Origin of the sequence: Streptomyces sp. NPDC059850 (genome assembly GCF_042731515.1) — a bacterium.
Lineage (GTDB): Bacteria > Actinomycetota > Actinomycetes > Streptomycetales > Streptomycetaceae > Streptomyces.
This window is the reverse complement of record NZ_JBHWJI010000014.1, coordinates 1-57,671: the sequence shown is the minus strand read 5'-3', so window position 1 is coordinate 57,671 and position 57,671 is coordinate 1. Positions and strand designations below refer to the sequence as shown.

At 70.6% G+C, this 57,671-nt stretch carries 27 protein-coding genes and 1 pseudogene (1 of these 28 running past the window's edge); 14 read left to right on the top strand and 14 right to left on the bottom strand.

From position 1 onward, the window contains the following. Positions 1 to 944, top strand: partial view of an SDR family NAD(P)-dependent oxidoreductase gene (locus ACFV9T_RS13895; protein ID WP_385439671.1) — the 3' portion only. Its footprint begins 583 nt before the window's first position; 944 of the gene's 1,527 nt are visible here — the last part of the coding sequence; its start codon lies off the left edge, out of view; it ends in the stop codon at positions 942 to 944. A 5-nt stretch (positions 945 to 949) separates the two neighbouring features. Here the strand turns inward: ACFV9T_RS13895 and ACFV9T_RS13890 are convergent, their stop codons facing one another. After that, complete coding sequence (locus ACFV9T_RS13890) at positions 950 to 2,215, bottom strand: glycosyltransferase family 4 protein (protein ID WP_385439668.1); 1,266 nt, start codon at positions 2,213 to 2,215, stop codon at positions 950 to 952. 169 nt (positions 2,216 to 2,384) lie between these two features. Here ACFV9T_RS13890 and ACFV9T_RS13885 point away from each other — a divergent pair, with 169 nt between their 5' ends. Then, positions 2,385 to 3,089, top strand: coding sequence for a response regulator transcription factor (locus ACFV9T_RS13885; RefSeq protein ID WP_385439667.1), 705 nt, complete (start codon positions 2,385 to 2,387; stop codon positions 3,087 to 3,089). A gap of 3 nt (positions 3,090 to 3,092) precedes the next feature. After that, entirely contained in the window at positions 3,093 to 4,487 is a 1,395-nt protein-coding gene (locus ACFV9T_RS13880) for an ATP-binding protein (RefSeq protein ID WP_385439664.1), read from the top strand. A 24-nt stretch (positions 4,488 to 4,511) separates the two neighbouring features. On the opposite strand, the gene ACFV9T_RS13875 is transcribed toward ACFV9T_RS13880, so the two are convergent. The 3 genes from ACFV9T_RS13875 to ACFV9T_RS13865 are packed head-to-tail and all read right to left on the bottom strand — an operon-like array spanning position 4,512 to position 6,489. Then, positions 4,512 to 5,333 carry an SAM-dependent methyltransferase gene (locus ACFV9T_RS13875; protein ID WP_385439662.1) on the bottom strand — a complete coding sequence of 274 codons (822 nt, stop codon included), beginning with the start codon at positions 5,331 to 5,333 and terminating at the stop codon, positions 4,512 to 4,514. After that, positions 5,330 to 5,629, bottom strand: a complete 300-nt coding sequence (locus ACFV9T_RS13870) for a DUF397 domain-containing protein (RefSeq protein WP_385439659.1) — start codon at positions 5,627 to 5,629, stop codon at positions 5,330 to 5,332. Before ACFV9T_RS13870 ends, ACFV9T_RS13875 begins: the two co-directional genes overlap by 4 nt. A 2-nt stretch (positions 5,630 to 5,631) precedes the next feature. Then, entirely contained in the window at positions 5,632 to 6,489 is an 858-nt protein-coding gene (locus ACFV9T_RS13865) for a helix-turn-helix domain-containing protein (protein WP_385439657.1), read from the bottom strand. A 266-nt stretch (positions 6,490 to 6,755) separates the two neighbouring features. Here ACFV9T_RS13865 and ACFV9T_RS13860 point away from each other — a divergent pair, with 266 nt between their 5' ends. Both ACFV9T_RS13860 and ACFV9T_RS13855 read left to right on the top strand, forming a co-directional pair. After that, positions 6,756 to 7,178: an ATP-binding protein gene (locus ACFV9T_RS13860; protein ID WP_385439656.1), complete on the top strand. Its 423-nt coding sequence runs from the start codon at positions 6,756 to 6,758 to the stop codon at positions 7,176 to 7,178. Between the two features lie 32 nt (positions 7,179 to 7,210). Then, on the top strand, positions 7,211 to 8,146 hold the full coding sequence (locus ACFV9T_RS13855; protein WP_385439653.1) for a TAXI family TRAP transporter solute-binding subunit: 936 nt from the start codon (positions 7,211 to 7,213) through the stop codon (positions 8,144 to 8,146). On the opposite strand, the gene ACFV9T_RS13850 is transcribed toward ACFV9T_RS13855, so the two are convergent. Next, the gene (locus ACFV9T_RS13850) at positions 8,137 to 8,727 is read right to left on the bottom strand and encodes a TetR/AcrR family transcriptional regulator (protein WP_385439651.1); all 591 of its coding nucleotides are present in this window, start codon (positions 8,725 to 8,727) and stop codon (positions 8,137 to 8,139) included. The two genes, ACFV9T_RS13855 and ACFV9T_RS13850, sit on opposite strands and share 10 nt — an antisense overlap. 113 nt (positions 8,728 to 8,840) lie before the next feature. On the opposite strand from ACFV9T_RS13850, the gene ACFV9T_RS13845 reads away from it, so the two are divergent. Beyond that, positions 8,841 to 9,797 carry an alpha/beta fold hydrolase gene (locus tag ACFV9T_RS13845; protein WP_385439650.1) on the top strand — a complete coding sequence of 319 codons (957 nt, stop codon included), beginning with the start codon at positions 8,841 to 8,843 and terminating at the stop codon, positions 9,795 to 9,797. Here ACFV9T_RS13845 and ACFV9T_RS13840 read toward each other — a convergent pair. Genes ACFV9T_RS13840 through ACFV9T_RS13830 form a run of 3 tightly spaced genes read right to left on the bottom strand, consistent with a single transcriptional unit; the run spans position 9,794 to position 13,171 of the window. Continuing rightward, the gene (locus ACFV9T_RS13840) at positions 9,794 to 11,137 is read right to left on the bottom strand and encodes a sensor histidine kinase (protein WP_385439649.1); all 1,344 of its coding nucleotides are present in this window, start codon (positions 11,135 to 11,137) and stop codon (positions 9,794 to 9,796) included. The two genes, ACFV9T_RS13845 and ACFV9T_RS13840, sit on opposite strands and share 4 nt — an antisense overlap. Continuing rightward, the gene (locus ACFV9T_RS13835; protein WP_385439647.1) at positions 11,128 to 11,799 is read right to left on the bottom strand and encodes a response regulator transcription factor; all 672 of its coding nucleotides are present in this window, start codon (positions 11,797 to 11,799) and stop codon (positions 11,128 to 11,130) included. Before ACFV9T_RS13835 ends, ACFV9T_RS13840 begins: the two co-directional genes overlap by 10 nt. A 28-nt stretch (positions 11,800 to 11,827) precedes the next feature. Beyond that, positions 11,828 to 13,171: an MFS transporter gene (locus ACFV9T_RS13830; protein ID WP_385439645.1), complete on the bottom strand. Its 1,344-nt coding sequence runs from the start codon at positions 13,169 to 13,171 to the stop codon at positions 11,828 to 11,830. Between the two features lie 481 nt (positions 13,172 to 13,652). On the opposite strand from ACFV9T_RS13830, the pseudogene ACFV9T_RS13825 reads away from it, so the two are divergent. From ACFV9T_RS13825 to ACFV9T_RS13815, 3 genes and pseudogenes are all read left to right on the top strand, one after another. Further along, positions 13,653 to 14,386 (top strand): annotated as a pseudogene (locus ACFV9T_RS13825) (pyridoxal-phosphate dependent enzyme). Next, positions 14,356 to 14,625, top strand: coding sequence for a hypothetical protein (locus ACFV9T_RS13820; RefSeq protein WP_385439643.1), 270 nt, complete (start codon positions 14,356 to 14,358; stop codon positions 14,623 to 14,625). Before ACFV9T_RS13825 ends, ACFV9T_RS13820 begins: the two are co-directional and overlap by 31 nt. Positions 14,626 to 15,254: 629 nt before the next feature. Then, the gene (locus tag ACFV9T_RS13815) at positions 15,255 to 16,487 is read left to right on the top strand and encodes a hypothetical protein (RefSeq protein ID WP_385439641.1); all 1,233 of its coding nucleotides are present in this window, start codon (positions 15,255 to 15,257) and stop codon (positions 16,485 to 16,487) included. A gap of 16 nt (positions 16,488 to 16,503) precedes the next feature. Here the strand turns inward: ACFV9T_RS13815 and ACFV9T_RS13810 are convergent, their stop codons facing one another. After that, complete coding sequence (locus tag ACFV9T_RS13810) at positions 16,504 to 16,704, bottom strand: hypothetical protein (RefSeq protein ID WP_385439639.1); 201 nt, start codon at positions 16,702 to 16,704, stop codon at positions 16,504 to 16,506. Between ACFV9T_RS13810 and ACFV9T_RS13805 the strand changes: the two genes are divergently transcribed. Then, a complete protein-coding gene (locus ACFV9T_RS13805) occupies positions 16,703 to 17,392 on the top strand; it encodes a hypothetical protein (RefSeq protein WP_385439637.1) in 690 nt (229 codons plus the stop codon). The two genes, ACFV9T_RS13810 and ACFV9T_RS13805, sit on opposite strands and share 2 nt — an antisense overlap. Positions 17,393 to 17,412: 20 nt before the next feature. On the opposite strand, the gene ACFV9T_RS13800 is transcribed toward ACFV9T_RS13805, so the two are convergent. The 5 genes from ACFV9T_RS13800 to ACFV9T_RS13780 all read right to left on the bottom strand — a co-directional run bounded on the left by ACFV9T_RS13800 (position 17,413) and on the right by ACFV9T_RS13780 (position 22,354). Further along, complete coding sequence (locus ACFV9T_RS13800; protein ID WP_385439635.1) at positions 17,413 to 18,621, bottom strand: cytochrome P450; 1,209 nt, start codon at positions 18,619 to 18,621, stop codon at positions 17,413 to 17,415. A gap of 114 nt (positions 18,622 to 18,735) precedes the next feature. After that, positions 18,736 to 19,434 carry a class I SAM-dependent methyltransferase gene (locus ACFV9T_RS13795; RefSeq protein WP_385439633.1) on the bottom strand — a complete coding sequence of 233 codons (699 nt, stop codon included), beginning with the start codon at positions 19,432 to 19,434 and terminating at the stop codon, positions 18,736 to 18,738. A gap of 262 nt (positions 19,435 to 19,696) precedes the next feature. After that, on the bottom strand, positions 19,697 to 20,266 hold the full coding sequence (locus tag ACFV9T_RS13790; RefSeq protein WP_385439630.1) for an NADPH-dependent FMN reductase: 570 nt from the start codon (positions 20,264 to 20,266) through the stop codon (positions 19,697 to 19,699). Positions 20,267 to 20,345: 79 nt separating this feature from the next. After that, entirely contained in the window at positions 20,346 to 21,374 is a 1,029-nt protein-coding gene (locus tag ACFV9T_RS13785; protein ID WP_385439628.1) for a Gfo/Idh/MocA family protein, read from the bottom strand. After that, complete coding sequence (locus ACFV9T_RS13780) at positions 21,371 to 22,354, bottom strand: Gfo/Idh/MocA family protein (RefSeq protein WP_385439625.1); 984 nt, start codon at positions 22,352 to 22,354, stop codon at positions 21,371 to 21,373. Before ACFV9T_RS13780 ends, ACFV9T_RS13785 begins: the two co-directional genes overlap by 4 nt. Before the next feature lie 519 nt (positions 22,355 to 22,873). Here ACFV9T_RS13780 and ACFV9T_RS13775 point away from each other — a divergent pair. From ACFV9T_RS13775 to ACFV9T_RS13760, 4 genes are all read left to right on the top strand, one after another. Continuing rightward, positions 22,874 to 24,067, top strand: coding sequence for a cytochrome P450 (locus tag ACFV9T_RS13775; RefSeq protein WP_385439622.1), 1,194 nt, complete (start codon positions 22,874 to 22,876; stop codon positions 24,065 to 24,067). 30 nt (positions 24,068 to 24,097) lie between these two features. Further along, on the top strand, positions 24,098 to 38,908 hold the full coding sequence (locus tag ACFV9T_RS13770; protein ID WP_385439619.1) for a type I polyketide synthase: 14,811 nt from the start codon (positions 24,098 to 24,100) through the stop codon (positions 38,906 to 38,908). Between the two features lie 8 nt (positions 38,909 to 38,916). Continuing rightward, the gene (locus ACFV9T_RS13765; RefSeq protein WP_385439918.1) at positions 38,917 to 54,834 is read left to right on the top strand and encodes an SDR family NAD(P)-dependent oxidoreductase; all 15,918 of its coding nucleotides are present in this window, start codon (positions 38,917 to 38,919) and stop codon (positions 54,832 to 54,834) included. 45 nt (positions 54,835 to 54,879) lie between these two features. Continuing rightward, positions 54,880 to 57,671 (top strand): type I polyketide synthase (locus ACFV9T_RS13760; protein WP_385439617.1); only part of this gene is annotated, 2,792 nt, incomplete at its 3' end.

Here is a 57,671-nt window from a genome sequence, read left to right as displayed (position 1 = left end):
ACACCACCGTCACCACCCGCTTTCCGAACGACGCCATCCGCCGCTTCACGGCGATGCCGGACAGCGCCGAGTGGCTGCACCGGCTGAAGATCGTCGGCATCGATCTGCGCGACCCCGCCCAGGTCATCGCGCTGACCGACGAGGTGAGCGCCGCCGGGCCGCTGGACATCCTGATCAACAACGCCGCGCAGACCGTGCGCCGCACCCCGCAGGCCTACGCCGAGCTGATAGCGGGCGAGTCGGCGCCGCTGCCCGCCGGGGAGCTGCCCGAGGCCGTCGTCCTCGGCGCCTTCGGCAGCGGCTCCCAGACCGCGCTGCCCGGCCCGCGCGCGGAGCGGGACGGCGCGCTGACCCCCCAGGACCTCACCGCCCTCGCCCTCACCAGCGGCTCCGCCTCGCCCGCCCGGATCGAGGCGGGCACCGCGATCGACGCGGGCGGGCTCGTCCCGGACCTCGACCCCACCAACACCTGGATCCAGCGGGTCCACGAGGTGGACCCGGTCGAGATGCTGGAGGTGCAGCTGTGCAACGAGACGGCGCCCTTCATCCTGGTCAGCCGACTGCGCCCGGCGATGGCCGCCGCGCCCGCCCGGCGGAAGTACGTGGTCAACGTGTCCGCGATGGAGGGCAAGTTCGGCCGCGGCTACAAGGGCGCGGGCCATCCGCACACCAACATGGCCAAGGCCGCGCTCAACATGCTCACCCGCACCAGCGCCCGTGAGATGTTCGAGTCCGACGCCATCCTCATGACGGCCGTCGACACCGGCTGGATCACCGACGAGCGCCCGCACCCGGACAAGATGCGGCTCGCGGCCGACGGTTTCCACGCCCCGCTCGACCTGGTGGACGGCGCGGCCCGGGTCTACGACCCGATCGTCCGGGGTGAGCAGGGCGAGGACCTGTTCGGCTGCTTCCTCAAGGACTACGCGCCGACCACCTGGTAGATGGCTCAGGCCTTCGCGCTCGTCCCGCCCGCCGCCGGGAGGCGGCGGCGGACGGCGCGCTTCCAGCGGCGGACCGTACGGCGGTAGCGGGCCCGCAGCCGGATCCGGGTGCGGGCCCAGGAGCGCGCGAACCGGCTCGACGCCAGCTCCTCGAAGAGCCGCTCGTAGCGCTCGGCGATCGGCTCCGGGTCGTACATCCGCGCGCTCTCCAGCGCCGCCGCGGCCATCGCGCGGCGGCCCGGCGCGTCGTCGATCAGGTCCAGCAGCGCCTGCGCCATCGCCTGCCTGTCGCCCACCGGTACGAGGCGGCCGGTCACCCCGTCCTCGATGATCTCGGCGGGGCCGAGCGGGCAGTCCGTGCTCACCACCGGCACCCCGCAGCGCATGGCCTCCACGATCGTCATCCCGAACGACTCGGCGTCCGAGGCGACCGCGACGATCGACGCCTTCGCGAACTCCTCCTCGATCGGCGAGTACGGCCCCATCAGCTCGGCGCTCCCGGTCAGCCCCAGCTCCTCGATGCGCTGCTGCAGCCGCTCCTTCCGGGCGCCGCCGCCGTAGATCCGCAGCCGCCACTCCGGATGCTTCGGCGCGACCTCCGCGAACGCGTCGATCAGCAGATCGAAGCGCTTGCCGCGGACCAGCCGCCCGGCCGCCGCGATCACCGGCGCGGTGCCCTGGGAGGGCTCGGCGGCCGGTTCGGGGACGCTGTTGGGTATCGCGAGCGTCCGCGCCCCCGGCAGCGGCATCTTCTTCCGGTACACCGCCGCGTCCGCCTCCGTCGTGGTGACCACGGCGTCCAGCGTGCGGTAGTACGGCGTCAGCTCGGCCCGCAGCTCCTTGCTGTGCGCCTCGAACCGCAGATGCTCCTGCGCGATGCGCAGCGCCTTCTTCGGGCCGAAGCGGGCGAGGTAGACATTGATGCCCGGCCGGGTGCCGACGATCACATCGGCGTCGCAGCCCTCCAGATACCGGGCGACCCGCACGTCCATCAGCCGGTTGTACTGGTGGTTCCGCTTCTCGTGGACGGGAAAGTCCTGGGTCGGCTCGGCGAACAGCGGATCCCGCGCGTCGTGGCCGCTCGGGCGGGTGTCGACCAGCGGCACCAGCTTCACCCGCGGGTCGAGAGTGAAGCGCGCCTTCCCGCGATGGCGCATCATCGACACGATCTCCACCTCGTGGCGCTCCGCGAGCGCCGCGGCGAGGTTCAGCGTGGTGCGTATCGTTCCGCCGATCCCATAGGCGTTGTGCAGCAGGAATACGATCTTCATGCGGTGTCTCTCCGGCCGGTGGCAACACCGGGGCGCGATCCCCCCGGAACGTACTGGGTACCCTGTCCCGGCTCGGTAAGCCCGTCGCGTGGATAAGGTGAGAGCCGGGTAAGAACCGCAGCTCCGGGGGGCGCGGGTGATCGTTCCCGGGTCTTGGCAGACTCGTCCTGTGACGAACACCGTGCTGCTCGCCGAGGACGACCGTGCCATCCGCCATGCGCTGGAGCGTGCCCTGACGCTGGAGGGATACCGGGTGACCGCGGTGCCGGACGGCGTCGAGGCCCTGGCGGCCATCCACCGTGAGCATCCGGACGTGATCGTGCTGGACGTGATGATGCCGGGGGTGGACGGCATCCAGGTGTGCCGGGTGCTGCGCGCCGAGGGCGACCGTACCCCGATCCTCATGCTCACCGCGCGGGTCGAGACCGCCGACCGGATCGAGGGGCTGGACGCGGGCGCCGACGACTACGTGGCCAAGCCGTTCGAGGTCGAGGAGGTGTTCGCCCGGCTGCGCGCCCTGCTGCGCCGCGCCGCGCCCATACCGGAGCCCGCGGCGGAGGGCGCCGCCTTCGACGCCACCCTGGCCGTCGCCGACCTGCGGCTCGACCCCTCGGCGCGCCGGGTGTGGCGGGGTACGGCGGAGCTGGAGCTGACCCGCACCGAATTCGACCTGCTGGAGCTGCTGGCCCGCAACGCGGGCATCGTCCTCGACCATGCCACGATCTACTCTCGCATCTGGGGCTATGACTTCGGCCCCGGATCGAAGAACCTGGCCGTCTACATCGGCTACCTGCGCCGCAAGGTCGACCAGGACGGGCGCACCCCGCTCATCCACACGGTGCGCGGCGTCGGCTACACCCTGCGGGAGGAGTGAACGGTGCGCCTCGGCCCCCGCCGTAACCCCAGCCTCCACACCACCTTCGCGCTCTCCTTCGCGGCGCTGGCGTCCGTGGTGACCCTCCTGGTGGGCTTCCTCAGCTACGACGCCGCGGCCGGGCTGGTGCGGGTCGACCAGAAGTCCGCGTTCAACGACGTCATCCGCGATCTGCGCACCCAGGTCCAGGGCCAGAAGGTGATCCTGCGGCAGTACCCCTCCGAGGTCCCGGTGCCCTACGGGCTCCGCGACGACCTGCGCCGGATCAGCCGCATGGACGTCCAGGTGCTGGGCGGCCGGGGCGCCGTGTACGACAAGGGCAAGCCCGCGCTGCCGGTCGGCGACGAGGACCAGGAGATGGCCGCGGCCACCACCGCGGGCATCCTGCGGCAGCGCAACATCGCCATCGGCGAGGACGAGTACCGCATGGCCACCGTCGCGCTCGGCGACCACCGGGGTGCCGTGCAAGTGGCCCAGCAGATCAGCGACACCGAGGATCTGCTGCGCGAACTCCAGAAGCGCACCGCGCTGTTCGTCGTCGCGATCATCGGGGCCGCCGGGGTGGCCGGGTGGTGGCTCGCCGGACGCATCACCCGGCGGCTGGTACGGCTCACCCGGGTCGCCGAAGGCGTGGCGGCCACCGGCCGGATGGAGGTGGCGGTCCCGGTCACCGGGGACGACGAAGTGGGGCGGCTGGGCCGGGCGTTCGACGGCATGCTCGGGCGGCTCGCCCGCTCCAAGGACGACCAGCGGCGGCTCGTCCAGGACGCCGGACACGAACTGCGCACCCCGCTCACCTCGCTGCGCACCAACATCTCGCTGCTGAGCCACTTCGAGAAGCTGCCGCCCGCCGCGCGCGACGAACTGCTCGCCGATCTGGTGGGGGAGACCCGGGAGCTGACCGACCTCGTGAACGAGCTGGTGGACCTGGCGGCCGGTCAGCGGGACGACGAACCGCGCACCGAGGTGTCGTTGGACGAGGTCGCCGCCAAGGCCGCCTCCCTCGCCCGCCGCCGCACCGGCCGGGAGATCACCGTACGGGTCAAGGGCGACACCCTCGTCGAGGGCCACCCGGCCGCCCTGCTGCGCGCGGTCTCCAACCTGGTGGAGAACGCGGCCAAGTTCGACCAGGACGGCACCGAGCCGGTCGAGGTCGTGGTGAGCGGGCACCGGGTCGAAGTACGCGACCGGGGGCCCGGCATCGCGGAGGAGGACCGGACGCGGCTCTTCGACCGCTTCTACCGCGCCCCGGACGCCCGCAGCCTGCCCGGCTCCGGGCTGGGCCTGGCCATCGTGCACGAGGTCGCCCTCGCGCACGGCGGCACGGTCTTCGCCCGCCCGCGCCCCGGCGGCGGCGCGGTGCTGGGCTTCACGGTGGACGGCCCCGAAGAGCCGTGAGCTGGGCTATCGGGGACGCGTGGATTACGGCTTGCGGGCGACTCCGGCCCACATGTTGATGTCCGCGCTGCGGATCTCGTCCGGGCGGTCGCCCGGGTCCGGCTTCCAGGCGTGCGGCTCCGAGACGCCCGGCTCGACCAGCTCCAGCCCGTCGAAGAACGCCGCGACCTCACTCTGACCGCGGGTCGTGAAGGATATGCCGCTCTCCTTGTACACGGCGATCACCTTCTGCCACGTCTCCGCGTGGAAGTCGGCCGTGGAGTGCGTCAGCATCAGATAGCTGCCCGGGGCGAGGGCGTCCATCAGCTCCTTGACGATCTCGTACGGCTTCTCCTCCTCCGGAATGAAGTGGAAGAGCGCGTTCACCGACAGCGCGACCGGCTTGCTCAGGTCGAGCGTCTCGTGCAGCTCGGTCGCCGTCATGATCCGCCGGGGCTCGCGCACATCGGCCTGCACGTACGCGGTGCGCCCCTCGGGGGTGCCGCGCAGCAGGGCCTGGGCGTAGGCGAGGACGATGGGGTCGTAGTCGGTGTAGACGACCCGGGCCTCCGGGGCGACGCTCTGGGCGACCTGGTGGAGGTTCGGTTCGGTGGGGATGCCGGTCCCGATGTCCAGGAACTGCCGGACGCCCGCCTCGGCGGCCAGCCAGCGCGTCGCCCGGTGGATGAAGCCGCGGTTGACGGTGGCGTTGAGCCGGACGGTCGGGTAGACCGACAGGACCTTTCCGGCGGCCTCCGCGTCGACCTCGTAGTGGTCCTTGCCGTTGAGATAGAAGTCGTACATCCGAGCCGGGTGCGGCTTGGTGGTGTCGATCTGCTGGTCCGGGGCGAGTCCGTAGTCGGTCACGCCGCCCTCCGTTCCGGTGCGGTACCCGCCGAGGTGGTCAGGTTGGGGTCGGGTCGGGTGAGAAGGAAGTCCGCGGCACCGGCCTTGGCGCCCTGGATGAACCTCTCCATTTCGTGGTGCGTGTAGATCAGGGCGGGGCCGTCGGGGTCCGTCGACTGACGCAGGGCGATCCGCCCGTCGTGCAGCCGCAGGGCCTCCACGCACGCACCGCCGTTGGGTCCGCTCCAGGGCTTGCGCCAGCCTTCCGTCGCCAGACGGGTGGCGGGCATGCCGTTGTAAACGTGTTCCTGATCCACAGTCACAGCTCCTTGCGAATCTCACGGAGAAAGTTCTCCGTGCGCCGCGCCGGTGTGGCCTGGGTACCCATCCGGTCCAGTGCCTCCAGATAGGCGGCCACATCGGTGCGCTGGTCGAGATAGCCGGCGCCGGTCAGGCCCTCGGCGTAGACGATGTCCGGCAGTTCCGGGATCTGGAACCGGAACAGCTGGAAGGGACCGCCCATGCCCGGATGCGGCCCGGAGGCGAACGGCACCACCTGCAGGGTCACGTTGGGCATCTGGGTGGCCTCGATGAGGCGGTCGATCTGGGCGCGCATGGTCTGCGGTCCGCCGATGTGCAGACGGAGCACCGTCTCGTCCATGACGGCCCACAGATGCGGCCCGCCGGGTCTGGAGAGCAGATCCTGACGCTCCATCCGCAGGGCGACCCGGCGGTCGATCTCCTGCTCGGTGCCCTGCGGGAAGCCGATGCGCAGCAGGGCCCGGGCGTAGTCCTCGGTCTGCAGCAGGCCGGGGATGAAGTGCGGTTCGTACGCGCGGATCCGGCTGGCGGCGCCCTCCAGGCTCACGTACAGGCTGAACCAGTCCGGCAGCACATCGCGGAACCGGTGCCACCAGCCGGGCCGGTTGGCCTCCTCGACGAGCCCGAGGAAGGACTCCACCTCGTCCTGGCCGACGCCGTAGGTCCGCAGGAGCTTCTCCACATAGGGAAGCTTCAGGCCGACCTCGGCCTTCTCCATCCGGCGCACCGTGGTCTGGTTGACGTGCAGCGCCTTGGCGGCCGCGTCATAGCCGACCCCGGCCTGCTCACGGAGGTGCCGCAGCCGCATGCCGAGGACCATCTGCCCGACGGTCGGGGCAGCCCGCGCTTCACCCACGTCGTAACCTCCTCCGACGGTGTTGTGCGTCTCAGTGTGCCATGCTCGATATGGGGGAGACAGACTGCGTTGGCCATTCTGCATTTTGCAGAACGCGTCTTGCCAACTGATGCTCGCAGGAACGATAGTGGCGTGGTGACCGGTCCCAACGTGGCTGCCCTGTCGCGCACTTGCGGCATTCACGTACGGCATTCACGCCCCACAGGTAGACGGACGGAAGGCACATGGCCGTGGCATTGCGTCAGCGCTCGACGATGGTTCCTCACATGACCTCCGCTGGCGTTGACACGGCCCTGCGCCAGGAGAGTCTGCAGCTGCCCGCCCGGGGTGCCTCGGTCGCCGCCGCGCGACGGCTCGTCCGGAGCCTGGTGCCCTGCTGGGGCTTCGACGAGGACGTGTGCGGCGCGGCCGAGCTGGTGATGTCCGAGCTGTTCACCAACGCCCTCGTACACACCGCGAGCGAGCAGATCCTCTGCGTGCTGCGCGCCCAGGAGCGGCGCTCGCTCTACGTCGAGGTCGCCGACCAGGGCGGCGGTCCGCTCGGGCCCATGCCCCGGGAGGCGGGCGTGGAGGACGAGAGCGGCCGGGGCCTGGCCCTCGTCCGCGCCCTGACCGAGGCCTGGGGCGACCGCCCGGGCGCGGCGGGCGGCCGCGTGGTCTGGGCCCAGCTCAGCGCGACGGCCCGCTGACCGGTCCGTACGACGGCGGTTAGCATCGCCGGGTGCACACCGTCCCACGCCGCCTGCTGCTGGCGTTCGCCGCGGGCGGGCTCGCCGGGTGTTCGGACCCCGGGCCCACCGCCCGGGTGCGGCTGGCCACCGGGCCGCGCGGCGGTCCGTACGCCACCTTCGGCAGCAGGCTGGCCACCGAGGCGCACCGGGCCCACCACGGGCTCACCGTGCGCGTCCTCACCACCGCCGCGAGCGTGGAGAACCTGCGCATGCTCGGCGACGGCCGGGCCGACACCGCCCTCACTCTCGCCGACAGCGCCGCGGACGCCGCCGCCGGGCGCGGCACCTTCCCCCGCCGCATCCCGGTCACCGCCCTGGCCCGGCTCTACCTCAACTACCTCCACCTGGTCGTCCCCGCCGACTCACCGATCGAGCACCCCGCCCAGCTCGCCGGGCGCACGGTCTCCCTCGGCGCCGCCGCCTCCGGCACCTCCACGACCGCCGGACGGGTGCTGGGCGCCGCCGGAGTGCGCGACGTCCGCGCCGTACGCCTCGGGCTCGGCGCCTCCGCCGACGCGCTCACCCGGGGCGACGTGGACGCCTTCTTCTGGTCCGGCGGCGCCCCCACCTGGGCCCTCACCCAGCTCGCCCGCCGCCGCCCGCTCCGCCTGATCCCCCTCGGCGGCCTCGCCCGCGCGCTGCGCCGGGCACACGGCCCGGTCTACGAGGAGGCCTCCATCCCGGCCGGGGTGTACGGCACGCGGGGGCCGACCCTCACCGTGGGCACGCCCAGCTACCTCGTCTGCCGCTCCGGACTCGCGGACGGCACGGCCCGCGCGCTCACCGCCGTGCTCTTCGAGCACCGCGACCGGCTGGCGGTGCCGGACGCGCCCGGCAGCCGCCTGGACGAGCGCTACGCCATCGGCACCGGCACGGTCCCCCTCCACCCAGGCGCCGCCGCCTACTACCGCGCCGCCTACGCCTGACCGCCACACGCCTGCGACAGCGCGTCCACGGTCACGCCCACGATGGCCAGGAGCTGTGCCGGGCTCGCCCCGGCCCTGCTCATGACGGCGAGCGACTGGTTCACGGCCGCCGCGTGGACAGCGAAGGTCTCGGCGTCCCGGTCGGTCAGCCGGCCGGCCTTCAGCGCGGCGCGCAGGCGCTGGAGCTGGAAGCCGAGCGCCTTCTCGGCGTGCGCTGCGACGCTCGGACTGAGCACCGGAACCGCCATGGCCGACTGGGCGATCAGGCATCCATCAGGCAGCTCGGGATCGGCGATGCGCTGGAGTGTGACGTCGAAGAACGCACGAAGAGCGGCGACGGGGTCCGAGGCCGCACCCGACAGGGCGGCGTCGTACATCTCGCCGTAGCGCGCGGCGTAGCGATCCAGGCAGCGCAGGAAGAGCCTGTCCTTGTCGCCGAGGGAGGAGTAGATGGAGCTGCGGTTCAGGCCGGTCGCCCGGGACAAGTCGTCCAATGAGGTGTCGGCGTAGCCGTCGCGCCAGAACTGGACCATCGCGGCGTCGAGCGCCGTGTCCATGTCGAACTGCTTCTTGCCTGCCACGCGGTACTTCCCTGCCTATCTTGAACTGATCAGTTCAAGACATGTTAGCGTTCAAGCGCGGTCATGGCCAGGCATACCGCGCACTTCACGACCGCCACCGATGGAGGATTCCCGTGACCGGCCCGGCAACCAGCGCTCCGCATAGCTCCGAGAACAGCCCCATCCGCGACCTGCCCCTGCGGCAGCTGGGCGGATTCACGCACCACTGGGTCGACGCGGACGGCGTCCGCCTCCACGCCGTCGAAGGCGGACGCCCCGGCGGCCCGGCCGTCGTCCTGCTCGCCGGATTCCCGCAAACCTGGTGGGCCTGGCGGAAGGTGATGCCCGGCCTCGCCCGCCGGTTCCGCGTCATCGCGATCGACCTGCCGGGGCAGGGTCACTCCGAGCGTCCGGAGCGCGGCTACGACACGCACGCGGTCGCCGCGCAGGTGCACGCCGCCGTGAAGGCTCTCGGAGTGTCGACGTACTCCCTGGTCGCCCACGACGTCGGCGCCTGGGTCGCTTTCTCCCTCGCCCTCGACTTCGAGAGCCACCTGCACGGGGTCGCTCTGCTCGACGCCGGAATTCCCGGTATCACTCTCCCGGAGACGATTCCCACCGACCCGGAGCGAGCGTGGAAAACCTGGCATTTCGCGTTCCACATCGTGCCCGACCTGCCCGAGACGCTGCTTACCGGCCGCGAACGCGAGTACGTCGGCTGGTTCCTGAAGGCGAAGGCCCTGTCTCCCGACACGTTCGACGACGCGGAGATCGACCACTACGCGGCGGCCGTCGCCGTCGACGGTGGCCTGCGCGCTTCCCTCGCGTACTACCGAGACGCCGCGGAGTCGGCGCGCAAGAACCGCGAGGCGCTCAAGCGGCGGCACCTGACCGTGCCCGTCCTCGGAATCTCCAGCAGCCACGGCTCCGTTCCGGACATGGCCGCCTCCATCAGTCCGTGGGCCGACAACACCACCGGAATCGTCGTGCCCGACGCTGGGCACTTCATCCCCGACGAGCAGCCCGAAGCTGTCGCCGCCGCGATAGCGGACTTCATCGCCGACGGCGGCCGACGCCCGTCGAACAGCTAGACCGCCGGTAGGCGCAGCTCCACCACCAGCCCCCGTGGCTCCCCGGCGCGGAGCGTCAGCTCGCCGCCGCACGAGCGCGCCAGCTCGGCCGCGATGGCGAGGCCCAGCCCGCTGCCGGGGACGTTCCCGTGGTCCGGGGCGCGCCAGAAGCGGCCGAGGGCGGCGGCCAGCTGCTCGGGGGTGAGCCCGGGCCCGTCGTCGGCGATCCGCAGCGCCCCGGCGGCGTCGAGCGAGACGGTGACCGTGCCACCGGACGGCACGAACTTGGCCGAGTTGTCCAGCGCGATGTCCGCGATCCGGGCGGCCGGGGCGGGCAGCGGCGGGGCGTCCGGGCCGCCCGCCCGGTCGACGTCCACCACCAGGGTCAGCCCCCGCGCCGCGTGCACCTCGCGCCAGGTGCCCAGCCGCGCGGCGAGCGCCGCGGGCGGGATCGGCTCGGGGTCCGCCGCCCCGGCCTCGACCCGGGCCAGCTCCAGCAGGTCTTCCAGCAGCCCGGCCAGCCGGTCGACTTCCGCGAGCGCCTCGGCGTAGTCCCCGCCGCCGCTCGCCCGCAGATGCGGCTCCAGGTTCTCCAGCCGCAGCGACAGCACGGTCAGCGGGGTGCGCAGCTCGTGCGAGGCGTCCGCGACGAAGGCGCGCTGCCGGTCCAGGGCGGTGGAGACCGCGTCGGCCATCGCGTTGAACCGCCGCTCCAGCAGCCGCAGCTCGGCGGGGCCGTGGCCGCCGTCGCGTACCCGGGCGTCCATCCGGCCCTCGGCGATCGCTCGGGTGGTGAGGTCCAGTTCGGTGACCGGCCGCAGGATCCACCGGGCGAGCCGTCGCGCGGCGATCAGGGCGCAGGCCACCGCGACCAGTGAACCGCCCGCGACGGCGGCCCAGACGAGGGCCACCTCGCGCCGGGCGGTGGCGGTGGCCACCCGCATGAGCACGACACCGGAGACCTGGGCGTCCCGGCCGACCGGCTCGGCGATCATCACCGACGCCGGGCCGAACGGGGTGACCAGCGGCAGGCTGCCGGTCGTACGGCCGGACAGCGCCCGCTCGGCGGGCTCGCGCTCCCAGGCGCCGCCGCCCGCGACCCGCTCGCCGTCCCGGCCGCGAATCTCCACCTCGGTGCCGTACAGCTGGTGGTAGCGGTACACCTCCTGGACGAGCCCGGCGGTGTACCCGTCGCGGATCGCCTGGTCGGCGAGTTCGGCGAGCCGGGTCGCGTCCGCGCGCCGCTCCAGCAGCAGCTGCCCGGTGCGGTGGGAGGAGTACGCGCGGGCGAAGGGCACCGCGAGCGCGGCCACCAGGCACGCGATGAGCACGGTGTAGACCGTCAGGATCCTCAGGTGCATCCGCCGGTTCCCAGCCGGTATCCGGTGCCGCGCAGCGTTTCCACCAGCTCCGGACGGCCGGTCTTGGAACGGATCCCGGCGATGTGGACGTCGAGGGAGCGGGACGCGGACAGCAGCAGGTCGCCCCAGACCGCGTCCAGGATCTCCTCACGGCTGCGGACGACACCGGGTTCGCGGGCGAGCAGCGCCAGCACGTCGAACTCCCGGCGGGTGAGGACGACGGGCCGCCCCTCCACCTCCAGCTGCCGGGTGGCCAGATCGATCCGTACGCCGCCGACCGCGATCACCGGGCCCGCCGCCGTGAGCGGCCGGGTACCGCGCCGGACGACGGCCTCCATCCGCGCGATCAGCTCGGCCGTGCGGAACGGCTTGACCAGGTAGTCGTCGGCGCCGCCGCGCAAGGACCGGAGCACGTCCCGCTCGGCGGTCCGGGCGGTGACCACGATGACCGGGACGGCGGAGGCACGGCGCAGCCTGCGCAGCGCCTCCAGCCCGTCCATGTCGGGCAGCCCCAGGTCGAGCAGGACGAAGTCGGCACCGTCCTTGAGCCGGAGCGCGTCGTCCGCGCGCCCGGCGCGGACGACCTGGTGCCCCAGCCGGTCGAGCGCGGAGGTCAGCGCGGCCGCCAGCCGGTCGTCGTCTTCGACCAGGAGAACGTGCATGCTTCAGGGTAAGGGGCCGCCGAAGGGGTCAGACAGTGGTCTTCCGCCGGCTCTCGGTGGCCTCCTTCTCGGCCGCTTCCCTGGTGAGGGCGGTGTCCCGGGTCTCACGCATCGTGAGGTAGACGATGAGCGAGACGGCGGCGCAGCCGGAGACGTACCAGTAGAAGCCGGACTCCACTCCGGCGTCCTTGAACCACAGCGCCACATACTCCGCCGTGCCCCCGAACAGCGCGTTGGCCAGCGCGTACGGCAGCGCCACCCCGAGCGCCCGGACGTGGGTGGGGAACAGCTCGGCCTTCACGACCGCGTTGATGGAGGTGTAGCCGGTGATGATGACCAGCGCCGCGAGCGAGAGCAGCAGCGCGCCGAGGAAGGTGCTGGTGTTCGAGAGCGCGGTCATGATGGGCACGGTGCCGAGCATCGAGCCGAAGCCGAAGGTGATCAGCAGCGGCCTGCGGCCGATCCGGTCCGACAGCGCACCGGCCGCGGGCTGGATCAGCATGAACAGGAACAGCGCGCAGAAGCTCACCAGCGAGGCGTCGGACTTGCTCAGCCCGGCGGTGTTCGACAGGTATTTGGTGAGATACGTGGTGTACGTGTAGTACGCGACCGTGCCGCCCATGGTCAGCGCGATGACCAGCGCCGCCTCCTTGCGGTGGCGCAGCAGCTGCCGGATGGTCCCGCGCTCGGCCGACCCCTGACCGGCGCCCTCCTCCTCGGTGTACGCCTCGGTCTCCAGCAGATTGCGCCGCAGCCAGAACACCACCGCGGCGGCCACGGCGCCCACGATGAACGGGATGCGCCAGCCGTACGAGTGCAGCGAGTCGTCGGACATGGTGCGCTGGAGCACGATCAGCAGGCCGAGGCCGATGAGCTGGCCCGCCGTCATGGAGACGTACTGGAAGCTGGAGACGAAGCCACGGCGGCCAGGCTGGGACGCCTCGGTGAGATAGGTGGCGCTGGCCGCGTACTCGCCGCCGACCGAAAGCCCCTGCAGCAGCCGGGCCACCAGCAGGATGAACGCGCCGAAGTAGCCCACCTGGTCGTAGGTCGGCGCGATGGCGATGAGCAGCGCGCTGGCCGACATCAGCGTCACCGTGAGGGTGAGCGCGGCCTTGCGTCCGCGCCGGTCGGCGTACCGGCCCAGCAGCCAGCCGCCGATCGGGCGCATGAAGAACCCCACGGCGAAGATGCCCGCCGTGTTGAGGAGTTGCGCGGTGTCATTGCCCTTGGGGAAGAAGGCACCGGCGAAATAGGTCGCGAAGCTGGCGTAGACGAACCAGTCGAACCATTCGACGAGATTGCCGATCGAGCCGCCGAGCACGGCTCGCCAGGGGGTACGGGGGTGCTGCGCTGAGCCGGTGTCGCTCACTGGGCCTCCTGATACGTGCGGTAGGCGGACGGCCGCCGAGCGGGGCGGTCGTCGCGCAACGCAGCGTCGGTGCGGACAGGGGGCGGCGTACAGCCTCCGGACCGAGAGCTAACGTCCGGTTAACACAGTCGGCGGTTTCTCTCTCCAGGAGACCGGCAGGGGCTCGACACTCTTGGGCGAGTCTCAGGAGGTGCGAACGCGCTCGTAGGGAGCGTTCGCTCACGTGACAGCGCTGCGCTGATGTGCCCCCGGTGGGAGGGCTCCCGGTCGGGCAAGCCCCTTTCGGCAAGATTGCGCACGCCGGAGGAGCCTCGCCGAGTCCCGTTCCGTCCCGGTTGGAACCGGACCGAGCCGGACCTTAGGGAGGGTTTGAGGAGGGGCCCGAGACAGCGCGGATGATCTTCCCTCACGCCGCGACTTGGGCTCGGACGGGCCATGCTGCGGGCGGCACGCCGTTTCGGAGCATCTTCGAGATGTATGTGTGCCTCGTGTCAGGGAACGTCGGCAGGGTTCCGTCCCCTGCGGCGCTCCACCAAAAACGCTTTCTCTCCACTGCGGGAACGCGCTGGTCGATGATCAACGCCGACTGGACGAACTCATCGGTGCCCGCGTCTGGGCCAAGGCGGAATGCCTGCAGTTGACGGGCTCGTTCAAGGTGCGGGGAGCCTCAACGTCGTCCTCTCCCCACTCGGCAGGCAACCACGGCCAGGGCATGGCCGCGGCGGCCAGGCTCGCGCATTGTCCGGTCTGCGTGGTCATGTCGCGAACGGCCCCGCGCGTCAAGGTAGACAACTGCCGCTGGTGGGGAGTCGAGACGGTCTTCTACGACCCGCAGACCGAGGACCGGGAAGAAGTCGCCGGGGCCATCGCGCGGGTACGAGGCATGACGCTGATCCCCCGTTCGACGACCCCCGGGTGTTGGCGGGACAGGGCACTGTCGGCCTGGAAATCGCCGAGCAACTGAGGGAGCAACAGATGACGCCCGACGCGGTCCTGGTGAACTGCAGCGGCGGCGGCCTGTCCTCCGGCGTCATCACCGCGCTGGGCCACGAGTTCCCGGGCCGACTGGCGAACCACATCGTCGAACCGGCCGGGTTCGACAAGATGGCCCGGTCTCTGTCGGCCGGCGAGGTCTGTGCAAACCCCCGTCCTCCGGGGGCGTCCTGGACGCGATCAGCGGTCCCGTGGTCGGCGCACGCCCGCTGGCCGTCCTGAGCAACCATGACGTGACCGGGCTGACCGTCACTGATGACGAGGCCCTTGCCGCCGTGGGCGTGGCCCACCAGCTCCTCAAGATCGTCGTCGAGCCGGGCGGCGCCGCGTCACTGGCGGCGCTGTTGATTCAGAAGACCGATCTGCTGGGCAAGACCGTGGTGATCGTGGCCTCGGGCGGCAATGTCGATGAGGAGGTGTACCGCCGGGCCCTGGCGGGCTTGGGCCGGGGAGCACACTGATGGCATTGCGGGGTGGCACAGCCGTGCGGCTGGCCGGCCGCCCAGCTCGACCGCGATCGCCCGCAGCCAGTCCGTCAGGCCGACGCTCGACCGGCGGACTGTGCACGCGTCGCGCCTGCTTCCGGCAGTCCGGGCAGCGGCCCGGGCGCGCGGTGGACACCGCCTCCACCACCAGGCCGCCGGAGGAGTCGCTGACACGCTCCACTCGCACATCGATCCCGGGAAACAGCACATGCTCAACCGTCTTGCTCGCCATGGCAGGAAACACCCTGCTGAAACGATCCCCCGTTCCCGTCCCTGACCTGGGGATCCACGGAACTGCGGACAGAGCCAGATTCAAATAGCCCCATCAGAACAGCAGGCAGGCGTCGGTTAACCGAAGGGTTACTGGTTCGAGTCCAGTCGGAGGAGCTTAAGCCCAGACAGTCCCATCAGACGGGGCGCCGCACTATCGAGTCGAGGGATGCCCGACCGGTCACGGCCGTCCTACCCTGGGCAGGACGATTCGCGTCGCGAGGTCGGCACGGATCCCACCATCGATCGTTGGTCAACCCGCGGGTGGGGCATCGGGCGTGCCGAGGATGAGTCCTGACCGGAATTCCTGGCCGCCACGACCAACGGAGCAATTCATGACAGCAGCTGGCATTCTGCGTGCGCTGACACCTACCGAAAAGATCTACGCGGACAAAGAGATTTACGTGGGGTACTCGGTGCGCGCCGTCGGCCAACTGGATCTGGATGCCCTGGCAACCGCATACGAAGCCGTGTGCCGGGCCTATCCTCAGCTCGCGGCCCGGCTGGAAACCGGCGACGACGGGCCCGTTCTCGTGGACTCCGGCGCTCCGCCCGAAGCCCGAATCTGCGATGGTGACCCCGAAGACCCGTTGACCGGCGTGGAACTGGATCAGCAGCGGGCGCTGAGCGCGCTCAGCGTCGTGCGCGATGGCGCCGACGCGAGCGTGGCGCTGATCACCCATCACAGCATCGCCGACGCCCGTCACTCCCTCGACGCGCTCGCAGCGCTGTGGTCTTGCTACACCGATGCGGTCCACGGCGTGCCCGTCGATCTGCCCAGCCATCCGTATCCCAGGCCGTTGGAGGACCTGCTGGCCGAGCGCGGTATCCAGCGGACCGCCCCCAGCGAAGCAGCTGCCGCCGAGCCGTTGGCCGCGCCGAATCGACCGGAGCCCGAACGGTTCCCGCTCATGCGCCACGTGACGCAACACCGCATGACCGCGGCTCAGAGCGCCGCGCTGGCCGAACTCGGCCACCGCGAGCAGGTGACGATCAACGGCTTGCTCTCCGGCGCCGTGCTTCTCGTCGAGGCCGAGATTCGCGATCTGCCGTTGACCGACCTGCTGTTAAGGTACACGGTGAACCTGCGCAACCGCGTCACTCCGCAAATCGGCCCGGCCGAGGGCACGAATGTGGTCGGCGGTGGGATCTTCAAGGTCGGCAACGGAATCGAACCCGATGCCGTTGCGATCGGTCGAGCCCTCGGTGCGCAGCTGCGGGCCGGACTGGCCGATGGATCCATTCAGCGCAGCCTCCTGGACATGGTCAGCCAGCCCGCGCCCGCCGCGGCAGCGTCCGGGCCGCTCCCTGCCGTGGTGAGCATGACGAACTGGGGGCTGGTGCCGCCGCTGCGAACACCGGATGAGCTGTTATTGACGAACTTCCGCTCCACTTCCCGCATCGTCAGGGCGTCGGTGGAAGACCTCGCGTCCAGCGGCGGCTATGTCGTGAACACCTTCGATGGGCGGGTGGGTATCGACCTGGCGTGGCCCGAAGGGGATCCGGAGGTGCCGAGGCGCCTTGACTGCCTGCGCAAACGGTTGAGTCGCATGGCGCGGCGATCGTGATGCCCGATGGTGTGGACTACGGGCTGGCGTCCCAGGCCACCGGCAGGCTTTGCACGCCGTAGACGGTCATCTCGTCGCGCAGTGGGACCTCGTCGGCCGGGATCGCGAGGCGCAGCCCGGGCAGCCGCCGCAGCAGTTCCTCGATCGCCCCGTCGAGCAGCTCGGGGTGCTCGCGCAGCGCCGCGGGGTGATCGGGGTGTTCCAAGAAGGCGAACATGCCCGGCGCCAGCATGGTCGCGGTCGTGTGCGCCGACGAGCAGCAGGTTCGCCATGCCGACGAGCTCGTCGTCGGTGAGCGGCGGCTCGGTGTCGGCGTGGATGAGCTTGGGCAGCAAGTCGTCGGTGGGGGTGCCGCGCTTCTGCCGCACCTGTCCGTGCAGGAACCGCCGCAGTTCGTCGAGTGCGGCCGGGCGGTCCTCGACCGAGACCTCCAGGTTGACCAACTGGTCGGCCCGCACGTGGAACTCTTCGCGATCGTCGTGGGCGACCCCGAGCAATTCGCAGATCGCCAGGGACGCCACCGGCACGGCGAAATCCCGCACGAGATCGGCGGTGGTGCCGCCCGCGAGCATCTCGTCGATCCGCGAGGTGACGATTTCGCGGATCCGCAGTTCCAGCCGCCGCATCCGCGGAAGGGCAAAGTGCCTGGTCAGCGGGTTGCGCATCCGGTCGGCGCTCAGTCGCGGGCCGCTGAGCAGCCTGCGGCTTTCGTCGTACCCGGTGACCAGCCAGCCGATGCCGCCGTCGGCCAGGTCGATCCGCTACACCTCGGCCTGCTCGCGGTACTCCTTGAGCATGGCGGGCGGATCGAACGGGCACGGTGGTCCTTCTCGGCGGGGCTCGCGCTCCGGCCGCCGTCGACCGGAGTTTCCTCTGCGGCCGGGCGGTGTCGTGATTCTCGTTGAGTTACATCGGGCTTGGCCCCTCACCAAGTGACCGGTAGCCGGTGCACACCGTAGGGGATCACCGACTCGTCTTGGGTCGGCACGTCCTCGGCGGGCACCGCGAGCCGCAGGGTCGGGAACCGAGTGAACAGGGCGGGGAAGGCGGCGCGCATTTCGAGGCGGGCGAGCTGCCGCCCCAGGCACGGATGTACGCCGATCCCGAACGACAAGTGCCCCATCGCGTTGCGCCGGATGTCGAGCGTGTCCGGGTCGTTGAACCGGGCGGGGTCGCGGTTGGCGGCCTGTGCCGAGATCGCCACCGTCTCACCGGCCTTGATCACCTGGCCGGCCAGTTCCACATCCTCAAGCGCCGCGCGGGAACCGGTGTGCACGACGCTCAGATAACGCATCAGTTCCTCGACGGCACGATCGGCGAGGGCTGGATCCGCACGCAGCGACGCCAGCTGTTCGGGACGGTTCAGCAGCGCGAAGGTTCCCAGGGCCAACATGTTCGTGGTCGAGTCGACACCCGCATGCATCATGATGGCGCCGAATCCCGCGAGTTCGTCGTCGGTCAGGTCGGACGTGGCTAGCTCGCTCAGCAGATCATCGGCCGGCGCGGCGCGCTTGGTCGCCAGCAGTCGCCGGAAGTAGTCCTGCATGTCGCCGTAGGTCATGTCGACGACGGCCGCGACGTCTTCCGCCGCACTGGCGGCCAAATCATCCGTCGCAAGCGAGCGCTGCTGGAACATTTCGCGGTCGCCGGGCGGCACACCGAGCAGTTCGCAGATCGTCAGCGTCGGGATCGGGCGGGCGAAGGCGGTCACCAGATCCACCGGACCGCCGTGCCGTTGCATGGCAGCCAGCCGGCCGGCGATGATCTCCTCGATGCGGTCGGTGAGCCGGCGCATCCGGCGCATGGTGAATTTGCCCGCCAACAGCCTTCGGTACCGCGTGTGCTCGGGCGGGTCGATGTGGAGCATGTCGCCGGGTATCGGCGGGAACCCCTGGCCGATGTCGGCCAGGGGCCAGTGCCTCAGGTCGTTGCGATGGGTGAAACGCCGGTCGGAGAGCACGGTGCGCACCACGGAGTGGCCGGTGGCCAACCAGCCGAGGTGACCATCCGGGAACTCCATGCGGGTCAGCGGAGCCCGGTCGCGCAGGTCGGCCAATTCGGGCGGCGGGTCGAACGGGCAACCGGCCGACCGGGCGGTGGGCAGGCGCGTTGGTGCGGTGGGCGTTTTCGCCATGTCGTTAACCTTGTGTGCGGTTTGTCCAATGTGATCGAACACATGTTGAAGGGCGCACTCCGACGAAGCTATCGGCTGCGTGCGCACGAGCACCGCGTGCCGAGCGCGCGGCGATCAGTTGCGCGTCGCGTCCAGCAGCCACTGCGGGATCTTCGTGGCGCCGGCGTCGTCGGTGTCGAACTTGCCGCCGCGGTAGTCCCGGCGCCGCGGCTCGGACAGGACGGTCGTCGTGATGTACACGGCCTTCAGTGAGTTGATCGTCCATTCCGGACCGCTGAAGGCAACGCGCAGGAGCTCCTCGGTGATCGGTTCCGGGCCGGCCGCGTCGCCACGGGAACACCACTGCAGCAGCCGCGCCCCCGGTCGCATCGCTCGCGCCAGCGCGTCCGCGTACGCACGGCGCTGCTGCGGGCCGAAGCAGTGGAACACCAGACTGCTGGTCACGGTGTCGAACTGGTTCTGGTAGCCGTCCAACTTGGTCGCGTCGCCTGCGGCGAAGGTGACCGCGACACCCTGTTCGGCTGCCCGGGCCTGCGCCTTCTCGACCGCGGTGGGCGCGATGTCCACACCGGTTACGCGGTAGCCGCACTTGGCCAGGTGGATCGCGTTGTCACCGACGCCGGAACCGATGTCGAGAACATCGCCGGAAACGCGGCCCTCCTTTTCCAGTTCCACCAGCACCGGCTGCGGTCCGCCGATGTCCCACGGCATCCGCTCCAGCGCCACCCCCTTGACCAGGGCGCATTCCCGATACGCTCGTTCGTAGTCCAAGGTCGTCGCGTCGAATTGCTGGTATGCGTCGGTTTCGGTCACCAAAGCCGTCCTTATTGTCGACGATTGACTGTTCGCATTATTCAGGATGCGGCAGAAATGGCCGATGAACATCCCTCAACCTGGTAACTTTTCGGCGTCGGACGCGCAGCCGGTGCGTCGGCCACCGGGTCAACGCGTGATCATCCCCGTCGGTGTGCATGGCGTCGAACGCCGACTCGTAGCGCAGCGGACGCGCCCTTCGACTCGACCAGATCGACAATGTCGCGGCTGGTCACGAAATCGACCTGGTGGCCTCGGCGGATCACCCCGTGCTTTGGCGAAGCGGTGCGAGCGCGTTGGTCAAGGCGACCACTTCGGTGAGCATCCGCTGGACAACGGCGTCGTGGCTTTCGGCAGGCGTGAAGTTATTGAACTCCTCGAAGTCGGTCAGCGTCGACAGGTTGACCTGGGTGTAAGCGGTTGCCAGTTGGACCGCTCCGGCGATTTGCCGCAGGTGTTCGACGGCGCGGGCGCCACTGACGTTACTGCCGTACCCGACGAAGCAGGCGGCCTTGTTGTTCCACTCGGCGTAGACGAAATCGATGGCGTTCTTGAGCGCGGCCGGGATCGACCAGTTGTATTCGGGGGTGACGAATACGAACCCGTCGAGCTCGGCGACCTTCGCGCTCCAGGCTCGGGTGTGGTCATGCTCGTAGTTGCCCAGTCGCGGAATTCCCGGCTCGTCGAACAGGGGCAGGTCGTAGTCGGCGAGGTCGACGAGTTCGAATTCGGCGTCGTTGCGCACTCTGGCCGCCTTCTCGATCCACTGCGCGATCTGCGTTCCCAGGCGGCCGGGCCGGGTGGTGCCGACGATGATCCCAATTCTGGTCAATGCGCGTCTCCAAATCAGGGTGGGGTGCCCGGGCACGCACAACCTACAGCAGGAATTGAATACGTCGGGTGGGAATCCGCTATGGTCGGTCGGTCGACGGCACGACCAAATCAACGGGCTGGCCGGTGTGTACCGATTCGTTGGCCGCCTGGATGATCCGCAGCGCGCGTATCCCGGCCGCACCATCCGGGCCGGTTCCGCGTTCATTGCCGACCGCGGCGATGAACTCGCCGAGCATGACCGAGCACAAGTCGGTTCCGCCCGCTTCCCACCGTTCGCCGGCCGTGGCCGCGTCGAATCCGCCGAGCAGTCGCGGGCGGGCGTTGAACTCCACACTCGCCCGGTCACCGATGAAGGTCATGGTCGGTCCGGCCGCCGCCGGCTGGTTCGCCGACGGGCTCCAACTGCAGTCGATGGCCGCGATTGTCCCGTTCGAATAGCGAACGGTGACGAGTGCCGCGCTCTCGACGCCTGGCTGTCCGCTGAGGACGCTGTTCGCCTGTGCGTACACCTGCTCGGCCGGCTCCCCGCCGAGCACCGCGTCCACCATGTCCAGCAGGAACGGAGCATTGGCGTCGAGCGCTGCGCAAGCTGCCGGTTCCCGCGCCGCCGACCGGGAATCCAACGGGAATCGCGGAGGGCTGTTGTACGCGCCGTGGATGGTCGTCAACGTGCCGACGACATCACCGTCGGCGAGCGTTCGGCGCACGGCGGCGAACGCCGGGCTGAAGCAGGCCGGGGACGCGAGAGTCAGCCGTACCCCCGCGTCCGCGCAGGCGTTCACCATGGCCTGAGCGTCTGCCTCCTTGGTCGCCAGCGGAGGCTCGCACAGCACCTGCGCCCCGACATCGGCCGCCCGCTCGACCAGTTCTCGCCGGTCGGCGATCTCGCTCGTGACCACCACGGCCTCGGGACACAGCGCGAACACCTCGTCCCAGCCGTCCACATGCGACACACCAAGTCGCTGGGCCACGGCTCGACCCCGAGCCGGATCATCCGGCGAACCGCCGGGGTCCGCGATGACCAGGTCAACGCCGGGCATGTCGCGCAGCAGCCGAGCGTAAGTCGCGGCCCGCTCGTGGGCGAAGGACAACACGGCGACCTTCATGCGGCCTCCTTGACGGGCAGTTCAACGGCACGACCCGTCCACGCGGACTCCGCTGCGGCCTGGGTGATGCGGACGGCAGCCAGCGCATCCCGGGGCCCCAGACGAGGCTCGGGACCGCCCATGAACGCCTGGGCGAACTCGCGAATCTCGGAGGCGAACGGCGTTTCCCCAACGAATCCGAAGGCACCGGCCGAACCACCGATCACCCGGATCTCCTGGGGCTGCTCGGAGTCGTAGACCACCGTGCCGCCCGTACCCGAGACGTGGTAGGCAACGCGAATAGGTGGTTCGGGCGTTGCTGTCCAACGGCTCACGATCTGGCTGAGAGCGCCACTGGCGTGGGTGAGAACGGCGGTTCCGACCGCGACGGCCCCCTCTGGAGCGGGTGCGGCGATCTCGCCCTGGTAATGGGCAAACACTCGCACGACTTCCCCGAAGATCCAATACGCGATGTCGACGCCGTGCAGCATCTGATCCGTCAGGATCCCGCCCGACCGCGCGGACGCGTGGCCGGCCCAGGGCCGAGGGTGGTAAGCGGCGACGTCGAACCGGGCGACCGCGCCCGCGCCCAAGCGGCCCGCTGCCACCAGCTCGTGCAGCCGGGCGAACGCCGGGGCGAAGCGGATGTCGTGCGCCGGGTAGAGGCGCACGCTGGCCCGCTCCGCCGCGGTGACGATTTCCTCGGCCTCCGCGGTGTCGGCCGACAACGGCTTCTCGCACACCACTCCCACGCCCGCGGCAATGGCGGTCATGGCTATTTCGTGGTGACTGCCGGTAGGGGTGCAGATGTCCACGGCATCCGCGCCATCCAACGCTTCGCCGAGGGAGTCCACGGCCTTGGCACCGAACTCGCGAGCCAGCTCTGCCGCGCGGCCATCCTTGGAGTAGACGCGAACGGACGCCCCGACACTGATCCACGCGGCCAGGTGCAGCCGCGCTATCAGCCCCGCGCCGATCAGTCCTATCTCAAGCTGTCGCATGGCATCCCCAGCCCTTCATTCATGGTGCCTGCGCCGGGCCCGGCTCGGGAGCCGCGCGATCGGGTGCCACGCGGCAAAGCCGAGAGCCAACCGGGAAGGTCGCTCCCGGTCTGGCCGCCGACGTCCTGCACATCCGAAGCCCGATCAGTCTTACCCGCGTGACCGGCCGGGGCCATTACCAACGTGGGTAGTTTCGGCGACCGGGCGCTATGTCCAGAACAGGCGTTTCGTCGTTGATGATCCGGTGCGGCGGGAAGGTTTCCGCGGGCGAGCGCGCGACTACCGGGTCCTCGATCACGAATTCCCGCGCCGAGTCGCAAGCCCGGCCTACCAGGTTGAGGGATGCCGGGTGTCGTCATGACTCACCTAGTTTGGCTCACAACGGTTCAAGGCCGCATGCGCGCGGCCCGCATCCCCGAATTCGGCTGCTTGGTCTACGGCCTCATGTTCGCGACGGTCAACGAGACGAACGCGATCGGAAAGACAACTGCTGGAAGTTCTCGTGAGTGAGAGGATTCCATGAGCGACGCAATTTCCTTCGAGATGCCGTGGGCGCGGACCCATCAGTTCGACCCGCCTTCGATATTCGATTCGTTGCGCGAAAAACATCCGCTCGCGAGAATGGTCTACCCCGACGGGCACGTCGGCTGGATCGCCACCAGTCACGAGGTGGTGCGCAAGGTCCTCGGCGACCCGAGGTTCAGCCACAGCTCGGAAATCGGCCACTTCCCGGTGACGCATCAGGGAGACATCGTCCCGAACCACCCGAAGATACCGGGAATGTTCATCCACATGGATCCGCCCGATCACACCCGTTATCGGCGTCTGCTGACGGGCGAGTTCACCGTCCGCCGGGCGAACCAACTGAAATCGCGCGTGGAAGCCGTGGCCGCAGAGCAGATTAACGACATGCGCGAGCACGGTGCTCCGGTGGATTTGGTCGCGAGCTTCGCCAAACCGCTGGTCCTGAGGGTGTTGTCCGAGCTGGTCGGCCTGCCTTACAGCGAACGCGACGAGTACGCGGATGCCCCGGCTCTCCTGCACGACCCGAACTCGGACCCGCAGGACGTCGCCGCCGCCTACGAGCGGGCTGGCTCCTTCTTCACCGAGATCGTCGAAAGAAAGCGGAAGCAGCCGGGCGACGACCTCCTCAGCCGGCTTATCGCCGACGGGCAGTTGACCACCGAAGAGCTGTCCAACATCGTCGTTCTTCTGCTGTTCGCAGGCTACGAGACCACGGAAAGCGTGCTGAGCGTCAGCGTTTTCGCCCTGCTGCACCATGTGGATCAACTGACGGCGGTCCGCGTGGACCCGTCGAAGCTCAACGCCGCCGTCGAGGAGCTCCTCCGCTACCTCACCGTCAACCAGTACCACACCTACCGCACCGCGCTGGAGGACATCGAACTGAACGGTGAGCTGGTCGCGAAGGGGGACACGGTCACGGTGTCGCTACCTGCGGCCAACCGCGACCCGGCCAGGTTCGAGTGCCCCGAGAAGCTGAATGTCGATCGCGACACTACGGGCCACGTGGCGTTCGGTTACGGCATCCACCAGTGCCTGGGCCAAAATCTGGCGCGCGTCGAACTGCGCGCCGGCCTGTCGGCCCTCCTCCGGGCCTTTCCCGACCTTCGGTTGGCCGTTGCCTTCGACGAGGTACCGCTGCGGCTCAACGGGTCTGTCTTCGCGGTGAGGAGCCTGCCCGTCTCCTGGTGAGCTTTCTTCTCGGAAAGGACTTGGGGCATAGTGCGCACCGACCTCATCAAGCCGCTGCCGGTAGCACTCCTGGAGAACGCGAGCCGCTTTCCCGGCAAGGTTGCCTTCGAGGACGACCGGCGGTCGGTCACCTATGGTGACCTGGAGGCGCGGACGCGCAGGCTGGCCGGACACCTGGTGGGACTCGGCGTTCAGCGCGGAGACCGGGTGGCCATCTGCCTGGGCAACCGCGTGTCCACTGTGGAGAGCTACCTGGCGATCGTTCGCGCCGGCGGCATCGGTGTGCCGCTCAACCCCGCCTCGGCGCTTGCCGAGCTGGAGTACCTGCTGGCGGACAGCGGCGCCAGACTGGTCATCACCGACTCCGCGAACGCGGAGCGGCTCCACCGCTCACCGGTGGCCGATACCGCGCTGCTGGTGACGGGTGATGTCCCGGTACGGGCGGGAATCCATTCCTACGACGAGCTCGCCGTCCGCGAGCCGACCACGCCCGCCGGGGATGACCTCGGCCTCGACGATGTGGCCTGGATGTTCTACACGTCGGGGACGACCGGTCAGCCCAAGGGCGTCCTGTCGACGCAGCGGAACTGCCTCTGGTCCGTTGCCTCGTGCTACGTGCCGATTCCGGGGTTGTCGGACCAGGACCGGGTGCTCTGGCCCCTCCCGCTGTTCCACAGCCTCTCGCACATCGCGTGCGTGCTTTCCGTGACCGTCGTCGGCGCCACCGCCCGGATCATGGACGGAAGTTCCGCGGATGACGTGATCAGGACGCTCCGCGAGGACGGTTCGACCTTCCTGGCCGGTGCCCCCACCACGTACCACCACCTGGTGATCGCCGCTCAGCAGAATGGTTTCTCCGCGCCCGGCCTGCGGATCGGCCTGGTCGGTGGTGGGGTCACCGGATCCGGACTGCGCCGGGACTTCGAGGAGACCTTCGGGGTGCCGCTGGTCGATGCCTACGGCAGCACCGAGACGTGCGGGGCCATCACCATGAACCCGCCGGACGTCGCACGGGTCGACGGGTCCTGCGGCCTGCCCGTGCCGGGCGTCGGGGTCCGCGTCGTCGACCCCGCCACCGGGCGCGAGGTGCCCGCCGGTCGGGAGGGGGAGGTGTGGGTCAGCGGGCCGAACGTCATGGTCGGCTACCACAACAGTCCGGAGTCGACCGCCGCGGCGATGCGGGACGGCTGGTTCCGGACCGGGGACCTGGCTCGGCGCGACGAAGCCGGCTACTTCACCATCTGCGGCCGGATCAAGGAACTCATCATCCGAGGTGGGGAGAACATCCACCCCGCGGAAGTGGAGGCGGTGCTGCGCACCGTCGAGGGCGTCGCCGATGCCGCGGTAGCGGGCGCGCCGCACGACGCACTGGGGGAGGTGCCGGTCGCATACGTGATCCCCGACCCTTCCGGGTTCGACGCCTCCACGCTGATCCACCGGTGCCGCGAGCAACTGTCCGCCTACAAGGTGCCGGAGCAGGTCTACGAAATCGCCGCCATCCCCCGGACCGGGTCGGGGAAGGTCCAGCGGCGCCTCCTGGCCGATGAGCCGAGCCGGCTGCGGTACGAGGCGAGCGGGCACCAGGACGCGCCGATGACCGCGAGCGAGCCTGACGCGACCGTCACGGCGGCCCTGCGCGACCAACTGTCTGATCTGGACGAACGCGCGCAACTGACACGGCTGGAAGATTTGGTCCGCGCACAGGCAGCAGTCGTGCTACAGCAGCCGGGACCCGACCTGGTCCCGGCCGACCGCGCTTTCCGCGACCTGGGTCTCACGTCCATCGCCGTCGTCGGGTTACGCAACCGGCTGACGGAGCGCACCGGGCTGCGGCTGCCCACCACCGCCGTATTCGACCACCCCACTCCGGCGGCGTTGGCGGCCTTCCTGCGGGACGAGGTCTTCGAAGTCGCGCGGCCGGTGGCGGAGTCGGTCATGGCAGCCGACCCCGATGAGCCGATCGCCATCGTCGGGATGGCCTGCCGATTGCCGGGCGGCGCATCGTCGCCCGCGGACCTGTGGAAGCTGGTGGCCGGCGAAGTCGACGCGGTCGGCGGATTCCCCGACGACCGGGGCTGGGATCTTGAAGGCCTGTTCGATCCGGACCCCGATCGCGCGGGCACGTCGTACGCCAGTCAGGGCGGTTTCCTGGAGGGCGCGGGGTTTTTCGATGCGGGGTTCTTCGGGATTTCGCCGCGCGAGGCGTTGGCGATGGATCCGCAGCAGCGGTTGTTGCTGGAGACCTCGTGGGAGGCGTTGGAGGGTGCCGGTGTCGACCCGGTGTCGCTGAAGGGCACCGATGTCGGGGTGTTCTCGGGGATCTCCGGCCAGGGCTACGGGGTCGGTGTGTCCGCGCCGGAGGTCGAGGGGTTTGTGAGCACCGGCTCGGCGTCGAGTGTGGCGTCGGGTCGGGTGTCCTATGTGTTCGGTTTCGAGGGTCCTGCGGTGACGGTGGATACGGCGTGTTCGTCGTCGCTGGTGGCGATGCACCTTGCCGTGCAGGCGTTGCGGCAGGGTGAGTGCTCGATGGCGCTCGCGGGCGGCGCGACGGTGATGGCGAATCCCAGTTCCTTCGTGGAGTTCTCCCGGCAGCGGGCGTTGGCTCCTGACGGGCGGTGCAAGGCGTATGCCTCTGCGGCCGATGGCACGGGCTGGGCCGAGGGCGCGGGTGTGGTGCTCCTTGAACGGTTGTCGGTGGCGCGGGAGCGTGGGCACCGGGTGTTGGCGGTGTTGCGTGGTAGTGCGGTGAATCAGGATGGTGCGTCGAATGGGTTGACGGCGCCGAATGGTCTTTCGCAGCAGCGGGTGATCCGGAGGGCGCTGGCCAACGCCGGACTGGTTCCGTCCGATGTGGACGTTGTGGAGGGGCACGGGACCGGGACTTCCTTGGGTGATCCGATCGAGGCGCAGGCTCTTCTGGCGACGTATGGGCAGGGTCGGGAACCGGGACGTCCGTTGTGGTTGGGGTCGTTGAAATCGAACATCGGGCATGCGCAGGCGGCTGCCGGTGTGGCCGGTGTGATCAAGATGGTGCAGGCGTTGCGGCACGGGGTGCTTCCGGCGACCTTGCACGTGGATGCGCCGACGACTGAGGTGGATTGGTCCGCCGGTGCGGTGGAGTTGTTGACCGAGGCGCGGGAGTGGCCGCGGGACGGTCGTCCGCGCCGGGCCGGGGTGTCGTCGTTCGGGGCCAGTGGGACGAACGCGCACGTGATCTTGGAGGAGGCATCGGAGGAGCCGGTGCCGGTTGCCGAGGAGCCGTTGCCCGGTGTGGTGCCGTTGGTGGTGTCGGCTCGGAGTGCTGGTTCGTTGGCGGCGCAAGCGGAGCGGTTGGCGGCGTTCGTCGAGGGTGCCGGTGGCGTGTCGTTGGCGGGTGTGGCTGGGGCGTTGGTGTCGGGTCGGGCGGTGTTGGGTGAGCGTGCCGTGGTCGTGGCGGAATCCGGCGAGGAGGCGGCGGCGGGACTTGGCGCGTTGGCGCGGGGTGAGACCGCGTCCGGTGTGGTGACGGGCGGTGCGGCTGGCGGTGTGCCGGGGAAGGTGGTGTGGGTTTTTCCGGGTCAGGGTTCGCAGTGGTTGGGGATGGGTCGTGAGTTGTTGGATTCGTCTGCGGTGTTCGCGGAGCGGGTCGGGGAGTGTGCGGCTGCGTTGCAGCGGTGGGTGGATTGGTCGCTGATCGATGTGTTGCGTGGCGAGGTCGATCCCGAGTTTTTGGGTCAGGTTGATGTGGTGCAGCCGGCGAGTTTCGCGGTGATGGTGGGTTTGGCCGCGGTGTGGTCTTCGGTGGGTGTTGTGCCTGATGCGGTGGTGGGTCATTCGCAGGGTGAGATCGCGGCGGCGTGTGTGGCGGGTGCGTTGTCGTTGGAGGATGCGGTTCGGGTGGTGGTGTTGCGTAGCCAGGCGATTGCCGCGGAGTTGTCCGGGCAGGGCGGGATGGCGTCGGTGGCGTTGGGCGAAAACGAGGTGGTCGCGCGTTTGCAGCCGTGGGCTGGTCGGGTTGAGGTGGCGGCGGTGAATGGTCCTGCGTCGGTGGTGATCGCTGGGGACGCCGAGGCGTTGGATGAGGCGTTGGAGATGTTGTCCAGCGAGGAAGTTCGGGTGCGGCGGGTGGCGGTGGACTATGCGTCGCACACCCGGCATGTGGAGGACATTCGGGGCACGCTCGCGGAAGCGCTGGGCGGGATCAGTGCGCAGGTGCCGGTGGTGCCGTTCTACTCGACCGTCATCGGGGACTGGATCCAGGACGCCGGGATTCTGGACGGTGGCTACTGGTATCGGAACTTGCGGAACCGGGTGGGTTTCGGTCCGGCGGTGGCGGATCTGTTGGCTCTGGGGCACGGGGTGTTCGTGGAGGTCAGTGCGCACCCGGTGTTGGTTCAGCCGATCAGCGAGATCGTCGACGACGCTGAGGCCGATGTCCTGGTGGTCGGGTCGGTGCGGCGTGACGATGGTGGCCTGCGGCGGCTGCTGACGTCGGTGGCGGAGTTGTTCGTCCGGGGTGTTCCCGTGGACTGGTCCGGGATTCTGCCCGCTGGGGCGGCGTCCGTGCGGGTGGACCTGCCGACGTACGCCTTCGACCACCAGCACTACTGGCTCCAGTCGGCGGAGTCGGCGACCGACGCCGCATCGTTGGGGCAGGCGACGGCCGATCATCCGTTGCTGGGTGCGGTTGTCAACATGCCGAACTCGGCGGGCTTCATCGCCACATCGAGGTGGTCGCTCCGGTCGCACCCCTGGCTGGAGGACCACCTGGTGTCCGATGCCGTCCTGGTGCCGAACGCGGCCCTCGTCGAGTTGTCCATCCGGCTCGGCGACCTGGCCGCCGCCCCCAACCTCGACGAACTGACCGTCGACACGCCCGTGGTGTTGCCGCGGCGAGGCAGCCGCAGCATCCAGGCCGTCGTCGGCGAGCCCGACCAGGCGCGACGGCGGTCGGTGGAGATCTACTCCCGCGCCGCGGACGCCACTGTGGACGCGCAGTGGACGCGGCACGCGCACGGCACGCTGATTCCCGCCGCCACCGGCGTGACACCCCCGACCGCCGGGCCCGCCACGGAAATCAGTCTGGACGGGCCCGCTCTTCGCGACGCGGACCGGTACGGGGTGCACCCCGCCCTGCTGGACGCCGCCGTTCGCACGGTCCTCCCCGACGGCACGCTCCCGTCGGTGTGGTCCGGGGTGTCCCTGCTGGCATCGGGCGCTGCCGCACTGCAGGCGCGGCCGGGCACGACGTCGACGGAGGGGACCGGTCTGCACCTGACCGACTCCGCGGGGCACCCCGTCATGACCGTCGAAGCGGTCCTCGGAACGCCGTTCTCCCCCGAGCAGGCGGGGATCACCGGCGTGTGGCCGCACGACGCCCTGTTCCGCGTCGACTGGACGGAACTACCGCTTCCCGCCGCGGACCGCTCCCTCGACATCGCGCCCGTCGCGAACGGTGAGGACGTCGTCGCGTCGGCCGAGTCGGCTCCCGATGTCCTGCTGTATGACGCCATCGCCGCTGATCCCCGCACATCGGTCAACGCGGCGCTCGCCGTGCTCCAGGCTTGGCTCGCGGAACCCGCCCTGGCGGAAACTCGGTTGGCAGTGGTCACCGGGGACTGCGCCGGGCTCGACGCGGCCGCGGTGTGGGGCCTGGTGCGCTCGGCGCAGTCGGAGCATCCGGGCCGGATCGTGCTGGCACACCTCGATGACGTTTCCCGGTCCGCGCTGCCTTCCGTGGTGCTCAGCGGCGAGCCGCAGATGAGGGTGCGCAACGGCATCGCACAGGTGCCCCGGCTGGCACGCGCGCCGCTTCCCGACGCCGGGCAGCACGCACGCCCGCTCGACACCGAAGGCACAGCGCTGATCACCGGTGGCACCGGAACGCTCGGTGCTATGACGGCACGGCACCTGGTGACCGCGCACGGCATCCGGCACCTGGTCCTGGTCAGCCGCAGCGGCGCCGCCCCGGAACTCCACGACGAGCTGACCGCGCTAGGCGCGTCCGTCACCATCGCCGCCTGCGACGCGGCGGACCGGGCCCAGCTTGAGGCCGTGCTGCGCGCGATCCCGGCCGAGCACCCGCTCACCGCCGTCGTGCACGCCGCCGGGGTTCTGGACGACGGGGTGCTCACCGGCCTGACCCCGGAACGCGTCGACACCGTGCTGCGGCCGAAGGTGGACGCGGCACTGCACCTGCACGAGCTCACCCGGAACTTGGACCTCGCCGCGTTCGTGCTGTTCTCTTCGGCAGCGGGTGTGCTGGGCAACCCCGGGCAGGCCAACTACGCCGCGGCCAACGCATGTCTGGACGCGGTGGCGCGGCAGCGGCATCGCCTGGGCCTGCCCGCGGTGTCCCTCGCCTGGGGTTATTGGGCGACGGTCAGCGCAATGACCCAGCACCTGGGCGCCGCAGACCTGCGACGCAACAAGCGGATGGGCATGGTCGGCATCTCGGCCGCCGAGGGAATGGCCCTGCTGGACGCGGCCCTGGGCACCAACGCGGCCACCGCCGGCGATTTGGTCGCGGCGAAGTTCGATGTGCCCGCCTTGCGGGCGGCGGCCGGTGGTCCGGTCCCGCCGCTGTTGCGCGGTCTGGCCCCACCGCCGCGACCGGCGGCGCGGGCTGCCGCTCCGGCCACGTCGCTGGCTGAGCGCATCGCGGGTCTCGGCGATGCCGAGCAGGCCGAGGCCGTGGTCGACTTGGTCCGCCGGCACACCGCCGAGGTGCTCGGGCACGCAGGTTTCGACGCCGTTCGCGCAGACCGGACCTTCAAGGACGCCGGGCTCGATTCGCTCACCGCGGTGGAGCTGCGGAACCGGTTGGCCGCCGCGACGGGGCTCACCCTCTCCCCGGCGATGATCTTCGACTACCCGAAGCCCGCGGCGCTGGCCGAGCACCTGCGCGCCAAGCTCTTCGGCAGCGCGTCCCACCGGCCGGCGGACTCCGGTGTCCCCGCCGGGACGACCGACGAGCCGATCGCGATCGTGGCGATGGCGTGCCGCTTCCCCGGGGGCGTGCAGAGCCCGGAGGACTTGTGGCGGTTGGTGGCCGACGAGGTCGACGCCGTCACCGAGTTCCCCGACGATCGCGGCTGGGACACCGACCGGCTCTTCAACGAGGATCCCGACCACGAGGGCACCACGTACGTGCGGCACGGCGCCTTCCTCGATGACGCCGCCGGTTTCGACGCCGCCTTCTTCGGCATCTCACCGAATGAGGCGCTGGCGATGGACCCGCAGCAGCGGCTGCTGCTGGAGACGTCCTGGGAGGCAATCGAGCGGGCCGCGATCGACCCGACCGCGCTGGCCGGGCAGGACGTCGGCGTCTACGTCGGGGTCAACAGCCACGACTACAGCATGCGGATGCACGGGGCGTCCGGTGTCGAGGGGTTCCGCCTCACCGGTGGTTCGGGCAGCGTCATCTCCGGGCGCATCGCCTACCACTTCGGCTTCGAAGGCCCCGCCATCACGGTCGACACGGCCTGCTCCTCCTCGCTGGTGGCACTGCACATGGCGGCGCAAGCGCTGAACCGCGGCGAGTGCTCCATGGCGCTGGCGGGCGGCGTGATGGTGATGGGCACCGTGGAGACCTTCGTCGAGTTCTCCCGGCAGCGCGGCCTGGCGCCCGATGGCCGGTGCAAGGCGTTCGCGGACGGCGCGGACGGCACCGGATGGTCCGAGGGCGCGGGCCTGCTGCTGGTGGAGCGCCTTTCGGAGGCCCGCCGCCGGGGCCACCGCGTGTTGGCCGTGGTGCGTGGATCGGCGGTGAACCAGGACGGCGCGTCGAACGGCCTGACGGCGCCGAACGGTCCGTCGCAGCAGCGGGTGATCGGCAAGGCCCTGGCCCACGCCGGCCTGCGCGCAGCGGACGTGGACGCCGTGGAGGCGCACGGCACGGGCACGACGCTCGGCGACCCGATCGAGGCGCAGGCGCTCCTGGCGGCCTACGGCCAGGACCGGCCGGCCGACCAGCCGCTGTGGCTGGGGTCGGTGAAGTCGAACATCGGGCACACGCAGGCGGCGGCGGGTGTCGCCGGCCTGATCAAGATGGTCATGGCCATGCGGCACGGAGTTCTCCCGCGGACGCTGCACGTGGACCGGCCGTCATCCAACGTGGACTGGTCGGCGGGCGCCGTGGAACTGCTGACCCAGGCCCGCGGCTGGCCGGAGACCGGCCGGCCCCGTCGAGCCGGCGTGTCCTCCTTCGGCATCGGCGGCACCAACGCGCACGTCATCCTCGAAGACGCCCCCGATCGGCCGGAGACCGCCACACCGGAGCCTGAACCGACAGGCATCCCCGTGCTGGTGCCCGTGTCCGCGCGGACGCCGAGCGGGCTACGCGGCCAGGCCGACCGGCTCGCCCGCTTCCTCGACGACCGGCCGGACCTGCGCCTCGCCGATGCCGCCCACGCGCTCGCCACCGCGCGCGCCCAACTCGACCACCGCGCCGTCGTTCTGGTGTCCGATCGGCGACAGCTCTGCGCGGACCTCAGCGCGGTCGGGCGGGGTGCGGCGAGCCCCGCGGTCGTGTCCGGCACACCGGTCACGGGCAAGCTGGCCATCCTCTTCACCGGCCAGGGCAGCCAGTGGGCAGGCATGGGCCGCGAACTCGCCGAGGCGTTCCCGGTCTTCCGCGACGCTTTCGCCGCCGCGTGCACCGCCGTGGAGGAGCACCTGCACGGACACCTGGCGCGCCCGCTCGGCGATGTGGTGTTCGCCGCCCCCGGCTCGCCCGACGGCGAACCGCTCGACCAGACCATGTACACCCAGGGCGCCCTGTTCGCCTTGGAAACCGCGCTGTTCCGGCTCTTCGAATCCTGGGGCGTGCGGGCGGATCTGCTCGCCGGCCACTCGATCGGCGAGATCACCGCCGCGCACATCTCTGGGGTGCTGGGGCTGTCCGAGGCGGGCGAACTGGTTGCCGCGCGCGGCCGGTTGATGCAGGACCTGCCCGAGGGCGGCGCGATGGTCGCCGTCCAGGCGACCGAGGCCGACGTCGCCCCGCTGCTCGCCGGGGCGCGAGGCGCGGTCTGCGTCGCGGCGGTGAACGGCCCCGACTCGGTGGTGCTCTCCGGCGACGAGGATGCCGTGCTCGCCATCGCCGGTGAACTGGCGAGCCACGGCCGCAAGACGCGGAGGCTGCCGGTCAGCCACGCCTTCCACTCCCCGCTCATGGCGCCCATGCTCGACGAGTTCCGCTCTGTCGTGGAGGGCCTGTCGTACCGGCCAGGCGCCCTTCCCATCGTCTCCACGCTGACCGGCGATCTCGTCGCGGACGCGCAGCTCGGCACCCCCGGCTACTGGGTCGACCAGGCACGCAACGCGGTGCGCTTCAGCGACGCCATCGCATCGCTGAGCGACCGGGGAGCGACGACGTTCCTCGAACTGGGCCCGGGCGGAGTCCTCGCCGCGGTGGCCTCCGACACGCTCGGCGCACGGCAGCAGAGCTGCATCGCCACCCTGCGCAAGGACGGCGCTGAGGTCGCCGACGCGCTGACCGCGCTCGCAGAACTGCACGTGCGCGGCGTGGCCGTGGATTGGGCGGGCGTTCTCGACCAGCCGGCCGCGGCCGTCGGGACCGAGCTGCCCACCTATGCGTTCCAGCACCGGCGGTACTGGGTCGAGACCGACGACACGACCGACGGTGCCGATGTGCGGCACAGGTCGTCCGGTGCCCGCACGCGGGGCGAAGGAGTCGGCGACGCGATCGGCGACCGGCTGGTCGGGTTGTCGGCTGCGGAGCAGCGCCGCATGGTGATGGACCTGGTCCAGGAGAGCACCGCGGTCGTGCTCGGCCACCGCGAGTCGGACGGCATCGACGAGGAACAGTCCTTCCAGAGCCTCGGATTCGACTCGCTCAGCGCGGTGAAGCTCCGCAACCGCCTGCACGACTTCACCGGGGTGAGCCTGCCCAACACGCTGGTCTTCGACTATCCGACCCCCGCGCTCCTCTCGGACTACCTGCGGGCCGAGCTGCTCGGCGAACGCCCGGCGGTGCGCACCCCGACCACGGCGGCGCCGGCCCCGGACGAACCGATCGCGATCGTCGGGATGAGCGCCAGGCTGCCGGGCGGCGCGGACAGCCCCGAGGAGCTGTGGAAGCTGGTGGTGGAGCAGCGGGACGCGGTGTCCGGCTTCCCGCTCGACCGCGGCTGGGACCTCGAAGGGCTGTATCACCCGGATCCCGACCACCCGGGCACGAGCTACACCCGCTCGGGCGGGTTCCTCTATGAGGCCGCGAAGTTCGACGCGGGCTTGTTCGGGATTTCGCCGCGCGAGGCGTTGGCGATGGATCCGCAGCAGCGGTTGTTGCTGGAGACCTCGTGGGAGGCGTTGGAACGGGCGGGCATCGACCCGCTGTCCACCAGGGGCGGTGACATCGGCGTCTTCACCGGGATCGTGCACCACGACTACGTGACACGGCTCAACCAGGTGCCCGAAGACGTCCAGGGCTATCTCATGACCGGTTCGGCGTCGAGTGTGGCGTCGGGTCGGGTGTCCTATGTGTTCGGTTTCGAGGGGCCGGCGGTGACGGTGGACACGGCGTGTTCGTCGTCGCTGGTGGCGATGCACTTGGCCGCGCAGGCGTTGCGGCAGGGTGAGTGCTCGATGGCGCTCGCCGGTGGCGCGACGGTGATGGCCAGTCCGGACGCCTTCCTGGAGTTCTCGCGGCAGCGCGGTCTGTCCGCCGATGGGCGGTGCAAGGCGTATGCGGACGGCGCGGATGGCACGGGCTGGTCCGAGGGCGTGGGCGTGGTGGTGTTGGAGCGGTTGTCGGTGGCGCGGGAGTGTGGGCACCGGGTGTTGGCGGTGTTGCGTGGGAGTGCGGTGAATCAGGATGGTGCGTCGAATGGGTTGACGGCGCCGAATGGTCCGTCGCAGCAGCGCGTGATCCGCAATGCGCTGGCGAGCGCCGGGCTCGCTGTGTCCGATGTGGACGTCGTTGAGGGGCACGGGACCGGTACGGCTTTGGGTGATCCGATTGAGGCGCAGGCTCTGCTGGCCACTTACGGGCAGGACCGGGGACCCGGGAACCCGTTGTGGCTGGGGTCGTTGAAGTCGAACATCGGCCACACGCAGGCGGCTGCCGGTGTGGCCGGTGTGATCAAGATGGTGCAGGCGCTGCGGCACGGGGTGCTTCCGGCGACGCTACATGCGGACGAGCCCACGCGTCAGGTGGATTGGTCTGCGGGTGCGGTGGAGTTGTTGACCGAGACCCGGGAGTGGCCACGGGATGGTCGTCCGCGTCGGGCCGGGGTGTCGTCGTTCGGGGCCAGCGGGACGAACGCGCACCTGATCATCGAGGAAGCGCCCGCCGAAGAGGTGCAGCCCGTTTCCGGCGAGACACTGCCCGACGGTGTGGTGCCGTTGGTGGTGTCGGCCCGGAGTGCCGGTGCGCTGACGGCTCAGGCCGGGCGGCTCGCGGCGTTCATCGAGGGCGCCGGCAAGGTGGCATTGACCGCGGTGGCCGGGGCATTGGTGTCGAGCCGGGCTGTCCTCGGCGAGCGTGCTGTGGTGGTGGCGGGTTCGTCCGATGAGGCGCTGGCGGGGCTGGGTGTGCTGTCCCGGGGTGAGAATGCGCCCACTCTGGTGGCCGGGAGTGCGGCTGGCGGTGTGCCAGGCCGTGTTGTGTGGCTGTTCCCGGGTCAGGGTTCGCAGTGGATCGGCATGGGCCGGGAGTTGCTGGATTCCTCCTCGGTCTTCGCTGAGCGGGTCGGGGAGTGCGCGGCCGCGTTGGAGCACTGGGTCGAATGGTCCTTAGTGGACGTATTGCGCGGCGAGGCTTCTCCCGAGTTCCTGGATCGTGTTGATGTTGTTCAGCCTGCCAGTTTCGCGGTGATGGTGGGTTTGGCCGCGGTGTGGGCCTCGGTGGGTGTGCGGCCTGACGCTGTCGTCGGCCACTCTCAGGGTGAGATCGCGGCGGCGTGTGTGACGGGGGCCTTGTCTCTTGAGGATGCGGTTCGGGTGGTGGTGTTGCGCAGCCAGGCCATTGCCACGGAGCTTTCCGGTCGGGGCGGGATGGCGTCTGTGGCGTTGGCTGAGGCCGAAGCGGTTGCTCGGTTGGAGCCGTGGGCGGATCGGGTTGAGGTGGCTGCTGTCAACAGCCCGTCGTCCGTGGTGATCGCTGGGGATGCCGAGGCGTTGGATGAGGCGCTGGAGTCGTTGTCGGCCACGGGAGTTCGGGTTCGGCGAGTGGCGGTGGATTACGCCTCGCATACCCGGCATGTGGAGGACATCCGGGACACGCTTGCGGAGGCGCTGGCGGGAGTGAGCGCGCAGGCGCCGGTGGTGCCGTTCTACTCCACTGTCACCGGCGAGTGGGTGCAGGACGCCGGGATCCTCGATGGCGGCTACTGGTATCGGAACCTGCGCAATCAGGTGGGTTTCGGCCCGGCCCTCGCCGATCTGATCGGCCAGGGGCATGGGGTGTTCGTGGAGATGAGCGCCCATCCGGTGCTGGTTCAGCCCGTCACCGAGATCGCCGATGACGCCGAGGTCGATGTGGTGGTGGTCGGGTCGTTGCGGCGTGATGACGGTGGCCTGCGGCGGCTGCTGACGTCGATGGCCGAGCTGTTCGTCCGGGGTGTTCCCGTGGACTGGGCCACCATGCTGCCCACCGGGGCGGCCTCTGCACGAGTGGACCTGCCGACGTATGCCTTCGACCACCGGCACTACTGGCTGGGGGAGGCGGAAGCGGCCACCGGCGCCGCCGACGCGGCCCAAGGCGCCGAGGCCGACTTCTGGGCCGCGGTTGAACAAGCCGACTCGGATTCCCTCGCCGAGTTGTTGGAGATGGCGTCGGCCGATCAGCACAAGGCCCTCGACACGGTCATTCCCGTGCTGGCGGATTGGCGGGGGAAGCGCCGCGAGCGGTCGGCCGCGGAGAAGCTGCGCTACTACGTCACCTGGCAGCCGCTCGAACGCGAAGCCGTGGGCGTGCCCAGCGGCCGTTGGCTGGTCGTCGTGCCATCCGATCGCACGGACGACGGCGCGACCGACGCACTCCTGGAGGAATTGACAGGTCAGGGATTCGGCGCGGTCCTGCTGGAGGTCGGCGAGGCCGACCGCACCCGGGAACGGCTCGCCGAGCGGCTGACCGGCGTCCTGGCCGACCACGACCTGACCGGGGTGCTGTCGTTGCTCGCCCTGGACCACCAGCCGGGAACGGGCCCGCAGGACCCGAGCGCGATGGCGGCGTCGGCGCTCGCGCTGATCCAGGCGCTGGGGGACAGCTGTGCCCCCCAGCCCCTTTGGTGCCTGACCAGAGGCGCCGTGAACATCGGCATCCAAGACACCCTCACCGCACCGGCTCAGGCGTCGCTGTGGGGCCTCGGCCGCGCCGCCGCGCTCGAATGCCTCGACCGGTGGGGCGGTCTGGTCGACCTGCCCGCCGTGACGGACTCGCGCACGGTCCAGCAGCTGCTCGGGGTGCTGACCGGTGCCGCCGGTGAGGACCAGCTCGCGGTCCGGCGATCGGGCGTCTACACCCGGCGGTTGGTCCGCAAGCCCGTGCCGGAGACCACCGGCGACGGCCGCTGGCAGCCCCGGGGCACCGTGCTGGTGACCGGCGGCGCCGAAGGTCTCGGCAGGCACGCCGCGGTCTGGCTCGCGCTCTCCGGCGCCGAGCGGCTCATCGTCACCACCACCGCGCACACACCCGAGCAGAGCGTGCCGGAACTGCGTGCCGAACTGGCCGAGCTGGGCCTCGCCACCGCGGTGGAGCCCTGCGACGGCTCCGACCGGGACGCCATCGCGCACCTGGTGTCCGCGACGAACCCGGAGCAGCCGATCACGGCCGTGGTGCACGCGGCCGACATCATGCAAACCAGTTCCATCGACGACACCTGCGTGCCCGACCTCGCCGGGGTCTTTGCGACCAAAGTGGACACTGCCGGATGGCTGGACGAGCTGTTCGAGGACGCGCCGCTCGACGCCTTCGTCGTCTTCTCCTCGATCGCGGGCGTCTGGGGTGGTGGCGGCCAGGGCCCGTCCGGAGCGGCGAACGCCGTCCTCGACGCCCTCGTTGAGCGCCGCCGCGCCCGGGGACTGCGGGCGACGTCGATCGCCTGGGGAGCGCTCGACCAAGTCGGCGTGGGCATGGACGAGGCCGCCCTCGCCCAACTCCGCCGCCGCGGCGTCCTCCCCATGGCCCCCGGGCTGGCGGTGACCGCGATGGTGCAGGCGGTGCAGGGCAACGAGAAGTTCGTGACGGTGGCCGACATGGACTGGGACGCCTTCATCCCCGCGTTCACCTCGGTCCGCACCAGCCCCCTGTTCGCCGACCTGCCCGAGGCGAAGGCGGCGCTCCAGGCGGCGCAGCCCGACGGCGAGAACAGCGACACTGCCTCGTCCCTGGCGGACTCCCTGCGGGCGGTCTCGGACAGCGAGCAGAACCGCGTCCTGCTCCGACTGGTCCGCAGCCACGCCGCGACGGTCCTCGGCCACGGCGGCGCCGAGAGCATCGGCCCGCGCCAGGCGTTCCAGGAGGTCGGCTTCGACTCGCTGGCCGCGGTCAACCTCCGCAACAGCCTGCACGCGGCCACCGGGCTGCGCCTGCCCGCGACGCTGATCTTCGACTACCCCACCCCGGAGGCGCTGGTCGGCTACCTGCGCGCCGAACTCCTCCGGGAGGCCGACGACGGCCTGGACGGGCGGGAGGACGACCTCAGGCGGGTGTTGGCGTCCGTGCCGTTCGCCCGGTTCAAGGAGGCGGGCGTGCTGGACACCCTCCTCGGCCTCGCGGATGCGGACGCCGACGCGCCGGTCGCCGAGGCGGCTGCGGCCGCGGACGACGCGGATCCGATCGACGAACTGGACATCGCCGGGCTCGTGCAACGGGCCATGGGCAAGACGAGCTGACACCGATGGTGGACGAATCGTGGAGGAAGGTTATGTCGGCGCCAGACGAGCAGATCGTTCGGGCACTGCGCACCTCGCTGAAGGAGAACGCCAGGCTTGAGCAGGAGAACAGCGCACTCGTCGCGGCAGCCGCGGAGCCCATCGCGATCGTGTCGATGGCCTGCCGGTACGCGGGCGGCATCCGCGGCCCGGAGGACCTGTGGCAGGTGGTGTCCGAGGGCGCCGACGTGTACACCCCATTCCCCGATGACCGCGGCTGGGATCTTGAAGGCCTCTATCACCCGGACCCCGACAACCCCGGCACGACGTACGTGCGGGAGGGCGCCTTCCTGCACGACGCGGCGCAGTTCGACGCCGGGTTCTTCGGCATCTCGCCGCGTGAGGCCCTGGCGATGGATCCCCAGCAGCGGCAGCTGCTGGAGGTGTCCTGGGAGACCTTCGAGCGGGCCGGGATCGACCCCCACTCGGTGCGGGGCAGCGACGTCGGGGTGTTCGCCGGAATCGTGCACCAGGACTACGCGCCGGACCTCAGCGGGTTCGAGGGGTTCATGAGCCTGGAGCGCGCCCTGGGCACCGCGGGCGGTGTCGCCTCCGGGAGGATCGCCTACACGCTCGGGCTCGAAGGTCCCGCGGTGACCGTCGACACCATGTGCTCCTCTTCGCTGGTGGCCATGCACCTCGCCGCGCAGGCGCTGCGCCGGGGCGAATGCTCGATGGCGCTCGCGGGTGGCGCGACGGTGATGGCGACCCCGGGCGGGTTCGTCGGTTTCGCGCGCCAGCGGGCACTCGCCTTCGACGGGCGCTGCAAGTCCTACGCCGCGGGCGCCGACGGCTCCGGCTGGGCCGAGGGCGTTGGCGTGCTGCTGCTGGAGCGGCTGTCGGTGGCGCGCGAGCGCGGGCACCAGGTGCTCGCGGTGATCCGCGGCAGCGCGGTGAACCAGGACGGTGCCTCCAACGGCCTCACCGCGCCGAACGGGCCGTCGCAGCAGCGGGTCATCCGCAAGGCGCTGGCGGGCGCCGGGCTCTCGCCGTCCGATGTGGACGCGATCGAGGGCCACGGCACGGGGACGGTGCTGGGCGATCCGATCGAGGCGCAGGCGCTGCTGGCCACCTACGGGCAGGGCCGGGACCCGGAACACCCGCTGTGGCTCGGTTCGGTCAAGTCCGTCATCGGGCATACGCAGGCGGCGTCCGGCATCGCCGGCGTGATCAAGATGGTGCAGGCGCTGCGGCACGAGGTGCTCCCGAGGACCCTGCACGTGGACTCGCCCACCCCCCAGGTGGATTGGTCGGCGGGTTCGGTGCGGTTGTTGACCGACGCCCGCGACTGGCGGCGGAATGGTCATCCGCGCCGGGCCGGGGTGTCGTCGTTCGGGGCCAGCGGGACGAATGCGCACCTGATCATCGAGGAAGCGCCGGCCGACGAGGCGGAGCCCGTCTCGGCGGAGCCGGCGCCCGCGGGAGTGGTGCCGTTGGTGGTGTCGGCGGCTACCGCCGCTTCCCTGGCGGCGCAAGCGGAGCGCCTGGCGGCGTTCATCGAGGGCGTCGATGAGGTGCCGCTGGCGGCCGTGGCCGGGACGCTGGTGTCGGGCCGGGCCGTGCTGGGCGAGCGCGCGGTGGTGGTCGCAGGCTCGGACGAGGAGGCGCTGGCCGGGCTGGGCGCCTTGGCCCGGGGCGAGAACGCGTCCGGACTGGTGGCCGGTTCGGGTGTGCCGGGCAAGGTCGTGTGGGTGTTCCCGGGTCAGGGTTCGCAGTGGGTCGGCATGGGCCGGGAATTGCTGGATTCCTCGCCGGTGTTTGCTGGGCGGGTCGGGGAGTGCGCGGCCGCGTTGGAGCGGTGGGTCGACTGGTCCCTTGTGGACGTTTTGCGCGGCGAGGCCGATCCCGCGTTGCTGGGTCGGGTCGATGTTGTTCAGCCTGCCAGCTTCGCGGTGATGGTGAGTTTGGCTGCCGTGTGGGCCTCGGTGGGTGTGCAGCCCGACGCTGTGGTCGGCCATTCGCAGGGTGAGATTGCGGCGGCGTGTGTGGCGGGTGCATTGTCGCTTGAGGACGCGGCGCGGGTGGTTGCGTTGCGCAGCCAGGCCATTGCGGCGGAGTTGTCCGGTCGGGGCGGGATGGCCTCGGTCGCCTTGAGCGAGGACGACGTTGCTGCGCGGCTGGAGCCGTGGGCCGACCGGGTCGAGGTGGCTGCGGTCAACGGACCGTCCTCCGTGGTGATCGCCGGCGATGCCCAGGCGCTGGACGAGGTACGTGAAGTACTGGACGAGCAGGGTATTCGGGTGCGGCGGGTGGCGGTGGATTACGCCTCGCACACCCGGCATGTGGAGGACATCCGGGACACGCTCGCGGAAGCGCTGGCGGGGATCAGCGCGCAGGCTCCGACGGTGCCGTTCTACTCCACTGTCACCGGTGGTTGGGTGCAGGACGCCGGGATCCTCGATGGCGGCTACTGGTATCGCAACCTGCGTGGGCAGGTGGGTTTCGGCCCCGCGGTGGCGGATTTGCTCGGGCAGGGGCACGGGGTGTTCGTGGAGATCAGTGCGCACCCGGTGCTGGTTCAGCCGATCACCGAGATGCTCGATGACGGCCACGTTGATGTGGTGGTGAGCGGGTCGTTGCGGCGTGACGACGGTGGCCTGCGCCGGCTGCTGACCTCCATGGCCGAGCTGTTCGTCCGCGGTGTCCCCGTGGAATGGGCCGGTATTTTGCCCACCGGGGCGGCGTCTGCGCGGGTGGACCTGCCGACGTATGCCTTCGACCAACGGCACTACTGGCTCCAGATGGCCGAGACGGCAACGGATGCGGCGTCGTTGGGCCTGGCCGGAGCCGATCATCCGTTGTTGGGTGCGGTAGTGCCGTTGCCGCAGTCGGACGGGTTGGTGTTCACCTCTCGCGTGTCGTTGCGGTCGCATCCGTGGTTGGCCGACCACGCGATCGGTGGTGTCGTGCTCGTCCCCGGCACGGTGTACGTCGATCTCGCGGTGCGTGCGGGCGACGAGTTCGGCTACGGCGTTCTGGAAGAACTCGTGATCGAGGCGCCGCTGGTGCTGCCCGAGCACGGCGGGGTGCGACTGCAGGTCGCGGTGGGTGGACCGGGGGAGAACGGTTCGCGCGCGGTGGATGTGTACTCCCTGCGCGAGGACGCCACCGGTGAGGGCGGCGCGGATGTGTGGACACGGCACGCCACCGGATTCCTGGCAACCACGCCGCCTGCACGGGGATCGGAGCTGGGATTCGATTTCGCCGCTTGGCCGCCGTCGGGCGTGCAGCAGGTCGAGGTCGGGGACTTCTACGCCGACCTGGTTGAGCGCGGTTACGCTTATGGGCCCGCGTTCCAGGGCTTGCGGGCGGTGTGGCGGCGCGGCGAGGAGGTCTTCGCCGAGGTCGCCCTGCCCGACGAGCAGCGGGAGGACGCAGGCAAGTTCGGTATCCACCCAGCCTTGCTGGACGCCGCCCTCCACACGAACGCCTTCGCCAACCCGGACGACGACCGCAAGGTGCTGCCGTTCGCGTGGAACGGGCTGCTGTTGCACGCCGCGGGCGCCTCGGCACTGCGGGTTCGGGTCGCCCCGTGCGGCCTGGGCGCGCTGTCGTTCCAGGCCGCCGACGAGACCGGCGGCCTGGTGGTGACGATGGACTCGCTGGTGTCGCTGCCGGTGTCCGCCGAGCAGTTGGAGACCGCCGCGGGGGCGGTGAGTCGCGATTCGTTGTTCCGGGTGGAGTGGACCGAGCTGCCCCCGGCTCAGCGCAGGGATGTGCCGTCGTGGGCGGCGGTAGCCACGGCTGATGACGTGGCTGCCCTGGCGCAGAACACAGACGTGCCTGCGGTGGCGGTCCTGCACGCCGCCGGCGGCGACGACGAGGACGCGGCGCTGGCGTTGACCTCGCGGGTGCTGGAGGTCGTCCAGGCGTGGCTGGCCGCGGCCGGGTCGGAGGACTCGCGGCTGGTGGTGGTGACGCGGGGCGCGGTGCCTGCCGGTGGTGAGAGCACCGTGACCGACCCGGCTGCCGCGGCCGTCTGGGGTTTGGTCCGCGCCGCCCAGGCCGAGAACCCCAACCGGATCATCCTGATCGACACCGATCCCACCGGCCCAGCAGGCGCGGACCCGGTGCTGGGTTCGGCGCTGGCCGGCGACGAACCACAGCTCGCGGTGCGCGGAACGACCGTCTACGCGCCTCGGCTGGCCCATGCGAGCAGTCAGGCCCCGGATGTTCCAGCCGTGTTCGGCCCAGAGGGGACGGTTCTGGTCACGGGTGGCACCGGGTCATTGGGCGCCCTGGTGGCCCGGCATCTGGTGACTCGGCACGGCGTGCGGCGTTTGGTGCTGGCCAGTCGGCGGGGTCTGGATGCCGAGGGTGTGCAGGAGGTGGTCGCCGAGCTCACTGGGCAGGGCGCGAAGGTTTCGGTGGTCGCTTGCGATGTGTCCGACCGTGATCAGGTGGCGGACTTGCTGGCGTCGGTGCCTGATGAGCACCGGCTGGCCGGCGTGGTGCACATGGCGGGTGTGCTGGATGACGGGGTGATCGGGGCGTTGACCCCGGAGCGGCTCGCCGGGGTGTTCGCGCCGAAGGTGGCTGCGGTGCGGCACCTGGATGAGCTGACCCGTGGCATGGACCTCGACGCCTTCGTCGTGTTCTCGTCGGCTGCCGCGCTCATGGGGTCCGCCGGGCAGGGCAACTACGCGGCGGCGAACGCCTTCCTCGACGCGGCGATGGCCGCCCGGCGGGCGGCGGGCCTGCCGGGGCTGTCGCTGGCGTGGGGCCTGTGGGAGCAGACCAGCGGCCTGACCGCCAACCTCAGCGCCGTCGACCAGGCACGGATGAGCCGTGGCGGTGTGCTGGCGATGAGGCATGCCGAGGGCCTGGACATGTTCGACACCTGCCTGCACGCGGGCCAGGCACTGCTCGTGCCGATCAAGCTGGACCTGCGGACGCTGCGCTCCCAGGCCGCGGCAGGCGGGGAAGTCCCGCACCTGCTGCGCGGCCTGGTGCGCGCGGGTCGGCGCTTGGCGCGGTCGGCCGCCGGGGACGGCAGCGGGCTGGTCCGGAGGCTCGCCGGACTGTCCTCGGACGAGCAGGAGAGCATCCTGCTGAACATCGTCCAGGCCGAGGCAGCCGGTGTGCTGGGCTTCAGCGGCCCCGAGCTGGCGCAGGGCGACCGAGGGTTCAGCGACCTCGGGTTCGACTCCCTGACCGCGGTGGAGCTGCGGAACCGGTTGAGCGCGGCGACCGGGGTGAAGCTGCCCGCGACGCTGGTCTTCGACTACCCCACCCCGCTGGCGCTCGCCCGCCACCTGTGCGACGAGCTGGGCGACACGGTGGCCGACGCTCCCGCCGCGGTGGCGGCCGTCGCCGATCCCGATGAGCCGATCGCGATCGTCGGGATGGCGTGCCGCATGCCGGGCGATGTGGCGGATCCCGAGGATCTGTGGCGGATGGTGCACCAGGGCCGCGAGGGGATGTCGCCGTTCCCCGAGGACCGGGGTTGGGACCTGGCGGGCCTGTTCGACCCGGATCCCGACCGTGCGGGGACTTCGTACGCCACCAAGGGCGGATTCCTGGAGGGCGCGGGGCTTTTCGACCCGGGGTTCTTCGGGATTTCGCCGCGTGAGGCACTGGCGATGGATCCGCAGCAGCGGTTGTTGCTGGAGGCATCGTGGGAGGCGCTGGAGCGTGCGGGCATCGACCCGACCGCGGCGCGGGGCGACAACATCGGCGTCTTCTCCGGCGTCTCCATCCACGATTACCTGGAGTCCCTGAGCAACATGCCAGCGGAGCTCCAAGGCTTTGTCACGACCGCCACGGCGGGCAGCGTGGCATCGGGCCGGGTGTCCTATGCGTTCGGTTTCGAGGGTCCGGCGGTGACGATCGACACGGCGTGCTCGTCGTCGCTGGTGGCGATGCACCTTGCCGCCCAGGCGTTGCGGCAGGGTGAGTGTTCCATGGCGCTCGCCGGCGGTGTCGCCGTGATGGGATCGCCGATCGGGGTCCTCGGCATGTCGCGGCAGCGGGGGCTGGCCGAGGACGGGCGTTGCAAGGCGTTCGCCTCGGGTGCGGATGGGACGGTGCTGTCCGAGGGCATCGGTCTGGTGGTGCTTGAGCGGCTGTCGGTCGCGCGGGAACGCGGACACCGAGTGCTGGCCGTGATCCGCGGTAGTGCGGTGAATCAGGATGGTGCGTCGAATGGGTTGACGGCGCCGAATGGTCCGTCGCAGCAGCGGGTGATCCGCAGTGCGCTGGCGAGTGCGGGACTCTCGTCGTCCGATGTGGACGTTGTGGAGGCCCACGGGACCGGTACGGCTTTGGGCGATCCGATCGAGGCGCAGGCGTTGCTGGCCACGTATGGGCAGGACCGGGATCCTGAGAAGCCGCTTTGGTTGGGGTCGTTGAAGTCGAACATCGGTCACACGCAGGCGGCTGCCGGTGTGGCCAGTGTGATCAAAATGGTGCAGGCGCTGCGGCACGGTGTCATGCCCCCGACGCTGCACGTGGACGAGCCCACGAGTCAGGTGGATTGGTCCGCGGGTGCGGTGGAGTTGTTGACCGAGGCCCGGGAGTGGTCGCGGAACGGCCGTCCGCGTCGAGCGGGGGTGTCGTCGTTCGGGATCAGCGGGACGAATGCCCACCTGATCCTGGAGGAGGCGCCCGAGGAGCCGGTGTCGGCTGCCGAGGAGCCGCTGCCCGAAGCAGTGCCGTTGGTGGTGTCGGCGCGCAGCTCCGGTTCCCTGGCGGGTCAGGCCGGGCGGCTGGCGGCGTTCATCGAGGGTGCCGATGAGGTGCCGCTGATGCGTGTGGCGGGTTCCCTGCTGTCGACCCGGGCGGTGCTGGGCGAGCGTGCCGTGGTGGTGGCGGGCTCTGGCGAGGAGGCGCTGGCCGGGCTCGGTGCGCTGGCACGCCGCGAAAGCGCGGCCGGTGTGGTGACGGGCAGCGTCGGTGCGCCGGGGAAGCTGGTGTGGGTTTTTCCGGGCCAAGGCACGCAATGGCTGGGGATGGGCCGCGAGCTGCTGGACTCCTCTCCGGCGTTCGCGGAGCGGATCGGGGAGTGCGCCGCTGCGTTGGAGCAGTGGGTGGACTGGTCGCTTGTGGACGTGCTGCGCGGCGAGGCCGACCCCGAGTTGGTGGAGCGCGTCAACGTGCTGCAGCCAGCCAGCTTCGCCGTGATGGTGGGGTTGGCCGCGGTGTGGTCTTCCGCGGGTGTTGTGCCCGACGCGGTGCTGGGCCACTCCCAGGGGGAGATCGCGGCTGCGTGCGTTGCGGGTGCGTTGTCCCTTGAGGACGCGGTTCGGGTTGTGGCGTTGCGCAGTCAGGCCATTGCCGCGGAATTGTCCGGGCGTGGCGGCATGGCCTCCGTCGCCCTGGGCGAAAACGAGGTGGTCGCACGGTTGGCGCCGTGGGCCGGTCGCGTCGAAGTGGCGGCCGTGAACGGGCCTTCCTCGGTCGTGATCGCCGGCGACGCCGAAGCGCTGGCCGAGGCCGTGGAGGCGCTCTCCGGGCGGCGGGTTGCGGTGGACTACGCGTCGCACACCCGGCACGTGGAGGACATCCGCGACCGGCTGGCCGAGGCGCTGGCCGGGATCACGGCGCAGGCACCGGTCGTGCCGTTCTACTCCACCGTCACCGGGGACTGGATCCAGGACGCCGGCGTCGTCGATGGCGATTACTGGTACCGGAACCTCCGGAACCAGGTGGGTTTCGGCCCGGCGGTGGCCGATCTGATCGGCCGGGGGCACGGGGTGTTCGTGGAGGTCAGTGCCCACCCGGTGCTGGTCCAGCCGATTGCCGACGTCGTTGACGACACCGAGGCCGACGTCGTGGTGACCGGGTCGTTGCGGCGTGACGACGGTGGTTTGCGGCGGCTGCTGACGTCGATGGCCGAGCTGTTCGTCCGGGGTGTGGCGGTGGACTGGAGCGGTGTGCTGCCGCCGGCGGCCGGACGGGTGGAGCTGCCGACGTACGCCTTCGACCACCAGCACTACTGGCTCCACCCGGTTGCGGCGGCGGATGCGCCGTCGTTGGGGCTGGCCGGAGCCGATCATCCGCTGCTGGGCGCGGTGGTGCCGTTGCCGCAGTCGGACGGCTTGGTGTTCACCTCCCGGTTGTCGCTGCGGTCGCACCCGTGGCTGGCTGATCACGCGGTCGGTGGCGTCGCGGTCGTCCCGAGCGCCGGGCTGGTGGAACTGGCGGTACGTGCTGGCGACGAGGTCGGGTGCTCGGTGCTCGACGAGCTGGTGATCGAGGCCCCGCTCGTATGGCCCGAGCATGGCGGCGTGCGTGTGCAGGTCGCGCTGAGCGGACCGGGCGAGAACGGCTCGCGTACGGTGGACGTGTACTCGCTGCGCGATGGCGATGCGGATGGGTGGACGCGACATGCCACTGGCGGGCTGTCGAGCATGCTCGCGGCACAGGAGCGGTTCGACTTCGCTGCTTGGCCGCCGTCCGGTGCGCGCAAGGTCGACATCGAGGACTTCTACGCCGACCTGGCCGAGCGCGGTTTTGGTTGTGGGCCCGCGTTCCGGGGCCTGCGGGCGGTGTGGCGGCGAGGCGAGGAGGTGTTCGCCGAGGTCGCGCTGCCCGAGGAGCAGGGCGCGGAAGCGGGCGGGTTCGGCATCCACCCCGCGTTGCTGGACGCGGCCCTGCACCCGGCCTTGCTGGAGGCGAGCGAAGACGGGCAGGGTCTGCGGCAACCGCTGGACTGGAACGGGTTGGTGCTGCACGCCGCGGGCGCGTCAGCGCTACGGGTGCGGCTAGCGCCCGGCGGTTCCGGTGTGGTGTCGCTGGCCGCGGCGGATGAGGCCGGTGGCCTGGTCGTGACCGCGGATTCGCTCGGGTTCCGGACGGTGTCCGCCGAGCAGTTGGGGGCCGCCGCAGCCGACGCGGTACGCGCCAGCTCCCTGTTCCAAGTGGACTGGACCGAGCTGCCTCCGGTTCAGGCGGAGCCTTCGCCGTCGTGGGTGGCGGTGGCCACCGCCGAGGATGTGGCCGCTCTGACCGGTGGCGTGCCTGCGGCGGCGGTTGTGGAGGCTGTCGGCGAGGACGCCGCGCTGGCCTTGACCTCGCGAGTGTTGGGGGTTGTGCAGGCGTGGCTGGCGGGAGCCGAACTGGAGCAGTCGCGGCTGGTCGTCGCGACTCGTGGTGCGGTGCCCGCCGGCGGCGGCGTGGTGACCGACCCGGCCGCGGCGGCGGTGTGGGGTTTGGTTCGCGCCGCTCAGGCCGAGAACCCGGACCGGATCGTGCTGCTGGACCTGGACCCGACCATCGGTGGCAGTGCGGAATCTGTGCTGGGTTCGGTGCTGGCCAGTGGTGAGCCGCAGGTCGCGGTGCGCGGAACGTCCTGCTACGTCCCGCGGCTTGCCCGGGCCGCCGCGCCCTCCGATTCGCCTGCCGTGTTCGGTCCGGAAGGGACGGTCCTGGTCTCGGGTGCGGGCGTGTTGGGCGGTCTGGTGGCCAAGCAGCTGGTTGCGCTCCATGGTGTGCGGCATCTGGTGTTCGCCAGTCGGCGGGGCCGGGACGCCGAAGGTGTGGCGGAGTTGGTCGCCGAGCTCACGGAGCAGGGCGCACAGGTGTCGGTGGTCGCTTGCGACGTCTCCGACCGTGACCAGGTGGCGGACCTGCTGGCATCCGTGCCCGCCGAGCACCGCTTGACCGGTGTGGTGCACACGGCCGGCGTGCTGGATGCGGGCGTGATCGAGACGTTGACCCCGGACCGGCTGGCCCGGGTGTTCGCGCCCAAGGTGGACGCGGCGCGGCATCTCGATGAGTTGACCCGCGGCCTCGATCTCGATGCGTTCGTCGTCTACTCCTCGGTTTCCTCGGTGTTCATGGGGGCCGGCAGTGGCAGTTACGCGGCGGCGAACGCGTTCCTGGACGGATTGATGGCCAACCGCCGGGCGGCCGGTCTTCCGGGGTTGTCGCTGGCGTGGGGCCTGTGGGAGCAGGCCACTGGCATGGCGGCCAACACCGACGACCGCACCAGGGCCCGGATGAACCGGCGTGGCGGACTGCGGTTGATGACGCAGGCGGAGGGCATGGACCTGTTCGACGCCGCTCTCGGGTCGGAGCAGGCGTTGTTGGTGCCCGCCAAACTGGACCTGCGCGGGGTGCGCACCGATGCCGCCGCAGGCGGCGCGGTGCCGCACGTGCTGCGCGGTCTGGTCCGCACCGGGAGGCAGCAGGCGCGCTCGGTCGGCACCAGCGAGGAGCGTGATCGGCTGTCCGACCGGCTGGCCGGGCTCAGCCCGGCAGACCAGCTGACGCTGCTCCTGGACATGGTTCGCGGTCAGGTTGCGGCCGTGCTCGGGCACGCCGAAGCGGGGGCCGTTCGGGCGGACACGGCGTTCAAGGACGCCGGGTTCGACTCGCTCACCGCGGTGGAGCTGCGCAACCGGCTGCGTGCGGCCACCGGCCTGAAGCTCCCCGCCACGCTGGTCTTCGACCACCCGAACCCGCAGGCCCTCGCCCGCAACCTGCGCGACGAACTGGGCGACGTGGCGCCGACGCCGCCGGAACCGGCGGTCGTGGTGGCCGATGCGGGGGAGCCGATCGCCATCGTGGGCATGGCGTGCCGGTTGCCGGGCGGGGTGGCCGGACCGGCGGACCTGTGGCAGTTGGTGGCCGAGCGTCGGGACGCGGTGGCGGGGTTCCCCGAGGACCGCGGCTGGGACCTGGAGGCCCTGTTCGACCCGGACCCGGCCCGGCCGGGCACCTCGTACACGGCTCGGGGTGGTTTCCTCTACGAGGCGGGGCTTTTCGATGCGGGGTTCTTCGGGATCTCGCCGCGCGAGGCGTTGGCGATGGATCCGCAGCAGCGGTTGCTGCTGGAGACCTCGTGGGAGGCGCTGGAAGACGCGGGCGTCGATGCGACCTCGTTGCAGGGCACCGATGTCGGCGTGTTCACCGGGGCTTTCGGCCAGGGCTACGTCGCGCCGGGGGCCGCTGTGGTCACGCCGGAGCTGGAGGGTTTCGCGGGCACGGGCGGGTCGTCGAGCGTGGCGTCGGGTCGGGTGTCCTATGTGTTCGGTTTCGAGGGACCGGCGGTCACGATCGACACAGCCTGTTCTTCGTCGCTGGTCGCGATGCACCTGGCCGCGCAAGCGCTGCGGCAGGGCGAGTGCTCGATGGCGCTGGCCGGCGGCGCGACGGTGATGGCGAATCCCGGGGCCTTCGTCGAGTTCTCCCGGCAGCAGGGCCTCGCCGTTGACGGGCGCTGCAAGGCGTTCGCCGCCGCGGCCGACGGCACCGGCTGGGCCGAGGGCGTCGGCGTGGTGGTGTTGGAGCGGTTGTCGGTGGCGCGGGAGCGTGGGCACCGGATCTTGGCGGTGCTGCGTGGCAGTGCGGTGAACCAGGATGGTGCGTCGAACGGCCTGACGGCGCCGAATGGTCCTTCGCAGCAGCGGGTGATCCGCCGGGCCCTGGCCAACGCCGGACTGGCTTCGTCTGATGTGGACGTGGTGGAGGCCCACGGGACGGGAACCGCCCTGGGCGATCCGATCGAGGCCCAGGCGTTGCTGGCCACCTACGGGCAGGGCCGGCACCCCGAGAAGCCGTTGTGGCTGGGGTCGTTGAAGTCGAACCTCGGCCACGCGCAGGCCGCCGCGGGCGTGGCGAGCGTGATCAAGATGGTGCAGGCGCTGCGGCACGAGGTGCTGCCGGCGACCCTGCACGTGGACGCACCCACGCCCGAAGTGGACTGGTCCGCAGGTGCGGTCGAGTTGCTGACCGACGCCCGCGACTGGCGGCGCAGCGGTCATCCGCGCCGGGCCGGGGTGTCCGCGTTCGGCGTCAGCGGGACGAATGCGCACCTGATCCTGGAGGAGGCGCCGCCGGAGGACGTGGCACCCGGCTCGGCGGACATCGCTGTCCCGGATGTGCTGCCCGTCGTGGTGTCCGCGCGCAGCACCAGGTCGTTGGCGGTTCAGGCTGGTCGGCTGGCGGCGTTCATCGAGGGCGCCGACGAGGTGCCGCTGGCGAGTGCGGCCGGGGCGTTGGTGTCCGGTCGGGCCGCGCTGACCGAGCGTGCCGTGGTGGTGGCGGGCTCCGGTGCCGAGGCGGTGGCCGGGCTCGGGGCGTTGACCCGCGGCGAGACCGCGTCCGGTGTGGTCGCCGGTAGAGCGGGTGCGCCGGGCAAGGTCGTGTGGGTGTTCCCGGGCCAAGGCTCGCATTGGGTCGGGATGGGCCGGGAGTTGATGGATTCCTCCCCTGTCTTCGCCGAGCGGATCGCCGAATGCGCGGTCGCGTTGGAGCGGTGGGTGGACTGGTCGCTGATCGATGTGCTGCGCGGCCAGGCCGACCCGGAGTTGATGGACCGGGTCGACGTGCTGCAGCCGGCCGGCTTCGCCATGGCGGTGGGCTTGGCCGCGGTGTGGCGGTCGTGCGGGCTGCGGCCGGACGCCGTGGTCGGCCACTCGCAGGGTGAGATTGCGGCCGCGTGTGCCGCGGGTGCGTTGTCCCTTGAGGACGCCGCTCGGGTGGTGGCGTTGCGCAGTCAGGCGATTGCCGCGGAGTTGTCCGGGCGCGGCGGCATGGCCTCCGTCGCGTTGAGCGAAGACGACGCGGCCGCGCGGTTGGCGCCGTGGGCGGACCGGGTGCAGGTCGCCGCGGTCAACAGCCCCACCTCGGTGGTGATCGCAGGCGAAGCCCAAGCGCTGGACCAAGCGGTCGACGCGCTGTCGAGCGGAGGCGTCCGGGTGCGGCGGGTGGCGGTGGACTACGCGTCGCACACCCGGCACGTGGAGGACATTCGCGACCGGCTGGCGGAGGCGCTGGCCGGGATCACGGCGCAGGCGCCGGTGGTGCCGTTCTACTCGACCGTGACCGGGGACTGGATCCAGGACGCCGGTGTTGTGGATGGCGATTACTGGTTCCGGAACCTGCGGAATCGGGTGGGTTTCGGCCCGGCGGTGGTCGATCTGGTCGGCCTGGGGCATGGGGTGTTCGTGGAGGTCAGTGCTCATCCGGTGTTGGTCCAGCCGATCAGCGAGATCGTGGACGACACCGTGGACGGCACCGGGGCCGACGTTGTGGTGGCGGGGTCGTTGCGGCGTGCGGACGGTGGTTTGCGGCGGTTGCTGACGTCGATGGCCGAGCTGTTCGTCCGGGGTGTGGCGGTGGACTGGGGTGGTGTGCTTCCGCCGGTGGCCGGACGCGTCGACCTGCCGACCTACGCCTTCGACCACCACCACTACTGGCTGCAGCAGCCCGTCGAGCCGGCCACCGACGCGACGTCGCTGGGACAGGCGGCGACCGATCACCCGCTGCTGGGCGCGGTCGTGCAGCTGCCGCAGTCGGACGGTTTGGTGTTCACCTCGCGGTTGTCGTTGCGGTCGCACCCGTGGCTGGCTGATCACGCGGTCAGCGGTGTCGTGATCGTCCCTGGCAGCGGACTGGTCGAGATGGCCGTGCGGGCCGGTGACGAGGCCGGGTGCTCCATCCTGGACGAGCTGGTGATCGAGGCGCCGCTGGTGGTGCCCGAGCAGGGTGGGGTCCGTGTGCAGGTCGCCCTGAGCGGACCGGGCGAGAACGGTTCGCGCACGGTGGACGTGTATTCCCGACGCGACGGCGGCACGGGTGCGTGGACGCGGCATGCCACCGGTTTGCTGTCGGCGGCGCCGAGCGGCAGCGGCGCCGGGTTCGACTTCACCGCTTGGCCGCCGCCGGACGCGGAGCAGGTCGACGTCGAGGACTTCTACGCCGACCTGGCCGAGCGCGGCTACGCCTACGGGCCCGCGTTCCAGGGCCTGCGGGCGGTGTGGCGGCGCGGCGACGAGGTGTTCGCCGAGGCCGCCCTGCCCGAGGACCTGCGCACGGAGGCAGGCGGCTTCGGCGTTCACCCGGCGTTGCTGGATGCTGCCCTGCAGGCCACTACGGCCGGTACCGCGGCGGAAGATCCCGGGGAGCCGGTGCTGGCCTTCGCGTGGAACGGGTTCGTGTTGCACGCCGCGGGTGCTTCGGCGTTGCGGGTGTGGATAACGCCGCACGGCCCGGATGCGCTGTCCGTTGCGGCTGCCGACGAGACCGGTGGTCTGGTGCTGACGATGGACTCTTTGGTGTCCCGGCAGGTGTCCGCGAATCAGCTGGGGGCCGCGGAGGTCCGGGACTCGGTGTTCCGGGTGGATTGGACCGAATTGCCCCTGGCTCAGGCGGAGCCTTCGCCGTTGTGGGTGCCGGTAGCCACCGCCGATGACGTGACGGCCCTGGCCCAGGGCGCAGATGTGCCGCCGGTGGCAGTCGTGGAAGCCGTCGGCGGCGGCGATGCCGACGCGGCGCTGGCGGTGACGTCCCGGGTGCTGGAGGTCGTGCAGGCATGGCTGGCCGCGCCCCCGCTCGAAGAGTCGCGGCTGGTCGTGCGGACCCGCGGCGCGGTGCCTGCCGGTGATGGGCCTGCCGGTGAGGGGACGGTGACCGACCCGGCCGCGGCGGCGGTGTGGGGACTGATCCGCTCCGCTCAAGCCGAGAACCCGGACCGGATCATCCTGCTGGACAGCGACCCTGCTGCCGGGGCTGACGCGGATCTGGTGCTGGCGAGCGGCGAGCCGCAGCTCGCCATGCGCGGGACGACCCTCTCCGTTCCTCGACTTGCCCGTACCACCGGTCAGGTCCTGGATGGCCCGGTCTCTTTCAGCCAGGACGGGACGGTTCTGGTCTCGGGTTCGGGATCGCTGGGCGGTCTGGTGGCTCGGCATCTGGTGACTCGGCACGGTGTGCGGCGTTTGGTGCTGGCCAGTAGGAGGGGCCCGGATGCCGACGGTGTGGCGGAGTTGGTCGCCGAGCTGACCGAGCTGGGCGCGGAGGTGTCGGTGGTTGCTTGCGACGTCTCCGACCGCGACCAGGTGGCGAACCTGTTGGTGTCCGTGCCCGACGAGCACCGGCTGACCGGTGTGGTGCACACGGCGGGTGTCTTCGACGACGGGGTGATCACAGCACTGACCCCGGACCGGTTGGCCGGGGTGTTCGCGCCCAAGGTCGACGCGGTGCGGCACCTGGACGAGTTGACCCGCGGCATGGACCTGGACGCGTTCGTCGTGTTCTCGTCGGTCGCAGGAGTGGTCGGCGGCGGGGGTCAGGGCAGTTACGCGGCGGCGAACGCGTTCCTGGACGGGCTGATGGCCAACCGCCGGGCGGCGGGCCTGCCGGGTTCGTCGCTGGCCTGGGGCCTGTGGGAACGGAGCACCGGCATGGCCGCCCACCTCGGCAACGTCGACCACGCGCGGGCGAGCCGCGGCGGCGTCCTGGAGCTGACCCGAGCCGAGGGCCTGGAGATGTTCGACGTCGCGTTGCGCATGGACCAAGCGCTGCTGGTGCCGATCAAGCTGGACCTGGACGCGCTGCGGGCGGACGCGGCGGCCGGTGGCGCGGTGCCGCACCTGTTCCGGGGTCTGGTCCGGACGGGCAGGCAGCAGGCGCGAGCGGCGGTTGTGGAGGACAACGCCCTGGTTCGTCGGCTGGCGGGTCTCGATTCGGCTGAGCAGGAGGAGTTGCTCGTCGGTCTGGTTCGCGGTCAGGTCGCTGCTGTGCTCGGGTATTCGGGGCCGGAGGCGGTTCGGGCGGATGTGGCGTTCAAGGATGCTGGGTTCGATTCGTTGACGTCGGTGGAGCTGCGGAACCGGTTGCGTGCGGAGACCGGGTTGAAGTTGCCGCCCACACTGGTCTTCGACTACCCGACCCCACTGGTGCTCGCCCACCACCTGCGAACGCAGCTGCTCCCGGACGGCGGCGCGCCCGGCGCCGACGTGGACGAGGCACGGCTGCGGGAGGCGCTTGCGTCGGTCCCGCTGGCCCGGCTTCGAGAAGCGGGACTGGTGGACGCCCTGCTCAAGCTGGCCGCCCCGGGCGAGCCGGACAGCGGCGCCGCGGACGAGGCCGGCGCGGAACCGGCGATCGCCGAGCTGGACGTCGACGACCTCGTGGAACTGGCGCTCGGCAGTGAGTAGTCCCGTGCGGCCCGGCATCTGGCACCGAGTGATTGGGGCGTTTTGGTGAGTGCGTCATATGAAAAGGTCGTCGCGGCGCTGCGGAAGTCGATGGCGGAGGCGGCCGAGCTGAAGAAGCGCAACCGCCAACTCCTCAGCGCGTCCCGCGAGCCGATCGCCATCGTCGGGATGGCCTGCCGGTTGCCGGGTGGCGTTGCGGGGCCACAGGACCTGTGGCGGCTGGTGTCCGAAGGCCGGGACGCGGTGTCGGGCTTCCCCGCCGACCGCGGCTGGGATCTGGATTCCCTGTTCGATCCGGACCCGGACCGTTCGGGCACCTCGTACGTCAGCCGGGGTGGTTTCCTGGACGGCGCGGGGCTTTTCGACGCCGGCTTCTTCGGGATTTCGCCGCGTGAGGCGTTGGCGATGGACCCGCAGCAGCGGTTGCTGCTGGAGGCATCGTGGGAGGCCTTCGAGGACGCGGGCATTGATCCGATTTCGTTGCAGAACAACGATGTCGGCGTGTTCGTCGGGGAGTCCGGGCAGGGCTACGGGGCTGGTGTGGTCGGGCCGGAGATGCAGAGCTTCGCGGGCACCGGGGTGGCGTCGAGCGTGGCGTCCGGCCGGGTGTCCTATGTGTTCGGTTTCGAGGGTCCTGCGGTGACGATCGATACCGCGTGCTCGTCGTCGCTGGTGGCGATGCACCTCGCCGCGCAGGCGTTGCGGCAGGGTGAGTGCTCGATGGCACTCGCCGGCGGGGTGATGGTGATGTCGAGCCCCAATTCGTTCGTCGGGTTCTCCCGGCAGCGGGGGCTGGCCGGGGATGGGCGGTGCAAGGCGTTTGCGGATGGCGCGGACGGGATGGGGCTGTCCGAGGGCGTCGGTGTGGTGCTCCTTGAACGGTTGTCGGTGGCGCACGAGCGTGGCCACCGGGTGTTGGCGGTGTTGCGCGGCACTGCGGTGAACCAAGACGGTGCTTCCAACGGATTGACCGCACCGAACGGGCCTTCGCAGCAGCGGGTGATCCGCAGCTCGCTGGCGAGCGCCGGGCTCTCACCATCCGATGTGGACGTTGTGGAGGGGCACGGGACCGGGACGTCCTTGGGTGATCCCATTGAGGCGCAGGCGTTGCTGGCCACGTATGGGCAGGGCCGGGATCCTGGGAAGCCGTTGTGGTTGGGGTCGTTGAAGTCCAACATCGGGCATGCGCAGGCGGCTGCCGGTGTGGCGAGCGTGATCAAGATTGTGCAGGCGTTGCGGCATGGTGTTATGCCGCCCACCTTGCACGTCGATGAGCCCACCACAGCGGTGGACTGGTCCGAGGGCGCGGTGGAGTTGTTGACCGAGGCCCGGGAGTGGTCGCGGAACGGCCGTCCGCGTCGAGCGGGGGTGTCGTCGTTCGGGATCAGCGGGACGAATGCCCACTTGATCATCGAGGAAGCTCCCGAGGACCCGGTGCTTGCCGAAGAGGTGACGCCCCCGAGCGCGGTGCCGCTGGTGGTGTCGGCCCGGAGTGCTGGTTCGCTGACGGGTCAGGCCGGGCGGCTGGCGGCGTTCATCGAGGGTGCCGATGAGGTGCCGCTGATGCGTGTGGCGGGTTCCCTGCTGTCGACCCGGGCGGTGCTGGGCGAGCGTGCCGTGGTGGTGGCGGGCTCTGGCGAGGAGGCGCTGGCCGGGCTCGGTGCGCTGGCACGCGGCGAGGACGCCCCCGCTCTAGTGACCGGCAGTGCGGCTGGGGGTGTGCCGGGCCGGGTCGTGTGGGTGTTCCCGGGTCAGGGTTCGCAGTGGGTTGGCATGGGTCGGGAGTTGCTGGATTCGTCCCCGGTGTTTTCTGAGCGAGTCGGGGAGTGTGCGGCCGCGTTGGAGCGGTGGGTGGATTGGTCCCTTGTGGACGTACTCCGCGGCGACACTGACGCAGGGCGGTTGGATCGTGTTGATGTTGTTCAGCCTGCCAGTTTTGCGGTGATGGTGGGTTTGGCCGCGGTGTGGGCGTCGGTGGGCGTGCGGCCCGATGCTGTCGTCGGCCATTCGCAGGGTGAGATCGCCGCTGCGTGTGTTTCGGGTGCGTTGTCCCTGGAAGATGCGGCGCGGGTGGTGGCGTTGCGCAGCCAGGCCATCGCCAGGGAGCTTTCCGGCCGGGGCGGCATGGCCTCGGTCGCCTTGAGCGAGGACGATGCGGCCGTTCAGTTGCAGCCGTGGGCGGATCGGGTGGAAGTGGCGGCGGTCAACAGCCCGTCGTCCGTGGTGATCGCTGGGGATGCCGGGGCGCTGGATGAGGCGCTGGAAGTGTTGTCGAGCAAGGAAGTTCGGGTGCGGCGGGTGGCGGTGGATTATGCCTCGCACACCCGGCATGTGGAGGACATCCGGGACACGCTCGCGGTAGCGCTGGCCGACATTACTGCGCAGGTGCCGGTGGTGCCGTTCTACTCGACCGTCACCGGCGAGTGGGTACAGGGCGCCGGGATTCTGGACGGCGACTACTGGTACCGGAACCTGCGTAATCAGGTGCGTTTCGGCCCGGCGGTGGTCGGTCTGCTCGGCCGAGGGCACGGGGTGTTCCTGGAGGTCAGTGCGCACCCGGTGCTTGTCCAGCCGATCAGCGAGATCGTGGACGACGCCGATGTGGTGGTGACTGGGTCGTTGCGGCGTGATGGCGGTGGCCTGCGGCGGCTGCTGACGTCGATGGCCGAGTTGTTCGTCCGGGGTGTTCCCGTAAACTGGGCCACGATGCTGCCCGCCGGGGCGGCGTCTGCAGGGGTGGACCTGCCGACGTATGCCTTCGACCACCAGCACTATTGGCTCCAGTCGGCGGAGTCGGCGACCGACGCGGCGTCGTTGGGTCAATCGGTCACGGATCA

Coding starts and splice junctions, on each gene's coding strand:
- ACFV9T_RS13840 (WP_385439649.1), bottom strand. CDS start 11,137: ATGCACCTGAGGATCCTGACGGTCTACACCGTGCTCATCGCGTGCCTG.
- ACFV9T_RS13835 (WP_385439647.1), bottom strand. CDS start 11,799: ATGCACGTTCTCCTGGTCGAAGACGACGACCGGCTGGCGGCCGCGCTG.
- ACFV9T_RS13800 (WP_385439635.1), bottom strand. CDS start 18,621: ATGGCGAAAACGCCCACCGCACCAACGCGCCTGCCCACCGCCCGGTCG.
- ACFV9T_RS13805 (WP_385439637.1), top strand. CDS start 16,703: ATGCCCGGCGCCAGCATGGTCGCGGTCGTGTGCGCCGACGAGCAGCAG.
- ACFV9T_RS13810 (WP_385439639.1), bottom strand. CDS start 16,704: ATGTTCGCCTTCTTGGAACACCCCGATCACCCCGCGGCGCTGCGCGAG.
- ACFV9T_RS13775 (WP_385439622.1), top strand. CDS start 22,874: ATGAGCGACGCAATTTCCTTCGAGATGCCGTGGGCGCGGACCCATCAG.
- ACFV9T_RS13860 (WP_385439656.1), top strand. CDS start 6,756: ATGACCTCCGCTGGCGTTGACACGGCCCTGCGCCAGGAGAGTCTGCAG.
- ACFV9T_RS13890 (WP_385439668.1), bottom strand. CDS start 2,215: ATGAAGATCGTATTCCTGCTGCACAACGCCTATGGGATCGGCGGAACG.
- ACFV9T_RS13785 (WP_385439628.1), bottom strand. CDS start 21,374: ATGAAGGTCGCCGTGTTGTCCTTCGCCCACGAGCGGGCCGCGACTTAC.
- ACFV9T_RS13815 (WP_385439641.1), top strand. CDS start 15,255: ATGACAGCAGCTGGCATTCTGCGTGCGCTGACACCTACCGAAAAGATC.
- ACFV9T_RS13780 (WP_385439625.1), bottom strand. CDS start 22,354: ATGCGACAGCTTGAGATAGGACTGATCGGCGCGGGGCTGATAGCGCGG.